Below are 46111 nucleotides of genomic sequence, written 5' to 3'. Positions count from 1 at the left end.
TGGTCGTTAGCCAGGACTTGTCGTAGCCGCGCTTGGTGTCCTCGTCGGGGGCTTCTTCTGTGTCGTCGCGTTCGGCGATGAGGTCGCGGATGCGGCGGCCGAACGCGGCGACCTTCCCGGCCGAGAATCCTTGGTCGACGAAGCCGAGGAGGATTGTCTCGGCTTCGGCGCAGTCGTGGTCGTCGAGGCGGGCGACCGAGTCGGCGACGGTGGCGGCGTAGCCGTAGGACAGGTCCCCGGCTGCGAGCCGTGCGCAGACTTCCGGTAGGCGGTGGCGCTGTCGGGCGAGGGTGAGGCGCTCCTTGGCGCGGCTGTCGCGCATGCCGAGTCGCGATCGCAGCCATGCTTGGGTGGAGGGATATCCCCACCGGGCGTGCTCTCCGGCGGCGTCGACTCGGCCGATGAATCCGGCGAGGACGCTTTCCTGCAGATCGGACGCTGCCACCAGGGTTTCGGTGAGTTCCAGGCACGCGGCCGCTGATTCGGGGGCTTCTCGCGATGCGAGTTCAGTGGCGATGGTTGAGAGCGCGTTCACCAGTTCCATGGTGGACGCGGCCTCAAGCTCGACCGTCACTGATTGCATACGTAAATAGTACCCTGTGTGACTGACATTCGAGGCCGTTCAAGGCCGTTCGGGCCACATTCTTCTCGGTATTTTTCGGGCGGGAAAGGATGCCGGGTCGCGTGGCCTATTGTCGATCTTCGTACCTCGCGGAAGGAGTAGTCTCGTCCCTCGGTACCTGATGGAGGGGGTGGTGGGGTGGCGCGACCCGGGGGCGGGGCAGGCGGAGCCTGCCCCCAACACCTGCCCAGGGGCCGCAGAGGCTCCAAAGTCAAGGGTGGACGAAGTCCATCGCGAAGCGACGCCGAAGGCGCCCTTGACTTTGGAGGGGCGGCCCCGTACGCAAGCGCCACCCCACCACCCGAACACCCTTTCAACCTCGCAGCGATGCCTCCTTCCACCCCCAACTCAAAGCGATTCAACATTCAAACAGTTCGTTCTAAAATTCCATTCACACCGGCAACGAAGACGATGATGATGATCAGAGGTTGACTATTCCTGGCAGGCGTGTCTGAAAGCCTAGGCCGCCTACCCACATAGGCCCCAACGCGACGCGGGCCGCCCACATCTCGAGGTGTGCGGCCCTGGCGACGCAGGCGGCGCCGCCTTCCTCGCCGAGGCAGCGGCGGGCACGCCTGCTCTCGGTTCCGAGCAGGCAGCGGCCGCCTTGCCGGTAGGCCATGGGTCGTCTCCTCCGGTCTTCGGAGACCGACCTGCGAGACGGCGCGAAGAGATCAGGCGCAAAGAAATCAGGCGCGAAGAGATCAGGCGCGCGGAAGCTCCCGTACCGAGGACGAGCGCTAATACCAGTCGCCTGGCTGCCCGGGTTCGGTCGGAGGGCCGCCTTCCGTGTTGCGCGCCAGGTAGAACAGCAGGCTCACCACCCCGACGGCCCCGAGCGAGAGGAAGGGGGAGATCTTGAACAGCCCGGCCACGATCAGGGCGACGGAGGCGAGCAGGCCGAGCGCGCCCGCCACCACGACGACGACCGCGAGGACACGGAACAGCCGGCCCAGCGCTTCGTCGATCTTCCGCAGCCACGTCATGACGGCTCGATGCCCTCGTACCGGCTGCATCCGCACGGGGTGCCGCTCTCGGTCTGGATGATGTCGCCTTCCCAGCCGACGGTGGTCTCCGTCGTGTAGGGCGGTCCTTCCACTGAGCAGCTTCCCTGGCCTCGCCCGTGCGACGTCCAGTTGTGTCCGCAGCGGCGGCATGAATAGGACGTGGCGGTGTGCCAGTCGATGGACGTTCCGCTGTGGCGTCTGGGCGGCGCGTCCCAGCCGGACGCCCCCAGGTAAGACGAAGCGGAGGGTCCCCGGCGCGGCGGCTCGGTCGGTGTCTTCCGCTCCGGCGAACGCCCGGAGTTCCGGATGCCGCTGACGGTCAGCGGAAGGACGACCAGGAGGCCGAACGCCGCGAGGATATAGGCCCAGTACGGAATCAGGGCGTGCACGACTCCGGCGAAGACCAAGACCACGCAGGCGAGCAATCCCAGGGCGACCGCGGCGCCCGCCACAATGGCGACGCCGATCAGCAGCGTGCCGGACGCCTCGTCGATCCGGCTCAGCCAACCGCGTGTCGGCACGAGATCCCCCGAAAACGTCGCCAGTACGGCCAGCGTACGTGCCCGGCTCGCCTTTCCGGGAGTCGTGTCACCGAACGTTCACGTACGCGCCACAGGCCGCGTCAGCCTGCGGATACCAGTCCGGAAAGGTCAAGGGGAACGACGGAATTGCGGTCGGTGACGCGGTTGCCCAGGGACAGTTGCGGCCATAGCCCGGACAGTTCCTGCCGGCTCCGCTCGCTCCATGCCCGGGCTTCCGGGCTGCGGGTCTTGTAGAAGTTCAGCGCGTAGCCGCCGCTGTGGACGCGGAGCAGCGTGAAGCCGCCGGGGTACTCCTTGACGGCGCCGACCTCCTGCTGCACGACCTTCGGCGCCAGCGGGAACACCGACCGCTGGTTCCGGTGGGTGTGGCCGGCGTGGTGGAGGAAGACTCCGGGGGTGCGGGCATAGGCGCCGAGAATGCGCAGCGATTGCCCGGCGTCGAGGGAATGGGCGCCGGTGGCGGACAGCGGGTCGTTCTCGGTGAAGAGCGGATGGTGCCCGAAGACGAGCGTCGGACGGCCCGGGTCCTTCTTGAGTTCGGCCTCGAACCAGGACTGCTGTTCCTGCGACAGCCCACCGGAGTCGCCGCCGTTCCCGGGCTTGTCATAGGTGTCGAGGCCGATGACGCGGAGCCCGTGCAGGTCATGGGCGAAATAGCTGGGACCGGACGGGAAGAAGGCGTCCTGGAAACAGTCGTTGCCCTGGTACCGGCCGACCGTGCAGGTGGAGTAGGCGGCGCCTTCGTGAGCGCGGTCGTGGTTGCCGCGGGTGACGAGATAGTCCTGCGTATAGGTGCCGAAGGTGTCGAGGATGCTCTTCGCGCCGTGCAGGTCGGCAGGGGCCGCCTCGCTGGAGACGTCCCCGGCGGCGAGCAGGTGGCTGGCGCCCCGCGCGCGGGCGTCCGCGATCAGGGCCTTCGCCATGATCTCCGGGTAGGGGGCGTGGCCCGGCACCTGCGAGATCCCCGTGATCCAGGGGAGCTGCCCGATGAGCCCGGCGACGGTCTCCCCGAGGTGCAGGTCGTTGCAGAGCGCGATGGAGAAGAGGTGCCTGCCGGGCGGCGGCTGCGGCGTGGTGAACGCGAACACGTCCCCCTGCGGGACACCCGCCGCCTGGCCGCCTGCGAGCCCGGTCGCGGTGGCGGCGACGCCGTTGGACCGCGCCTTGTAGTAATAGGTGCGGCCCGGTTCCAGATCGGTGAGTTCGACGTAGTGGTACGGCGTGCCGGACGGCCCGTGGGCCGTGCGGGTGAGGCGGGACGGGTGCGTCCCGTAGAGCACCTCGGCGTCGGACGGGGCGGGCCGCATCCGCCCCAGCCCGTCGTCGGTGCCGGGAACGCCGGTGTACCAGGTGAGGACGGCGGACGTCTCGGTCAGCGTCACCAGTTCGAGGTTCACCGGGCGGGCGGTGCCGGCGGCGCGCGCGGAGGGCGGGTCGAGGGCGGGCAGCAGGCCCGCCCCCGCCACGATCGCGCTCCAGCGCAGCAGGTCGCGGCGGCCGGGACGGCAGCAGATCATGATCGCCACGGTGGCAGCGCGGCGGGCGCGCCGCCAGACCCCTGACCGAACGTTCACCGGATCGCCGCCGGACGGCCCGGCCCCTTCCCGGCCCGGCCCGACTCGCGGGCTGCCGGCCGGTCAGCCGAGGACGGCGGCGAGGCGCTCCTCGCGGAGGCGGCCCGCCCATGAGTCGTCGATCGGCTGCAGGTCGTGGCCGACGGCCCAGCGCAGCAGCAGGTCGGCGAGGCCCGGGTTGCGGACGAGCGCCGGGCCGTGCATGTAGGTGCCGAGCACGCGGCCCGCGTAGGCGCCCTCGTAGCCGTCGCCGTTGCCGATGCCGTGCACGACCTTCGCGAACGGGCGGGCGTTCGGGCCGAGCCGCGTGACGCCCTGGTGGTTCTCGAAGCCGGTGATGCGCGGCACGTTCAGCTCGCCCGCGACGTCCCCGACGATCTCGCCGACGGCGCGCTGCTCGCCGCGCCCGGAGCTGATGTCGAGCAGGCCGAGGCCGCGGACGGGCTGGCCCTCCTCGCCGCCGAACTCGTGGCCGAGCAGCTGGTAGCCGGCGCAGACCGCGAAGACCACGGCGCCGGACTGCACGGCGCGGGCGAGGCCGCCGTCGCCGAGCAGCCGCTGCGCGGCGAGGATCTGCGGCCGGTCCTCGCCGCCGCCGAGCAGGTAGATGTCGCCGTCGGCGGGGACGGGCTCGTCCGAGCGGAGGCTGACGGTCTCGGTGGGGATGCCGCGCAGCGCCGCGCGGCGCTCCAGGACGATGGTGTTGCCCTGGTCGCCGTAGGTGCTGAGCAGGTCCGGGTAGATCCAGACGATCTTGATGCGGTCAGACGACACGGCCGTACCTCGTTCGGATGCTCTGGAAGGCGGTGTAGTTGGCGATCACGTCCAGGTGCCCGGGCGGCACCGCCATGACGGCCTGGTCGATGTCGTCCACCAGGGTGAACTGCACGTCGGCGGCCTCCAGGCGGGCGGCGAGGTCGATGCGGCGCTCGCCGGCGACCCAGACGGGGCGGCCGCGCAGGATGCGGTAGTCGACGTCCCACAGCCAGGAGGTGTCGCGGCCGTCGGGGCCCTGCGCGTTGATCGACAGGGCGACGGGGCCGGGCGCGGGCTGCAGGACGTCGAACGCCTCCAGCCAGCCGGCCGGGTTCTTCGACAGCAGCAGCCGGAGCGTGCGGCCCTGGTGCTCGACGGTGGTGTAGCGGCCGGCGACCGACCGCACCTGCGACAGCAGCGGCAGCGCCTGCTCGGGCGGGACGCCGAACTGGGCGACGACCGCGAGCGCGATGAGCGCGTTCGACCGGTTGGCGCGGCCGGGCAGGGACAGCTGGGAGAGGGAGAAGGCGCGGCCGTCGGGGCCGGTGATCTGGTCGCCCTTCAGCGCCCAGTCGGGGCGGGGCCGGCGGAAGTGGCACTGCCGGCACGCCCAGTCGCTGTCCTCGTCGGTGTCCTGCCGGTCGAGGGGGCCGCCGCACTCGGGGCAGCACCAGGAGTCCTCGCGCCAGTGCTGGCCCGCGGCGACCCACGTGACGCTCTTCGCGGACGACGCGCCCCAGGTGACCAGGGGGTCGTCGCAGTTGGCGATGACGTGGCTGTTCGGGGACGCCTCCAGGGCGCGCCGCCACTTGCCGGCGAGCAGCCAGATCTCGGCGGCGCGGTCCATCTGGTCGCGGCTGAGGTTCATCAGCGCGACGATGTTCGCGCCGGTCTCCCGCAGGACCATCGGGACGTACTTCTCGTCGCACTCCAGCACGCCGTAGCGGGCGGTGGGCGCGGACGCGAGCGCGGACACGTGCCCGGTGGGCATGTTCGCGCCGAACGCGTTGGTGGCGACCTCGCCCAGCGGGGTCATCGCCGAGGTGATCAGCCGGGTCGTCGTCGTCTTGCCGTTGGTGGCGCTGACGAGGACGAGCTTGCGGTCCTTGGCGAGCCTGGTGAGCAGCTCGGGGTCGAGGCGCAGGCCGATCCGCCCGCCGATCACCGAGCCGTCACCGCGGCCCGCCATCCGGGACATCTTGGCGGCCGTACGACCGAGCGCGACGGCCAGCTGCGAACGCAGCGGAAGATCGCTCATGGACTCCGTCTTCTCTGGATGCGCCTGTCTTGTTCAAGTGCGCCCTGAACCGCTCCGAGCCTAGCCGCTGCGCGCGGCGCTCGCCGCGCGCCGGGCGTGTTGCGGCGGCCGGTGCGGGCGGTTCTCCGGCGGCGCGCGGCCGTCCGCCCTAAGATGTGAGCAGCCTCACAGGCGTTCCGGTAAACCACCGGCGGCAATCTTGACCGGTACCGAGCTGTCGTGATTCGGTGCGAGCCCGTCAGCGGTGAGTCCAGATTCCCATCCACGCGCCCTAGAACGACATCACCCACTACTTTTGTCGGGAGCCCTGCCGGTTTGCGGGGAAGGGCAGCCCGCCCGAGCCGGCGGGCCGGAATGCGCAGGCGTGGCAAGCGGCGACAAGGCGAGGTCAGAGCGATGCAGTGTCCGACGTGCGGTTCTCACACGCCCGGGACGCTCGGCAAGTGTTCGAACTGCGACGCGCCGATCGATGTGTACTCGGTCGGTCCGCTTCCGGCGCCCGTCCAGGACGGTGCCGCCGCCGCGCTCGATGAGAGGTCGGGCCTCGGCGAGAAGACGATGATGGTGCCACCGCCGCCGACGCCCGCGTGGGCGTCCGCCGACCCGGCGCCCTCCGACCCCGAGTCCACTGCGACGTGGACGTTCGACCCGGACCAGGAGGGCTACACGCCCACCGGCGGCATGCCCGCGCTCCCCGCGGGCAACGGCCCCGCGAACGGGGTGAACGGCGTCAACGGCGTCAACGGCGCGGGCGCGCCGCCGCAGGCGGCGTGGGCCTCCGAGCAGGCGGGCGCGAACGGCCAGGCGAACGGCCTGTCGCAGGCGAACGGGCAGCAGCCGGCGCTGGGCGCCGCGCCCGGCGCGCCTGCGCTGCCGCCCGGCGGGTTCCCCGGCGGGTCGCTCGCCCCTGAGGCGGAGCCGCCGCCCGTCGAGTCGATCGTCCCGGAGTCGTGGTTCGCCCAGCCGCGCAAGCCCGACCCGCAGGACGCGGCGGAGGCCACCCAGATCTACGGTTCCCAGCAGCCGCCCGCCGACCAGGGGTGGGGCGCGCCGCTGCCGACCGCCGGCACGCCGCCGCTCGGCACGCCGCCGATGCCGGACGCGGACGCGACGCAGATCGCCCCCGGCGGCCCTATGGGCGCGGGTCCGATGGGCGCGGGCCCGATGGGCGGCGCGCCGCTCGACGGCCCGACCAGGATGGACTTCGGCTCCGGCGGCGGAGGGTTCGACCAGACCCGGATGGAGCCGGGCGGCACGTCCGTCATGGGCGCTCCCCCGATGGGCCCCGGCGGACCCGGCGGGTTCGGCCAGGCGGGCGGGTTCGGCCAGCCCGGCGGCTACGGCGACCCGATGAACCAGGGCATGCCGTTAGGGAACCAGGGCATGCCGATGGGCCAGATGGGCCCCGGCGGCCCGGGCGGCCCGGGCGGCCCGGGCGGTCCCGGTGGCTACCCGCCGGGCCGGGCGCGTTCCGGCGGCGGGACGAGCAAGCCGCTGCTGATCGGCGTCGCGGCCCTCGTCGCGGTGGCGCTCGCCGCGGTCGCGTTCGTCGCGTGGCCGTCCGGCGGCAAGGACGAGGCGTCCCCGAAGGCCGCCAAGTCGTCCAGCCAGCCGGTGGCGCAGAAGGAGAAGATCAGCGACGCGGAGAAGCAGCAGGCCGAGGCCATGAGCGCGGTGCTGGACGCGAGCGTCGACGCGCGCCGCGTCCTCGCCGGGGCGCTCGGGCGGGCGGGCCGCTGCAAGGACCTGCCGGCCGCGGTCCAGGGGTTCCAGAACGCCGTCCAGCGCCGCCAGAACCAGCTGAACCGGACCCGCAACCTCAAGGTCGGCCAGCTGACGAAGGGCGAGCAGCTGCGGACGTCGCTGGCGCAGGCGCTGCAGGCGTCGCTGCAGGTCGACCAGCTCCTGCTGCAGTGGGCGCAGCGGAGCCGGGCGCACTGCCACGGCAAGCCGAAGCCGGACGCGGCGCACGTGCCGGGACGCGCGCAGGGCGAGCGCCGCGCGACGCTCGCCAAGCAGCGGTTCGTCGCGCTGTGGAACCCGGTCGCGAGGAAGACCGGGCAGCCGGTGCGCAGCTGGCAGCGGGTCTGACCGGCGGGGCGCGGCGGGCCGTCCGGCGCCCGCCCGCGCCCGCCCCGGCGGCCCGCACGGCCCGTGCGCGGGCGTGACCGTCCGATCACAACCGGGTTGCGACCCGCGGAGGGGCCGTCCGTTAGCGCGGGCGGGGCAGTATCTTGTCACCGATGCACCTCACGGGGTAAGGGGCTGTTATGCGGTGTCCGGGCTGCGGAAGCGACACCAATCCGGCGCTCCCCCGTTGCACGCGCTGCAACGCGCCGGTGCGGCCGGCGTCGCCGGACGGTCCCGGCCACACGCTGTCCGCGAGCGAGGAGACCGCGCGCGACGCGTCCCGGGACGACGAGGCGACGCGCGACTACGGCGTCCCGCCCGCTCCGTCCGGCGGCCAGGGGAACCCGTTCGAGCCGCCGCCCGCCGGCGCGCCCCCGTCCGGGTTCGGCGCCGGGCCCGCCGAGCCGCTGCCGCCTCCGTGGGTCCCCGTACCGGACGCGCCGGACCAGGGGCAGTGGCCGCCACCGGCGGATTACACCACCCCGATGCCGCCGTCCGACGAGCGGTCGACGCCGCTCGGTCCCGAGCCCTGGGCCGAGCGGTCGACGCAGCTCGGGCCGGAGCCGTGGGCCGAGCCCGCCATCTGGCAGCCGCCGGCGCCGCCGAAGAGGAACAACGCGCTGTACTTCCTCATCGCGGCCGGCGTGGTGCTCCTCGTCGTGGTCGCGCTCGGCATCGTGTTCTGGCCGAGCGGGCCGGGCAAGCCCGCCAGGTCCGTCGCCGGACCGGCGTCCTCGCCGGCGGGCCAGCCGGTCACGACCGACGACGAGAGCCCGAACGGCTCCCCGACCCCCGACGGCTCGCCCAGCGCCGACATGACGGCGCAGGCCCGCACGGTCGACGCCCTGATCGAGGACATGGCGGGGACCCGTTCCGAGCTGGGCACCGTCGTCACCGAGGGCTGCCCGACCGACGGCCTCCAGCGCATCCACGACGAGCGGCAGACGCAGCTCGACAAGGCGAACGCGCTGGACGTGAGCGCGCTCGACAACGGCACCGCGATGAAGGACGCGCTGGTGCGGGCGCTGCGCGCGTCGGTCGAGTCGAACCAGCGCTACCTGGACGTCGCGCCCGGCTGCCCGTCCGACGACGAGGTGGCGGACGTGAACCAGGAGGCGACGAACGCGAAGAACGAGTTCATCACCTACTGGACCCCCATCGCCCAGCAGGCCGGGCTCCCCACCCGCGACGGCGACAACATCTGACGGTCCAACGGCGTAACGGCCGCGCGCACCACCGCGCGCCGGGCCGACGCCGAAGCATCGTGGTCGCCGGCATGCACCGTGCGGCATGCAGGTGTGGCTGCTCCTGATCCTGTCCCCCGCCGCACGCTCCTGAGGCGGCACGCCCTCGACGCCGCACACCCTCGACGCCGCACAATCACCGGGCCGAGGTCGAAGCCGAAGGACGGCACGACGGCGCGGTGCTCGTCGTCCAGGAACTCGGCGATGACACGGTCGCAGAGCCGCCGGTCCAGGTAGACGGCGGCCGACAGGTAGCGGGTGGCGCTCTGCAGCGGCTGCCCGGACGGGTCGGCGGCCTCGGGCGCGTGGCGGAAGAAGGGCCGCGGGACGGGCCGCGGGTGGCCGCCGGTGTCGCCGGAGCGGGTCCGGTCGTCGGTCTGCGGGTCCATGTGCCGCTCCCTCCGCGCGGGTGGGCGGGCCGGTCCGGAGAAAGAATCTAGCGACGCATGCGGGGTTCTGGTGAGATATCACCGGATCGTGATCGCATCGTCGTGGACGGCTCACCCGCCGTCGGCGCCGCCCGGCTCGGGCTCGGGCTCGCGGGACAGGAACGGCAGGCCGGCGGACGGGTCGGCGAACGGCTCGACGAAGCGTTCCGGCCAGCTCAGCACCGGTTCCAGCCACTCCTCGACGCCCATCGTCCGGGCGGCGTCCTCGATCTGCTCGTCCTCGGGGAGGCCGATCGCGACGACCGCGAGGTCCGCGTAGAAGCCCGCGTGCTCGTCGTCGCCTTCCAGCGCGGTCATGGCGAGGGGGCGGTTGCGGTCCAGTTCCATGGACAGCGGGTGGCGGCGAAGCGCGCGCAGCCGGTGGCCGAACTTCGGTTGCGGCGGCTGCTTGAGACCGGGCAGTTGGTAGTCCAGCGGCGGAGCGGGGGCGTGCTTGTCGGGGACGCCCCCGCCGTAGGGGAACAGCCGGTCGAGTTCGTGCAGCCAGCGGACCTGCGGGATCACCCAGGTGGGGCCCGGCGCGGCACCGGAGGCGCCGCCGCCGAGGAGCTTCTGCGCGGCGCCGGCGGCGGTGGCGGTCAGGTCGGACGGCGGGTACACGGTCCGCAGCGCCCATGACCGGCGGGTCACGGCGCCTTCGAGGACGGTCGCGAGCGCGCACTCGCGGAGCCGGGGCGCCAGCCGCGACCAGGCCCGGCCCAGCTCCGGCGGGACGGCGGGCACGGGCCGGTTCACCACGTGCGCGAGGACGAGGGTGTCCGCCCACAGCCGCAGCCACGCCCAGTCCGGATGGCCCGCGACGAGGTCGGCCTCGCGCAGCTCGTAGAGGGTGCAGGCGCGCCCGGACCGGCACTCGCAGCCGCACGCCGCGGACCGGCGGCCGTCCACGGGAGGCGGCGGGCCGGGCAGCTCCGCCTCGCGTCCCTCGCCGAGCGGGACGCGGACGCGCAGCGGCCGGTCCATCCCGTCGGCGAACACCGCCGCGACGCCGGGGCGCAGCGACACCACCTCGCGGGACTGGTCGGCGTCCAGGTTCATCGCCGCGCCGACCTGGTGCCGGTCGTCGTGCGCGGGCAGCCGGTGCACGACCTTCAGCGCCGTGTTCTTGATCACGTCGGGGACGAGCTTGGTCGGGATCTGCTCGGCGACGATGATGCCCTCGCCGTACGCGCGGATCTCCGCGAGCATCCCCGCGAACAGCTCGACGGCGTGCGAGCTGCCGCGCTCGGGGCCGCGGTTGCGCAGCAGCCGGTGCGCCTCCTCGATGACGATGACGTGCCGCAGCGCCGGGCCGTCCGACCGGTCGCGGCGCCGCTCCCGCATCCGCAGGTGCTCGACGATCCGGATGATGAGCGTCCCCATGAGGAACGCCTTGTCCTCGTCGTTCGCGACGTCCTCGATGGCCAGGACGATGTTGTCGCGCAGCATCCCGCCGATGTCGGCGGGATGCCCGCCCTCGAAGAACCGGCCGGCCGACCCGATCCGCAGCGAGCGGAGCCGGACGTCCACGAACCCCTGCACGTCGGCCATCAGCTCGCGGCCGTACCCGACGTCCTGGATGACCTGGAGCGCGGCGTTCTGCAGCTGCTCCAGCGTCGGGACGGCCGGCTCGATCAGCGAGCCGGGGACGCCCGCGCCGGTCACCACGTCCCAGCCGTTCGTCTCGTAGACGCGCTGCAGCGCCTGCGCCATGATCTGCGGGAACGGCTCCTCGGCGTCGAACGCGGCCTGGAACAGCGCGCGGACCATGTCGATGTGCGCCTGCACCGGGTAGCCCGGCTCGGGCGCGAGCGGGTTCACCGACAGCGGCACCGACGCCGGGTCGGACGGGTTCACCACCGTGACGGGGCCGCCGAGGTCCTCGATGCGGCCCGCCATCGCCGCGTACTCCGACTTCGCCGGCTCGATCGCCAGCCACGGCACGCCCGCGCGGGTCAGCTGCTCCAGCAGGTGCCGGACGGTCTGCGACTTGCCCGCGCCGGTCGCGCCCGTCACGAACACGTGCCGGTTGATCGTCGAGCGGGGGACGGTGAACGTGCCGACCTGCCGGTCCTGGCCGTCGAGGATCGCGCCCAGCTCGATCCGCGCCTCGGGGCGCCGGGCCGGCGCGTCGTCGGTCTCCGACGTCACGTCGAAGTACCCGGCGTCGAGGACGCGCAGGCCCGGCACCTCGCGGCGCGGCAGGCCCGCGAGGGCGGCGAGCGCGCCCGCCGTCGCGACGAACGGGAACCGCTGCTCCGGCTCGGCCCCGGGCCGCAGCGGCGCCGGCTCCGCGGCGGGCCGCAGCATCTCGTCGAACGTGCCGCTGCCGTGCCCCGACCGCAGCCGGTACGGGTGGTGGCCGAGCTCCATCGAGCCGACGAGGACCGGCGCGATCTGCCCCAGCTCCTCCTGCGTCGCCGCGCCCGCGACGACCCGGACCTGCCAGAGCCCCGCCTCGCGGAACGCGTCCAGCTCGGCGAGCCGCTGGTCGGCGCGGGCGACGGCGAGCCGGGCCTGCTCGTCCTCGCCGCGCCGCAGCATCCGCAGCTCGTGGTGCAGCTCGCGCATCTCGGTGTCGATCAGCCGCTCGTCGCACGGCTCGGCGACCACGAACCAGGCGAACGGCCGCTCCATCAGCGTGACGAGCGTCGCCTCGAACAGGCCGGGACCGCCCCTGCCGCCGTCCGGCAGGGTGGGGCCGACCTGCGGGGCGAGGCGTCCGGGGCAGCGCGTCCAGGCCATCCGGGACGCCTGCCGCAGCCAGCCGTCGCCGACCCGGACGCCGCGGGCGCCGCTCGGGAACAGCAGTCCCTGCGCCTCACCGTCCGGTCCGGGCGCGCCGATCGGGCCCGCGTTGGTGATCAGCTCCAGCGGGGCGCCGCCGCCCGCCGACAGCCATCCGACGACGAACGGGCGGCTCCGCCGCGCCGCCGACAGCGCGGCGGGCAGCACGCTGACGAAGTCCCATTCGGCGGACGCGTTCCGCTGCGGCGCGGGGATCGCCTGGATCCGGTACCAGGGCCCCGGCAGCGCGACCGCCTCACCGCCCCACTCGCCGCCGGCGCCGCCGCCCGCACCACCACCGGCACCGCGGCCCGCTCCGCCCATCCGGGGCGGCGGCGCGCCGGGCGGCATCCCCGCCCCCCGTCCGTACGGGGGCATACCGGGCGGCATGGAACCAGGGGGGAACGTCACCCGACCATCCTTCCCCCCGCCCCCGCACCGCGCCAGCGCACGTCAGCGAGAGCCCTTGTGGCGGCCGTTCGGTTTGAGGGGCGGGAAGCGGGTGCCGCCGCGTGGGAGGGCGTGCCGGGCGCGGGGCGCGGGCGGCTCCTCGTCGCGCACGGGTGCGGGGGACGGCGGCGCGTCGGCGGGCGCGGGCGCGTCGGCGGGCGCGTCCTGGGGCTCCTCGGCGGCGGCGCGTTCCAGGGCCTCCTGCTCGCGCAGGTACTCCTCGAACTCCATCGAGTGCGCGGTCGGCAGCGTGATGATGCCGGGGTTGGCGTCCACCAGCATGATGCGGCGGCCCGTCGTGCCGGAGTGGGTGAACACCATCGCGGTCGGCGGCAGCTCCTGCAGCTGCGGCGGCTCGATGAGCAGCTCCCGGAACCGCTGCTTCTCGGCGCCGCCCCCGGCGGTGACCGTCCGGCCCCACGCCGTCGCCGAGCTGATCCCCTCGACCAGCACGGAGTCGTCGGCGGCGGGCGCGGGCAGCGGCGACCAGACCGGGTCGGTGAGGCCGTCGCCGCGCGGCCGGGCGTAGGCGACGGTGCTGGCGTAGCTCTCCCCCGCCACGTCGAACAGCGTCTCGCCCGCCGAGTCGGTGATCTCCGCGACGAGCAGCGGCTGGTCGGTGCCGATGTGCTCGGCGGCGACGCGGGCGTCCTCGGGGTTGCCGAGCCGCATGAACCCGACCGCCGCGTGGCCCCGGCGGCCGAGGCGCTCGCGGACGTGCCGCGGGATCGACCGGTACATCAGGACGAGCCCCGTCCCGGTCGCCTCGCAGGCGTCGATGAGCCGGTCCAGGACGTCGCCGCGCAGCTTCTCGGCGCCGCACAGGAACAGCGTGTGGTCCCAGCGGCCGCCGGGCGGCGACTCGCGGATGCGGTGCGTCAGCGCCGTCGTCACGTAGGTGCCGAGGATCCGGTTGGTGAGGACCCCGGCGCGGCGGTCCATCGACACGACGTGCAGCCGGGACGGCGGCAGCCCCACCGGCTCCGTCGCGAGCTTCTCCAGCTTGCGCAGCTGCGCTTCGAGCGCCCACGCGCGGCGGACCACGATCCGGTCGGTGGCGTCCCGGCCGAACAGCGTCGCGACCCGCTCCAGCTGCTCGTCGGTGAGCAGGCCCTTGCGCAGGTCGTCGCGCGGGTCGCCGACCTGGGCGAGGACGCGCAGCGCCGCGGTGATCCGCGGGATCGTCGCGTCCGGCCCGAGGACCTCGATGAGCCGTTCCAGGATCGAGTTGTCGAACGACAGGTCGCGGGTGCCGCCCTCCTCCTCGCCGGCGCTCACCACCAGCGACAGCACGTCCGCGAGCGCCTCCGGGCTCAGCCCCCGCGACATGTCGAGGCGCGGCAGGTCGGCGGGCAGCACCCAGACGAGCGGGTCGTCGCCGCGGTCGGCGGCGAGCCGCAGCAGGTCGTGCGCGACGGCGCCCTCGGACAGGTCGATGACGGTGAGCCGGGCGCCGACGGCGAGCCGCGCCGCGCCCATCGTGGTGACGGCGGCGGACCACCCGGCGAGCGTCCCGCCGACCACGTCCACCCGGTCGACGCCGGGCGGGACCGCGACCGGGTACCACTCGCGCTGGCTCTCGTACGCGCGGTGCCGCCGCTCCCATTCGCGGCGGGCGTCGTCGTAGGCGCGCTGCGCGGCCTCCCGCTCCCGGGCGCGGCGGGCGTACTCGCGCCGGGCGCGCTCCCGCTCGTCGGCGAGCCGCTCCCGGACGGCCTGCTCGTCGCGCCACAGGGCGCCGCCGGTGATGGCGAGGACGACGCCGCACGCCAGCAGCGCCACGCCCGCGAACGCCCACGGCAGCAGCCCGGCGATGCCGCACGCCAGGAACAGCGCGACCCCGGCGAACGTGCCGCCGGTGGCGAGCCTCAGGGGGTGCGCGGCGAGGTGCTCGCCGGGACGCCGCGCGGGCGGCCCGGCCGGCGGCCGCTCGGCCGGCTCGGGCACGCCGGGGGGCGGGCCCGGGTCAGGGTGCACCTGCGCGTAGCGCCAGCCCACGTAGACGCGGTCGGCCTGTGTGAGCCGCGCCATCGCGGACCCGCTCGCCATGTCCGTCACGTCGTGAGACCCCTGGGAGTCGCGGAACGGGGGAAACGCCTGGGGGTTGGAGTTCAGTTGGTCGGTGGTGTCGGTGGTGTCGGTTCGCCTACACGGCAAGAGTAAAGAGCCTGCCGGGGTCGCGTGTCACGTTCACCGGAACAAGAACCCGGAAGTGCGACATGGACCGCCATTTCGGTCACGGGGTTCACCTGGGGTAAACATCGGACACCCCGCCCGCCCCCGGATTGGCCGCACCCGGCCACCCCAGGCCACTCCCGGGCGGCTGATCCCGCCCGGGCGGCGTCCGCCGCGGCTAGCCGGTCCCGGCCTTCAGCGACGCCTGCCGCGCCTGCCGGTCCTCGCGCCACAGCCGCCCCGCCTCCGCCGGGTCGCCGTCGAAGACGACCTTGCCCCGGCGCAGGGTCACGCCCCGGTCGCACAGCCGGGTGAGCATCTGGATGTCGTGCGCGACGATCACCATGGTGCGGCCCTCGCCGCGCAGCTCCCGGATCCGCCGCAGGCACTTCTCCCGGAACGGCGGGTCGCCGACGGCCAGCACCTCGTCGATGAGGAAGATGTCCGGCTCGGTGTGCGCCGCGATCGAGAACGCCAGCCGCATGAACATGCCGGACGAGTAGAACCGCACCTGGTTGTCCAGGAACCGCTCGACGCCGGAGAACTCCACGATCGCGTCGAACTTGCTCTTGATCTCCGCCTCGGACATGCCGAGGATCGCGCCGTTGAGGTAGACGTTCTCCCGGCCCGTCAGGTCCGGGTGCAGGCCCGCGCCGACGTCGATGAGCCCGGCGATCCGGCCGCGGACCCGGACCGAGCCGCGGTCCGGCCGCATCACCCCGGAGATCATCTTCAGCAGGGTGCTCTTGCCGGACCCGTTCAGCCCCATCAGCGCGACGGTCTCGCCCTGGTAGATGGTGAGGCTCACGTCGTCCAGCGCGTTGAAGCTCTCCGACAGGTCCTGGCGGCGCACGGCCCGGATCGTCATCTCCCGGATCGAGCGGGCGTGCCGCAGGGTGAAACGCTTGCTCACCGAGTCGATCACGATCGACTCGGGCGGCCGGTGCTGCTCCATCTGCTACAACTCCTGCGCGAATCGCTGCTGGGCCCGCGTGAACACCAGGACGCCGGCCACCAGCACCACCAGCGACGCCGCCAGCGCGACCCCGGCCCGCCCGTACAGGTGCGGCGGGAACTGGAAGAGCTTCGGCGTCGTCGGGTACCAGAACGCGCGCTGGAACAGGCTGACCGCCGACACCAGCGGGTTCGCCAGGTACAGGTCGAGCACCCAGCCGGGCGCCCGCTGCCGGACGTGCACCCACGGGTAGATCATCGGCACCGACCAGGTGATGACGATCATCAGGATGTCGACGACCTGCTCCAGGTCGCGGAAGAACACGTTCACGCCCGCGCACAGCAGCCCGAGGCCGAGCCCCAGGATCACGACGATCGCGAAGGCGAGGGCCGCGGCGGCGAGCCCCACCGGGTCGGGCCGCCAGCCGAAGGACAGCGCCCCCGCCAGCATGATCCCGAACCCGGGCAGGAAGTGCACCAGCGACACCAGCAGCGACGCCATCGGGAACAGCTCGCGCGGCAGGAACACCTTCTTGACCAGCGGCGCGTTGCCGGTGATGGAGCGGGTGCACGAGTGCAGCGTCTCGGTGAACAGGTTGATCAGCACCATCCCCGAGAACAGGTAGACCGGGAAGTGGTGGACCCGCTTGCTCATGCCGAGGAAGACCCCGACCACGAAGAAGTAGACCGAGAAGTGCACCGCCGGCCGGACGTAGGACCAGCCGAGCCCGAGCAGCGACCCCTTGTAGCGGGCCTTCAGCTCGCGGCGCACCAGCAGCCGGAGCAGGTACCGGTCCTTCAGGGCCCGCCGCAGCCCGCCGTCGGTGCCGGGGGCGACCAGCGGCGGGAGTTCGGCGGGCGGCGCGGCGTGGCCTGCGCTCACCCGCGCGCCGATCCGGAGGCGTCGAACGTCTCCCTCCAGGCCTCGGGGGAGGCGAGCTGGTCCGCGGCGGCGCGGTAGCGTTCGGCGAGGCCGTCCCACTCGCGGGTCAGCCGGGCGTGCAGGAGGCCGCTGCGCCGCATCACCGAGCGGAACCGCTTCGGGTCGCGCTGGTACCAGTGGACCTTCGTGCCGTCCGCCGACGACACCAGCGCGCTGTCGAACTTCGACAGCATGCCCCAGTGCTGGTCGATGTGCGGCACGGCGGCCTGCGGGTTGCGCAGCGCCTCCTCGTCCACCGGGCCGAGGTGCTTGATGGCGCTGGTCAGCGCCGTCTTGATCACCTTGGTGCGGCCCTTGGGCGGGGCGGGGTTGCGGCCGCGCTTCGGCGGCTTGCTGCGCCGCACCGTCGGGAACTCCTCGACGCTGCCCTTGGCCTGCGCGTCGGTGAACCCGGCGCGCACCGCCCGCACCTCGGAGATCTTGGTGACCATGCCGGCGTGCATGTGCGCCGGGCCGGTCAGCACGTCCTCCAGCGCCATGATCATCAGTTCGGCGGTGGAGTACTGCATCGCCAGGGCGTGCTTCACCGAGATGATGAAGCTCTCCTTGAGCAGGTTGCCGCCGTGCTCGTACGGGGAGTGCAGCAGCGCGGCGACCAGCCGGTTCCGCCAGTGGTAGTACGCCTGCCAGTCGACGCCGTCGTCCTTGTCCTGCCACGGGACGTGCCACGCCGCGACGCCGGGCAGCGACACCGTCGGGAAGCCCGCGGCCTGCGCCCGGATCCCGTACTCGGCGTCGTCCCACTTGATGAACATCGGCATCGAGAGCCCGATCTTGCCGATGACCTCGACCGGGATGAGGCACATCCACCAGCCGTTGTAGTCGGCGTCGACGCGGCGGTGCAGCCACGGCGTCTCGCGCAGCGTGTTGCCCTCCTCCGCGAAGTCGTGCTCGCGCCAGGTGTGCGCGGCGGGGCCCCACCACCAGCGGTACCGCTCGATCGTCTCGCCGAAGGCGTGCAGCTGCCCGCGGACGTAGAGGTTGAACATGTGCCCGCCGACGATCGTCGGCGTCTTGGCGTGGTCGGCGAACGCGACCGCGCGCAGCACGCCCTCGGTCTCGGTCACCACGTCGTCGTCCAGCAGCAGGACGTAGTCGCTGCGGCCGGCGCGGACCGTCTCGTCCATCGCCCGGGAGAACCCGCCGGAGCCGCCGAGGTTGCCCTGGTCGATGACGCGCAGCCGGCCGCCGAGCCCGTCGACGGCCGCGGCGAAGTCGGGGTGGTCCTCGATCCGGTCGGTGCCCTGGTCGACGACGAAGATCTCGTCGACGACGTCCAGCACCTCCGGGGCCTCGCCGAGCGCGAGGAGCTGCTCCACGCAGAACGCGGGCCGGTTGTAGGTGGTGATGCCGATGCTGACCGTGCCCTGCCGGGTCACCTCGGGCGCCGCCGCGCACCACTCGGCGCGCTCCAGCACCGCGGTGCGCTCCCCGGCGAGCACGTCGAACCAGTACCAGCCGCCGTCCACGAACGGCTGGAGCGGCAGGTCGAACGTGCGCTCCTCCGCCGTCTCGCAGTCCACCCGGACGGACGCGACGCGGTGCACGTGGCCCTTGGCGCTGGACCGGTAGACGATGACGGTGGCGTCGCCGCGCAGCCGGACCCGCAGGACGGCGTCGTCCACGTGCGTCCAGCGGCGCCAGTACCCGGCGGGGAAGGCGTTGAAGTACGTCGCGAACGACACCCGCTGCCCGACCGGCACGACGACCGCGCGGCGGCCCACGCTGTCGGCGCGCCCGGCGGCGCCCTCGGCGGCGGGGCGGTCGCCGATGCCGGCCTCGACCGCGGTCTCCTCGGCGAGGGCCTCCGCGCCCCGGACGATCTGCCCCTCCACGTACAGGGCGAGGACGTCCAGGTCGCGGCCGACCGGCAGGACGACGCGCTGCAGGGTGCGCAGCGGCGCCTCGCCGCCGTCGAATCGTGCTGTCACTCGTCCGCTCCTCCGCTGACCAGGCGGGCGCCCTCGGTGAAGTGCGGCCGCAACCGGTTGTCGACCATGCTGAGCGCGCTGGCGATCGCCATGTGCATGTCGAGGTACTTGTAGGTGCCGAGGCGGCCGCCGAACACGACGCCGTCCTCGTGCCGGGCGAGCTCGCGGTAGCGCAGCAGCCTGGCCCGGTCCTCGGGGGTGTTGATCGGGTAGTACGGCTCGTCGCCGCGGGCCGCGAACCGCGAGTACTCCCGCATGATCACCGTCTTGTCGCGCGGGTACCAGTCGCGCTCGGGGTGGAAGTGGCGGAACTCGTGGATGCGGGTGTAGGGGACGTCCTCGTCGGCGTAGTTCATGACGGGGGTGCCCTGGAAGTCGCCGGTCGGCCGGACCTCGGTCTCGAAGTCCAGCGTGCGCCAGCCGAGCTCGCCCTCGGCGAAGTCGAAGTAGCGGTCCAGCGGGCCGGTGTAGACGACGGGGACGCGTCCCGCGACGTCGCCGCGCATGTCGAAGAAGTCGGTGTTCAGCCGCACCTCGATGTTCGGGTGGTCGGCCATCCGCTCCAGCCAGGCCGTGTACCCGTCGACGGGCAGGCCCTCGTGGGCGTCGTTGAAGTACCGGTTGTCGAACGTGTACCGCACGGGCAGCCGCGTGATGATCTCGGCGGGCAGGTCGCGGGGGTCGGTCTGCCACTGCTTCGCGGTGTAGCCGCGCACGAACGCCTCGTAGAGCGGGCGCCCGATCAGCGAGATCGCCTTCTCCTCCAGGTTGCGGGGCTCGGCGCCGCCGGCGAGGCCGGCCTGCCCGGCGATCAGCTCGCGCGCCTCGTCCGGGGACATGACGCGGCCGAAGTACTCGCAGACCGTGCCGAGGTTGATCGGCATCGGGTAGACGCGGCCCTTGAAGGTCGAGTAGACGCGGTGCTGGTAGCCGGTGAACTTCGTGAACCGGTTGACGTAGTCCCACACCCGCTCGTTGGAGGTGTGAAAGAGGTGCGCGCCGTACCGGTGGATCTCGATGCCGGTCTCCGGCTCGGGCTCGCTGTAGGCGTTGCCGCCGATGTGGTCGCGGCGGTCCACGACGAGCACGCGCAGTCCGAGTTCGGTCGCGCAGCGTTCGGCCACGGTGAGCCCGAAGAACCCCGTGCCGACGACGACAAGATCAACGTTCACTGGAGGACGTCCATCTCCATGCGGGGGGACGGGCAGGGATGGGGCCGGAAGCCCTGAGGACAAACTGCGCCTATGGTGCAGATGCACGGCTAAGATACCCGCTGTTCCATCAGCGGACGTACAAGTACTCAAGGAATGCGGTGGCGGCACCTTCACCGGGCGCGCCCGCGCGCTCGCCGCGTCCCGTGGTGTACCTCCACGTGGGAGCGGCCAAGAGCGGGACCACGTATCTGCAGAACATCCTGTGGCACAACCGCGAGCGCCTGCGCGAGGCCGGGTTCCTCTACCCCGGCTACGACGACGCCGAGCACGTCCGCGCCGCGTTCGACCTCCGGCAGGCGTTCTTCGGCACCGCGTCCGACCCGCTCATCGACGGCGCCTGGACCCGGCTGGTCGAGGAGGCCCGCGGCTGGAGCGGCACCACGATCATCTCGCAGGAGCTGTTCGCCCCCGCGTTCCGCGCGCACGTCGCGCGCGCCCTCGCCGACCTCGACTTCGCCGAGGTGCACGTCGTCTTCACCGTCCGCGACCTCGCCCGGCAGATCCCCGCGCACTGGCAGGAGGACGTCAAGAACCGCTGGACCACCACGTTCGCCCAGTTCATGGCGGCGCTGCGGCGCCCGGACTGGCGGGCGTCCAAGGTCGCCCGGCTGTTCTGGGGACTCCAGGACCCGGTCGAGATCCTCGCCCGCTGGGGCGAGCACCTGCCGCCCGAGCACGTCCACGTGGTGACGCTCCCGCGCCCCGGCGCCCCCCGCGACCTGCTGTGGCAGCGGTTCTGCCGGGCGCTCGGCCTTCCGCCGGACGCCTGCGACCTGAACGCCGGGTTCGCCAACCCCTCGCTCGGGCTTCCAGAGACGCAGCTGCTGCTCCGCCTGAACCGCGCCCTCGACCGCGAGAGCGCCGACTGGCACTTCTACAACGAGGAGATGAAGCACCACCTCGCGCAGGACGTGCTGACCAGGCGGGAGACCACCACCCGCATCCCGCTGCCCGCCGAGGACCACGCGTGGGCCGTGGAACGCGCCGGGCGGATGGTCGAGGCGCTGTCCGGCACCGGCTACGACATCATCGGCGACCTGGACGAGCTGGTGCCGGCGCCCGCCCCCGCGGACGGCCGCCAGCACCCGGACGACCCCTGCTGGGCGGACATCACCGACGCGAGCGGCGACGCCGTCGCGGCGGTGCTGCGCCGGATCGACGAGTGCGAGGCGGAGATCGCGCGGCTCCCCGACGCCGGGCTCGGCACGCCCGAGCTGCTCGACCTGCTCGTCGCCGACTCCGGCGCGCTGCGCGAGCGCGTCGACGCCCTCGTGGACGGAACGGTCCCGGTGGTGAAGCGCGCCGTCCGGACCTTGAGCGAGCGCCACGCCGTGGTCGCCCGCTTCCGCGAGGCGTACTGGCAGGTGCAAGAGGAACGCAGGCAGGCCGCCGCCGGGGGGACCGGCGCCGGAGAGACGACCACGAGGTGACCGACGCATGACCCCACCGGAGGCCGCCAAGGCCGTCTACCTTCACGTCGGCGCGCCGACGGCGGGCGGGGCGTTCCTTCAGCGCGTGTTCTGGGAGAACCAGCGGCGCCTCGGCGCGGCCGGCGTCCGCTACCCCGTCACGGGGCCGCTGGAGCACTTCGGCGCCGTGATGGACCTGCGCGAGATGACCTGGGGCGGGCACCGCGACCCCGCCTGGGACGGGGCCTGGAACCGCGTCGCCAAGCGCGCCCGCGAGTGGCACGGGGACCGCGTCGTGCTGTCGCAGGAGCTGCTGGGCGGCGCCACCGAGGAGCAGGCGAAGCGGGCGGTGGAGTCGTTCGGCGACGCGGACGTGCACGTCGTGTTCGCCACCCGCGACCTCGGCACCCAGCTCGTCCTCGACTGGCAGGAGCAGATCCGGCACACCCACACCATCCCGTTCGGGCAGTTCGTCGGCGACCTCATCGAGCACGGCATCGACGCGCCCGAGCCGTTCGGCGAGATGTTCTGGGGGCTGCACGACCCCGTCCGGGTGCTGCGGACGTGGGAGGCGGCGGTGCCCCGCGAGCGGATCCACGTCGTCACCCTCCCGGCGCCGGGCGAGCGGCCCGGGCTGCTGTGGAGCCGGTTCTGCGAGGTCGCCGGCATCGAGCCGGACGCGTGCGAGACGGCCGGCGTCCCGGAGGGCGAGCCGCTGTCGGTGCTGGAGGCCGAGCTGCTGCGCCGGCTCAACGTCCGGCTCGCTCCGGCGCTCGGCGGCGACTACGAGCGGATCGTCGGCGCCCACCTCACCGGCGGCGCCTTCGCCGCGGCCGCCGAGCCGGGCGGGCGGGCGCCGATGGGCCTGCCGCCCGAGCACGCCGCCTGGGCGGCGCAGCGCACCCGCCAGATCGTCGCCGCGCTGCGCGTCGCCGGGTACCGGGTGCACGGCGACCTGGACGAGCTGACCTCCGCCGGCGGTCCCGCGACCGCGCTGCAGCCTCGCGACCTGCCCGAGTCGGAGGTCGCCGAGGCGGCGACGAACGTGATCGTGCACCTGCTGGAGCGGCTCTCGGAGGCGCGGGAGCGGGTCGGGCTCGCGCAGCTGCGCGCCGACCTCACCGGTGTGCAGGAGGGCCTCGGCAGGCTGCTGGAGGTCGCGTCCGCCCAGCCCGCGCCGGCGCTGCGCCGGGCCGTCCGCCGGGCGGGCATGGGCCGATGAGCCCGGTCGTCGCGGCGGTGGTCGTCACCTACAACCGGATCTCGCTGCTGGCCGAGGCGCTCGCCGCCCTCGGCGCGCAGACCCGCCCGCCGGACCGGGTCGTCGTGGTGGACAACGCGTCCGGCGACGGCACCGCGGACATGGTGCGGGCCCGGTTCCCGGACGCCGAGCTGCTGGAGCTGTCGCGCAACACCGGCGGCGCGGGCGGTTTCGCGGCGGGCATCGCGCAGGCCCTCAAGGGCGACGCCGACTGGCTCTGGCTGATGGACGACGACACCGTCCCCGAGCCGGGCGCGCTCGACGCGCTGCTGAAGGCGGCGAGCGACGGCGGGGACGGTGCGGAGGCGCCGGTTCTGGTCGGCAGCCGGGTCGTGTGGACGGACGGCCGCGACCACCCGATGAACACGCCGCGGCAGAAGCCCCGGGCGTCCGCCGCAGAGCGCGCGCGGGCCGAGGCGGTGAACGGCTATCCCGTCCGCTCCGCCTCGTTCGTGTCGATCCTCGTGGACGCGGCGCGGGTCCGCGAGCGCGGGCTGCCGATCGCCGACTACTTCCTGTGGAACGACGACTTCGAGTTCACCATGCGGCTGCTGCGCGGCCGCCGCGGGCTGGTCTGCCGCGACAGCGTCGTGGTGCACAAGACCAGGACGTTCGGGTCGACCGACGCCGACCCGGGCGACCGCTTCTACTTCGAGGTCCGCAACAAGATCTGGCTGTTCGCCGGCAGCCGCGGGCTCGCCCCCGCGGAGCGGGTGCTGTACGCCGGGTCGACGCTGCGGCGCTGGGCCCGCACCTTCGCCGGATCCCGGGACCGCGCCGTGCTGCGCCGCGCCCTGGCGCGCGGCGTCCGCGAAGGGCTGCTCAGCCGGCCGAGACCGACCGCCGACCTGCTGCGCGAGGCCGGCCTGGAGGTACTTCCCGATGACGCGCCTCGCCCTCGATAGTCCCGCCCGGGACGAGGCCCCCCAGCGCGCGCGGTGGCTCGCCGGGCCGGCGGCGCCGCTGGCCGCGGCGGCCGCGGCGCTGGCCGTCACCGTCGCGGGGATCGGCGGCCCGGCGTTCTGGCTGGACGAGGCGGCCACGGTCAGCGTGACCGGCCGGCCCACCGGGCAGATGCTGCGCGTCTTCCACCATCTCGACCTCGTCCACGCCCTCTACTACCTGATCATGCGGCCGTGGGTGATGGTCTTCGGCGACGGCGAGGTGGCGCTGCGGTTACCGAGCGCGCTGGCCACCGCGGCCGCCGCCGCCGGGATCGTGCTGATCGGGCGGCGCTGCGCGGGCCCGCTCGCGGGGCTCTTCGCCGGGCTGGTCTACGCGGGTTCCGTCGCCGCCTCCAAGTACGCGATCGAGGCCCGCTCGTACGCGATGGTGACGGCGGTGGCGGTGCTCGCCACCTACCTGCTCGTCCGGGGCGTCGGCCCGGGCGGGCGACACCCCTGGCGGTGGCTCGCGGGCTACGGCGTCGCGATCGCGTTCCTCGGCCTCCTCAACCTCGACGCCCTGCTGCTGCTCCCGGCGCACGGCGTCACGCTCCTGGCGACGCGCGACAGGGCGCCCCGCACGTGGCTGCGGTGGCCGGTCTGCGGCGGCCTCGCCGGCGCCGCCCTGATCCCGTTCGTGCTGGCCGCGCAGAGCCAGTCCGACCAGGTCAACTGGCTGCCGAGGCCGTCGTCGACCACCGTCTGGCGGCTCCTGAAGTTCATGACCGGCAACCACTGGCTGGTCGCGCCGGTCCTCGCGCTGGCGGTGGCCGGCGCCGTCGCGGGCGTCCGGGCCCGCGGCCGGGACTCCGGCGCGCCCCTCACCGCCGTGGCGGTGCCGTGGCTGCTGCTGCCGCCGGCGGTGCTGATCGGCGTGTCGCTGGTGGCCGACCCCATGTTCATCGACCGGTACGTGCTGTTCTGCCTGCCCGCGCTGTCCCTGCTGACCGGGGCGGGCCTCGCGCTGCTCGCGGGCGTGGGCCGTCCTCCCCTCGGCGCCCTGCTCGCGGCGGCGGTGGCGGTCGCGATGGTCGCGGTGACGGTGCCCACCCAGCTGGACGTCCGGCGGCAGGACGCGAAGCTGGACGACCTGCGCACGCCCGCCGACGTCGTCCGCCGCGAGGCGCACCGGGGGGACGCGATCCTCTACCTCGGCGCCGTCGTGCGCTGGGACGCCGCCGCCTACCCGGACGCGTTCGGCCGCCTCGACGACGTCGGCATGGCCGAGGACCCGGTGCGCGCGGGCAACATCCTGGGCAGGGACAAGTTCCCCAACGAGCTGCGCGGCCCCCTCAGCCGGGCGCAGCGCCTGTGGGTGATGGGCAGCCGGTCGCTCGGCAAGCGCCCGGGGCCCCTGGTGGGACGGCGCCGGCTGATGATCCGGGCCACCGGCCCCTGGCGGATCGCCCGCGTCTGGACGTACAAGGGCGGGAAGCTGACGCTGTACGTGCGCACCGGCCCGTACGAGTCCCCGTCGAAGCCGCACGGGCCCGCCGCGAAGCCGCACCGGACGGTGCTCAAGACCCGCACCACGTCTCCCAAGACCCGCACCGCCACGCCCAGGCCGCCCGCCGGCACGGCGAAGCCCTAGCCGCACACCGAAGCCCTAGCCGCACACCGAAGCCCTAGCCGCACGGCGAAGCCCTAGCCGCACGGCGAAGCCTTCGGAGCGCTAGCGGACTTCCAGGTAGTCGATCTGGCCCTGGCCGTCGCCGCGCGCCAGCCCGACGGTGTTCCAGCCCGCGTTCAGGTCGACCTGGACCTCGGTGGACGTCCAGTCCGACCCCTGCGTCCTGCGGAGCGTGAGCGTCGTCTCCGGGGTCCCGTTCGCCGAGAACCGCAGGTGGGACTCGTTGCCCGACCGGTTGGCGTACGCGACCTTCACCGAGTACCGCCCGGCGGCGGGCGCGAGGACCGGGACGTCGAGGCCGCAGCCGTCGCGGTCGAACGGGCCCGCGACGCGTCCGCCCGAGGCGTTCGGCCGCGGCAGCGCGGAGACGCAGCCGTTGAGCCGCCCCTGCTCGGCCTCGTAGCGCGTGGGGACGCCCTGCAGGACGGGTTGCGGGCCGTTCCACGCGAGCGCCGCGACGTACATGCCGCGCCGGATGTGCTTGCTGGAGCGGTAGTCCAGCAGCCCGTGGAACACCAGGTGGTCGCCGCTCGCGTCGGTCACGATGCTCGCCCCGCCCGGCCCCTTGACGTCGTCGTCGTACCGGCCGGTGCTCTGCAGCGGCTCCTTCGCCTTCTCGTACGGGCCGTTCAGCGACGCGGACACGGCGTACCTGGTCTGGTAGTTCGTCTCGAAGTACCAGCCCGCCGAGTAGAGCAGCACGTACTTGCCGCCCCGGAAGACGAGGGCCGGGGACTCGACCAGCACCGGGTCGTCCTTCCCGCGCGCCATGATCTTGCGCGGCGGACCGGCGAGGTACAGGCCGTCCGGGCTGAGCCGCACCAGCCAGATCGCGGCGGTCTTGCGGGCGTCGGTCTTGTAGAGCAGGTAGCGGCCGCCGTCCCGGTCGACGAACGAGGACGGGTCGATGGCGCCGCCGAGGTCGAGCGGGCACACCAGCGGATCGCCCTCCAGGGCGACGAACGGGCCCGCCGGGGACGACGCGGTCGCCACCCCGACGCACTGCTTGTCCTTCTCCTTGTGGCGCGCGGTGAAGTAGAGCACGTAGCTGCCGTTGCCGGCGCCGGGCGGGACCACCTCCGGCGCCCACGTCCGGCCGCTGGTGGCCCAGGACGGCAGCCGGACCAGGCCGTCGGAGGCGCGCCGCTTCCACGGGCCGGTGACGTCGGGGGCGGACGCGACCGGCATGTTGGCGCCGGCGTCGTTGGTGCCGTAGGCGTAGTACGCGTCCCCCGCCTTGATCACCGACGGGTCGGCGAATGAGGAGCCGATCACAGGCTCGCGGGGCGAGTAGCCCGGCGCCGTGACCGGAGCCGTCGCCGCGCCCTGCGGGGCGGGCGGCGCGGCGGCACCGGACCGGCCGGACGGGCGCGCCCCGGCGCGGGACGTCCCGGCGGCGCAGCCGGTGCAGAGCAGCAGGGCGAGGGCCAGGACGGCGGCCGACGCGCTCGCGGCCGCGCGGGGCGCGGGGCGGACCGTTCGCAGCCTCACCTGACCTCCCCTTCAGCCCACCCGCATGATGCCAACAAACCCCAAGTCACGCGAACCACCAGGCACCCACCCGAATCACACGTAAGGCTGGGTACCCTGCTGGCGGGGTTGTTGGTCGAGGAGAGGCGGACGTTGATCCGGGAACAGCGGTGCGAGCCGCCTTCGGCGACCCCCCGCACCCGCCGTCCCCCTGCCCGCCCGACCCGCGGCCGGACCGTCCTCGCACTCCTGCTCACCGCCCTCCTCGCCGCCGGCCTCGCGGCCTGCTCCGGCGGGAGCGGCAAGCGGCACCGCATCGCCGCCACCCAGCCCGCCAAGAAGCCGAACATCATCTTCGTGCTCACCGACGACCTGTCGTGGAACCTCATCGCGCACATGCCGCAGGTGCAGAAGATGCAGCGGGACGGCCTGACCTTCGACAAGTTCTTCATGGCGGACTCGCTGTGCTGCACGTCCCGGGCGACCATCTTCACCGGGCTCTACCCGCACAACACCAAGGTCCGCACCAACTTCCCGCCGCTCGGCGGCTACCAGGTCTTCCAGCAGAACGGCGGCGAGCGGAACTCGTTCGGGCCCGCCCTGCAGAAGGCCGGGTACCGGACCGCGTTCCTCGGCAAGTACATGAACGGCTACCTCCCCGGCGACAAGCAGGGCGGCCCCCGCCCGTACGTGCCGCCCGGCTGGAGCGAGTGGTACGTCGCGGGCAACGGCTACCCCGAGTACGACTACAACCTGAACGAGAACGGCCGCCTCATCAACTACGGCCACCAGCCGCAGGACTACCTGACCGACGTCCTGGCGAACAAGGGCACCGACTTCGTGCAGCGCGCCGGCGGCTCGTCCAAGCCGTTCTTCATGGAGATCTCCACGTTCGCGCCGCACGGCCCGTTCGTGTCCGCGCCCCGGTACGCCGACAAGTTCGCCGGCCTGAAGGCGCCCCGGTCGCCGGCGTTCAACGAGAGGGACGTCCGCGACAAGCCGTCCTGGCTGCGCAAGCACCCCAAGCTCGGCAAGGGCGCGATCGCCCGGATCGACGAGGGGTTCCGCGACCGGGTCCGGATGGTGCAGTCCGTCGACGACATGATCGGCCGCATCCGCGGCGAGCTGGCGACGCTCGGCATCGACCGCGACACCTACGTGGTCTTCGGCTCGGACAACGGCTTCCACATGGGCGAGCACCGGCTCGCCGGCGGCAAGATGACCGCGTTCGACGTCGACATCCACGTCCCGTACGTCGTCACCGGGCCCGGCGTCGGCGCGGGGCGGCACGTCGGCGCGTTCGCGCAGAACACCGACCTCGCCCCCACCTTCCTCGGCCTCGCCGGGCTGCCCGCGCCGCCGGGCACCGACGGCCGGTCGCTGGTGCCGTTCCTGCGCGGCGAGGCGCCCGGCGACTGGCGGCAGGCGGCGCTGATCGAGCACGTCAAGCCCGCGCCGTCGCGCGACGACCCGGACCGGCAGGACTCCGCGCCGGGCGCGCCGACGACCTACAACGCGATCCGCACGAACGACGCGCTCTACGTCGAGTACGCCGACGGCGAGCGCGAGTACTACGACCTGGCGCGCGATCCGAACGAGCTGGACAACGCCGCGAAGCGGCTGCCCGAGGAGCGGCGGCGGCAGCTGTCGGAGCAGCTGAACGCCCTCGTCCGGTGCTCGGGGCAGAGCTGCGCGTCCGCGGGCCGGGCCCAGTGAGCCGGACCGGCTCGGCCGGGCCCGGCGGCCCGACGAAGGGGGAGCACGACCCATGCAGCTGACCGGCACGGCCTTCGTGGTCCTCGTCTGCCTGCTCGCCGTGGCGGCGCTGGCCGGCACGCTGTGGGCGCTGCCGAGGATCACCGGCCGCGGGCTCGGCGCGCAGGCCGCCCGCGGCGGGCTGCTGGTCGGCTGCCAGCTGTTCATCACGCTCGCCCTCGTCACCGGGATGAACGCCTACTTCCTCTTCTACAACAGCTGGAGCGACCTGCTCGGCCGGCTGGACGGGCCCGTCGCGGTGCACGGCGCCAAGGCGGGCCAGGGCGCCTGGTCGGGCGGCCCGCTCGCGCGGACCGTCTCGCCGCTGTCGGTGAAGCAGGGCCTGCACGACCCGGAACGGGACGGGCGGCTGGAGCAGACGACGATCCGCGGCGCGCGGACCGGCCTGCAGGTGCAGGCGTTCGTCTACCTGCCGCCGCAGTACTTCCAGCCGCAGTTCAAGGACCGCCGGTTCCCGGTGGCGCTCGTCCTCGCCGGCTACCCGGGCGACCCGCGCGGCATCATCGAGCGGCAGGCGATGGTGAAGCTCGCCGCCAAGGACATGCGCAACGGAACGATCCAGCCGACCGTCTACGTCATCACCCGGACGATGGTCGCCCCGCCGCGCGACACCGAGTGCACCGACGTGCCGAGCGGGCCGCAGTCCCTCGCGTTCTTCGCGCAGGACGTCCCGAAGGCGCTGAGCGCGACCTACCGGCTGGCGGCCGACGAGCAGGGCTGGGGGGTGATGGGCCAGTCGACCGGCGGCTACTGCGCGGTGAAGCTGGCCATGATGCACTCCGACCGGTTCGCGGCGGGCGCGTCCCTCGGCGGCTACCTGCACGCGATCAAGGACGCGACGACCGGCGAGCTGTACGGCGGCAGCCCGAAGGTCCGCAACGACAACGACCTGCTCTGGCGGGTGCGGAACCTGCCGTCCCCGCCGACGTCGGTCCTGCTGGCCTCCAGCAAGGTGGAGAAGGGGTACCGGCAGGCGCAGCAGTTCATCCAGGCGGCGAAGCCGCCGCTGCGGGTGGACACGCTGTTCCCCGACGACGGCGGCCACAACTTCGGCACGTTCACCCGGCTGACGCCCGAGATCATGCAGTGGATGAACGGCCGGCTGAAGGCCGGGTGACGGCGGTACGGTCCGCAACGCGGCCCCCGGGGGCGAATGCCCCATTATCATCGCTCACGACCATCTGACACGCGGGCGACGTGTACGTGACCTCAGGGCTGGGAGTGCGGGCGTGACTTCGACCGGAAAGCAGGACGGCGACCACGGGCCCGGGCAGGGCGAGGTCGAGCGTCCCGACGCCGGGCGGCCGGGGCAGGCGCCGCCGCCTCCCCAGTGGCTGGCCGAGCAGGGCCCGTCCGGCGCCACGCCGCTGCTGCCCGAGCCGGCGGAGCAGCCGCCGCCGTTCGGGGAGCCGCTGCCCGAGCCGGAGGACGACGAGTCCGACCGGACGGTCAGCGACATCGACATCAGCGGGATGATGCGCACGCAGGTGTTCTCGACCGGGAACCCGGGAGGGGGCGAGGGCGGCGGCGGTGAGCCCGCCGATCCTCCGCCGCTCCCGCCGTTCCCCGGCGCGCCTGCCGCCGCACCCGCCGGCCCGGCCTCCGGTGGCCCGGCTTCCGGTGACCCGATCGGCGACCAGACCATCCTGGACGCCTCCGCCTGGCTCGGGAACACGGGCCGCGACGACGACGAGGACGAGGAAGCGGACGTCACCCGCGTGGAGCGTCCCGCCGCCTCCCAGCAGCCGCCGGCCGCGCCGCAGCCGCCCGTCCAGCCTCCGGCCCCGCCGCCCTTCGCGCAGCAGCCGCCGGCCCCGCAGCCGCCCGCGCCGTTCCCCTACGCCCAGGACGTCCCCGCGCCGCCCCCGGCGGCGCCCGAGCCGTTCCCGTGGGCGCAGGAGATCCCCGGCAACCCGCACGCCGCCCTGCCGCCCACGCCCCAGGCCACGCCGCAGCCCGCCCCGCCGCTCCCCGGCCCCGTGCAGCCCGGCCCCGCGCAGCCCGCGCACGAGCCGTTCCCCTGGGCGCAGGAGATCCCGGACAACAAGCCCGTGCTCGGCGGGCCCGAGCCGTTCCCCTACGCCCAGGAGATCCCGGGCGTCCCGTCGCAGCAGCTCCCCGGGCCGCAGGCGGCGCCGCTCGGCCCGCCCGTCACCCCGGCGCCCCCGACGATCGACGAGCCGTGGCGCACCGAGCCGAAGAAGAAGGGCGCGAAGCGGTCCAAGAAGCCGATCCTCATCGGCGTCGCCGGTCTGGCGGCCGTCGCCGTCCTCGCGGGCGGCGGCTACTACTTCGTCTCCCAGAGCGGCGGTGACGACGACGGCGGCTCCGCCGCGGGCGTCCGGCTCGCCGGGTCGCTGTTCGCGGCCGGGCAGGGCGGGCACGACGGGCTCGACCAGCGGCTGACCGACGTCGCGGCGGCCGGCTCGACCGTGGTGGCCGTCGGCGCGGAGTCCGGCGTGGCCGGCTCGCGCCCCGAGTTCCTCGTCTCCTCCGACGGCGGCCGGACCTACACGTCCGCCGAGGTCAAGGGCACCGGCGGCACCCCCGACGACACGCCCCGGCTGGTCGGCGGCGGCGGGCACGGCTGGGTCGCGATCGGCGCCGGCACGGCCGGCCCCGTGCTGTGGACGAGCCAGGACGGCAGGAGCTGGACGCGGCAGCCCGACCAGGCCGCGCTGCCGTTCGGCGGCCACACGCGGGTGAAGCAGGTCATCGGCACCGGCGACGGGTTCATGGCGATCGGCGCCTCGTCCAAGAAGGGCGACTTCAGCGACGCCGAGCCCGCCGTCTGGACGTCCGGCGACGGCGCGAGCTGGGCCATCAAGAGCGGCGGCCAGCTCGGCCTGCCGGTGCGGAACGGGCAGCTCGCGCTGGTCACGGCGGCGGCGTCCGGGAACGCGGTGGTCGTCGAGGCGATCCACGCGCCGGACCCGAAGAAGCCCGCCCGGTTCCGCCGCACGTTCCGCTCGGAGGACGGCGGGAGCACCTGGGACACCACCGAGGTGCCCGCGCCGAAGGGCACGCACGGCCTGATGGTCGGCGGCGGCCCCACCGGCTTCCTCGCCATCCGCGAGATCAACGGCCCCTACGGGCAGGCGTTCACGTCCAAGGACGGCAAGACCTGGACGAAGGCGGGGCAGCTCAAGGCGTCCGGCTACCGGAGCGTCTCGACCGTGCTCGGCGACGCGAACGGGTTCGCCGCGGTCGTCGTGCGGGGCCGCGACCTCCTGGTGTCGCGCAGCGCGGACGGCAACACCTGGCAGGACGCGGGCTCCGTCCCGGCCCAGCCCGGCCGCACGGTGCGGTCGTCGGCGTCGGCCGCCGGGCAGAGCGTCGTCGTCGGCTTCCAGAACGGCGGCGGCGACCAGAACGCCATGCTCACCGTGCTGGACGCCAAGGGCGCCGAGGTCCCGGTCGACCTGGCGAAGGTGCCGGGCGCGGTGCGCCGCGACCACACCGTCACCGCGCTCGGCTCCGACGGCGGCAAGACCGTCGCGGTGGGCAGCGCGGGCGGCGAGGCGGCCGCCTGGGTGTCCGGTGACGGGAAGACGTGGACGCGGGCGCAGGGCGCCGGCGCCGCGTTCTCCCGGCCCGGCGGGCAGCGGCTGCTCAGCGTCGCCGCGGGCAGGCAGGGGTGGCTCGCGGTCGGGTTCGACCGGGCCGCGCCGCACCAGCCGCTCGTCGTGACCTCCTCCGACGGCTCGGGCTGGCAGGCCGCGGACGGCGCTGACGCGTTCCGGCCCGGCCGCAACCAGCTCGCGACCTACGCCACCGCGGCGGGCCCGGCCGGCTACGTGATCGTCGGCGAGGACGGCGCGTCCGCCGCCACCTGGTTCTCCGCCGACCTGAAGACGTGGGAGCGCGGCAGGGGCGTCGGGAACAGCGGGCTGAACGCGCTGCCGAACTCCGACCGCTGGCTGCGCTCGGTCGCCGCGGGCGGCTTCGGGTTCGCGGCCGCGGGCGGCCTGCGCGACCCCGCCGCCAAGGCCGCCACCGCCGACCGGCCGGCCGTGTGGACCTCGCAGGACGGCAAGCAGTGGACGCTGAAGCAGCTTCCGCTGCCGTCCGGGACGACGGACGGCTCGCTGACGCAGGTCAGCGCGCAGGGCAACACGATCGTGGCGGCCGGTGAGGGACGGACGACGTCCGGCACGGTCGCGCTCGGCTACGTGTCCGCCGACGGCGGCCGCACCTGGAAGGCGGTGCAGCTCCCGTCGCCGGGCGGCGCGAAGGCCGTGCGGGTCACCGCGCTGGCCGCGACCGGCGCCGGGTTCTCCGCGGCGGGCACGGCGGGCGACGCGGGCTCGGCCGACGTGGTGGCGTGGAAGTCCGCGGACGGCGCGTCCTGGACGGTCTCGACCCCGTCCGGCAAGGGGCTGGCGGGCCCCGGCGACCAGGAGATCACCGGGCTGGCGGTGGCGGGCGGGACGCTGCTCGGCGTCGGCGGCACCGCGGACCGCAACGGCCAGCAGCCCGTCCTGTGGAGCCGTCCGGCCAAGTAGGAGCGGAAGCCCGGCGGGCCCGGCCGGTGGCGCCGACCACCGGCCGGGCCCGCTTCTTTGGCGCGCTCCAGGACGGTGGCCGGGCGGTCAGCCCTCGCGCGGGTCTGCGGTCGCCGGGTCCTGCGCGCCGTAGGCGGGCCAGATGTCGTACCCGGTCTGGACGTCGTCGTCGGGCCGGGCGTGCCGCGGCCGGTACGCGGGCCGGTCGGGGACCGTCATCGTCGGGTCGGGCGCCCCGCCGGCCACCGCCGCGGACGGGTCGGGGATGGTCAGGGTGGGCAGCCGCGCCGCCGCGTTCGCCGCGGCGATCTCCGCGGCCCGCGCCGCCTTCGCGGCGTTGCGGCGGGCGCCGTAGGGCGCGACGAGGCGCCGGTAGAACGGCTTGCGGATCGCGGTCGGCACCAGCCGGTACCCGCCCCGGAGCATGACGTTGCGGACGTACTGGGCGCGGCTGATGAACCCCTCGCGGAGCATCTCGCGCTGCAGCAGCAGCTCGGAGCGGAGCAGCTCGCGGCCGCCGCGGCGCTCGTAGGCGCCGTCGCCGACGCGGTAGTAGACGAGCGGTTCGGCGACGTTCACCAGCCGGGCGCCGGCGGCGATCATCCGGACGAACAGCCAGTAGTCCTCCATCAGCGGCAGGTCGCCGTAGCCGCCGGCGGCGATGACGGCGCTGCGCCGGTAGACGACCGTCGGATGGTTGAACGGGTCGTGCAGCCGCGAGTAGCGGACGATGTCGGTGGGGTCGCTCGGCGGGATGCGGCGGCCGACGACGTCGGCGGTGTCCCGGCCGAACTCCAGCAGCCCGGCGCCGACCAGTTCGGCGCCCGCCCGCACCAGCGGGACCTGCAGCTCGAAGCGGTGCGGCATCGCGATGTCGTCGGCGTCCATCCGGGCGACGATGTCGTGCCGGGCGGCCTGCAGCCCCGCGTCCAGCGCCGGCCCGAGCCCGCGGTTGACCTCCAGCGGCACGAACGTCACCTCGACCGGGCTGGCCGCCACGAGCTCCTGCAGCGCGACCGCGAGCCCCGGCGGGACCGGCCCGTCCTGGACGAGCACCACCTGGTCGGGGCGGAGCGTCTGGTCGTCGACGGCGCTGCGGAAGGCGTCCCGGACGTACTCTTCCCGGTCACCGCCGTAGACGGTCATCAGAAGGGTGAAGGGTTCGGGCTGCATCGGTCCGTTTCCGGGTGGGGCCGTGACGGCCGTTCGGAGCGCGAGCCGACGGGGCGTGGCTCGGGAGGGGCTCCTCGTGGGGTGGTCGAGCGGGCGGGGACAGGGGTCGGGACAGGTCGGGATTGGGTCGGGGGCTGGGCCGGGGCGGAGGGCGGGCGCGAACGCCGTCGTTCATGTGACGCTTTGGTGCGGTTGATGGTTGCGCGCCGCCAAGATACCGGTGTGGTGGAACTGCTGACGATGGAACGTGCCCGGTACGGCCCGGCGGGGCCCGATTCGGCGCGTCCGGTTCAGGCCTGCGCGCATACGTCGCGGTCGGCGCGGATCTCGCCGGCGACCTTCGGCACCGCCGGGCCGCCGCCGCTCAGCTTCGCGCCGTCCTTGCCGATGATCAGGTAGACGTAGCCGGGCTTGGCCTTGGCCCAGGCCTCGGGCGGGTGGCCAGGGACCGCGATCGCGGCCCGCGCCGCCTGCCTCTCGGCGCCCGCGCCGTAGAGGATCCGGGTCTTGGCCGCCGACTTGACGGTGCCGACCTTGACGACCTTGAAGCCGCGCTCGGCGAGCTGGTCGGCGGTCCGCTGGGCGAGCCCGTGCTCGGCGGTCCCGTTGAAGACGCCGATCCTGACCTGGGCGGGCGGGACGGGCTGCACCTTCTGCTGCGCGGGCACCGGGGTCGGGGCGGGCTCGGGCGGGGTGTTGTCCTCGCGGATGGCCTGGAAGAGCGGCTCGGCGAGCGCCTGGTTGAACTGGACGCGGTTCTTGTCCTTCGGGTACGCCATCGTCGGCACGGTGACGAACCGGACCTTGCCGGCGCTCATCCCCTTCAGGCCGCTCGCCAGCTTCTCCATCACCGACAGCGTCAGCCCGTCGTCGGCCTTGATCGACTTGGTGGTGGCGGAGAGGAAGGAGTAGGTGCGGCCGGGGTCGGTGAGCATTCCCTTGTCGGTGGCCTTCTTGACCACCGAGGCCATGAACGCCTGCTGCCTCTTGATCCGGTCGAGGTCGGAGCCGTCGCCGAGGACGTAGCGGGTGCGCACGTAGCCGAGCGCCTCGGCGCCGTGCACGGTCTGCTTGCCCGCCTTGAGGTGCAGCTCGGCCTTCGGGTCGTTGATCGGCTTCGGGACGCAGATCTCGACGCCGCCGAGGGCGTCCACGACCTGCTTGAAGCCGGCGAAGTCCACCTCGACGAAGTGGTCGATGTGGATCTTGGTGAGCGACTCGATGGTGCGCCAGGTGCAGGAGGGGCCGGCGTTGGAGAACGCGGCGTTGATCATGCCGAACTGGGCCGGGACGGTGGTGCCGTTCGACTTCTTGCAGCTCGGCATCTGGACCATCGAGTCGCGGGGGAAGCTGATGCCGATCGCGCCGGCGCCGCCGGGCGAGATGTGGAGCAGGATCGTGGTGTCGGACCGCTCGCCCTGCTCGGTGCCGTACTGCGCGTTGGCGCCCTGCCGGCTGTCGGACCCCATCAGCAGGATGTTGATGGAGTCGTTGAGCTTGGCGGGCCGGTTCGCGCCGAGCTTGTCCTTGACGTTCTCGCGGTGGATCTGGCCGTCCAGCCGCCGCCAGAACCCGTACGCGGTGAGGCTGCCGCCGACGAGGATCACCGACATGGCGATCGACGCCCAGCCGAGCAAGCGCCAAAGGCGCCCGCGCTGCACCGGCGGTTCCGGCGGCGATGGGGCGCTGTAGTACACCGGCGGCGGTGAGGCGGCTCGCTGCATCCGTAACATTTCAGCACAGATTGGACAGCGGTCACCCCCGTCACGGAAAACTCGGCCGGGACGGGCCGCCGGGCCCCCGAACGCGGGCGCGCCGGACCCCCGACGCAGGCGGGCCGGCCCCCCCGGACGCGACGGGCCGGACCCGCCCGGAGCGCGGCGGCGAGGTGACTAGACTCCGGTGAAGATGAGCATCGTAGACGCGCTGACCGACCAGGCCATGGTCGTGCTGCAGGACCGCCCGGTCGTCGCGCTGAGCGCCTGGCTGAACCGGGCCCTCGGCGAATGCGCCGCCACCGGCCGCGTCCTGCAGCTGGTCACGCCGCTCGGGTCCCGCCTGTCGCTGCCGCTGCGCAGCGCCGCGTCCGGCGCCGAGCTGCAGTGGGTCGTCCGCGACGGCGACGGCTACTACGAGGGCCTCACCGGCCGCCCGCTGAAGTGGGGCGGCGCGATGTTCGTGCCGGTCCCGGAGGCCCGCGACTACGCGCCCGGGTTCACCACCCGCCCCACCGCCCCGATCGGCTCGCAGCTCACCCTCGTCTACCGGATCCGGCACGGCGCCGACGGGCACCTCGCCGGCCCGGTCGAGCGGCTGCTCCAGCTCACCACGGGCAAGCTCCCCGCCGGGCTCGGCCCCGCCGAGCCGCTGGAGCACCCGTGGCGGCCCGACCGGCTCGCCGAGTACGCCCGCGGCCGGTCCACCTCCCGGCTGCTCGTCGGCGGGGACGGCCCGCGCCCCGCGCAGGCGATCTGCGACTTCACCGCGACCGAGGGCGGCGGCGTCGCCGAGGTCAGCACCGTCACCGTCGGCTACGGCCCGGACGACCCGCCGCCGCTGCGGCACCTCGGGTCGCTGGTCGGGGCGCTCGCCGCCGACCAGCCCGTGGCGTCGCTGTTCGTGCAGCTCACCCCCGGCCGCGCCGACCTCACCACCGAGCCGCGCTGGACGGGCGCGCCCGCGCCGGTCGCGCTGGCCGTCGCGGGCGCCGTCGGCGGGCCGAACGGCATCCCCGGGCAGCAGGTCGGGCCGCCGCGCCAGCCGCTGACGATGTTCCCGCTCGGCGACGGCCGCTCGCAGGACGGCTGGCAGCGCCACAGCCTCCTGATGCAGCACCTCCAGTCCGCCTGACCCTCCTGCCCCCTCCGTCCGCCGCCGGCGGTGACATTTGTCCTGCCCAGGCGTGGACGGACGGATCTGCCGGGCCCGCCCCGGTTCCCGCGAAGCTGGGGCCACCGCAGGCGAGGACCGCAGGAGGGCCCGATGACGTATCCACCGCACGGACGCGGAGCGGCCGACCGCCGCCACCGGGCCACAGGCCGCCGCCCCGCGATCGGCGTCGGTGCCGTCGCGAGCGGCGCCGCGACCGAGCCGATGAAGGAGCTGCTCGACGCCGAGACGCGCGCGGCGAGCGGGCGGGAACGGCCCGCGCCGGTGCCCGCCGCGGCCTGACGTCCGCCGCTCGTCGCGGCCCCGCGTCCGCCGAGTCACGAGTTTCCGAGAGAAGAGAGGGCCATGCGAGCCCGAGGCATCAACTACGACACCGGCTTCTTCCCCGGCGGGAGGGACAGCCGCCCCGGCTTCGACCGAGCCGACGTCCGGCGCGACATGCGCGCCATCGCCGCCGACCTGCACTGCACCGCCGTCCGGATCAGCGGCGGCGACCCGGACCGGCTCGGCGCCGCCGCCGAGGAGGCCGCGGCCGCCGGCCTGGAGGTCTGGTTCGCGCCGTTCCCCTGCGAGCTGCCGCCGGACGAGATGGCCGCGCTGTTCGCCGAGTGCGCCGGGCGGGCCGAGGCGGTCCGGCGCGGCGGCGCGGAGGTCGTCCTGGTGACGGGCTGCGAGGTCAGCCTGTTCGCGCGCGGGTTCGTCCCCGGCGACGACGTGTACGCCCGGATCCAGGCGGTCATGTCCGGCGACCCCGACGTGTACGCCGCGATGGGCGACGTCCCGGGCCGGGTCAACGCGTTCTTCGCCGAGACGGTGGCGGCGGCCCGCGAGCGGTTCGGCGGCCGGATCACCTACGCGTCCGGTCCCTGGGAGGAGCTGGACTGGGGGCCGTTCGACCTGGTGTCCGTCGACGGCTACCGGTCCGCCGAGAACGCCGCGCACTACCGCGAATGGCTGCGCGGCCACTTCCGGCACGGCAAGCCCGTCGCGGTCACCGAGTTCGGCTGCTGCACCTACGCGGGCGCCGGCGACCGGGGCGGCACCGGCTGGATGATCGTCGACCGGGACGCCGAGCCGCCCCGGCTCACCGGCGCCCCCGTCCGCGACGAGCAGGAGCAGGTCCGGTACATGCGCGAGCTGCTGGACGTCTTCGTGGCCGAGGGCGTCGACGCCGCGTTCTGGTTCACCTTCGCCGGATGGGGCCTCCCGCACGATCCCGCCGACCCGGCCCGCGACCTCGACACGGCCTCCTACGGCGTGGTCGCGACGGCCCCGGACGGCACGTGGCGTCCCAAAGCGGCCTTCCACGCCCTGGCCGCCGCATATGGCGCACAGAGCCGATGATCTACCCGTAAGGGATGGGGTAGCGTCCCCCTCATGGAACCCGACGGCCAGCTCGGCGCGCTCGAGCGGGCCGTCGAGGGGACCCTCGCCGAGGGCGCGCTGGAGTTCGACGGCGACGAGGCCGTCCTGCGGATCGAGGGCTCGCTCGTCCTGACCACCGGCTGGTTCCTGTCCTGCGCCGCCGCCGGCGTCGTGCTGCTGCTGTTCGGCGCGGTCCTGTCCCTCACCGGGCTGCGCGGCGCCGCGAACTGGGCGCTGGCGCCCGGCGCCGTGATGGTCGCGCTCGTCCTCGCCTTCCTGCTGGCGCTGCGGTTCACCCCGCTGCCCGCGCTCTGGCCCGAGCTGGAGCTGCGGTTCACCGAGCAGGCGATGGTCCACCGGCGGACCCGCGTCCCGTTCGACGACCTGCGCCCCGAGCACCTGGTGTGGAAGAACGGCCGGTTCCTCCGCCGGCTGTACGTCCGGCACCCGTCGCTGCGCAAGCAGCTCGCCGGGTTCTTCGAGAGCGAGGAGCGGCAGGCCGAGGAGTTCCAGCGCCGGCTCTGGGAGCTGATCTCGGCGCCGGACCTGCCCGGCGTCCTCACCCACGGCAGCGACCTCACCCCGGTGCAGCGCTGGATCATCGGCGCGGGCGCCCCGTACGGCGCGATCAACGGGTTCCGGCTCGACCGGCTCGGCGTCGCGCCCGGCGAGTCCGCCGCGGCCGCCGACCGGCGCACCGCGCAGGAGCTGCTGCGCGAACCGTGGGGCGCCTACGACCTGGAGCAGCTGCTCGCCGCGGTGAACTGGCTCGTCCAGGAGGGGCACCGCGCCGACTTCACCATGGACGCCGAGCTCGCCGCCCGCCCGCCCGAGGAACGGGAGCGCTACGCCGCGCTGCTCCGCGAGGTGGACGGCCTCATCGCCGCCGACCGGCTGGAGCCGCCGTTCGTCGAGCGGCTCATCGAGCTCGTCCGGGTCCGGTACGGGGACGGGGGCGCCGTGTACGCCAAGCTCGTCCCGCCGCTGCTGCGCGACGAGGCCGGCGCGGACGCCAGCGAGGAGGGCGCGGAGCTGGCCCAGTTCCTGCACCGGCTGTTCAACGACCGCGGCCACGCCGCCGAGGAGCTGCACCGGCTGGAGGTGCTCGCCGACCCGGCCCTGCACGCCAACGTCGGCCGGTTCCTCATCTGGGACTACGCGCGCGCGTTGATGCTGTACCGGTGGGGCCACATGGTGGGCTGGCTCACCGAGGAGTACTGCTGGGAGCGGATGCTGCCGCTCGCCCTGGACGTCCAGCGCCGCTACACGTCCTGGCACGACATGGCGACGTGCTACCTGCAGGGACGGCTGCTGTGGTCGGGCGGCGGCGGCCGTGCGCAGGCGGAGTACGACCGGCTCGTCGAGCACCTCGCCGCGGAGCGGCGCAGCCCGTGGAACCTCGTGCCGTGGGACCTCGACCTGACCCGCGACTGGCCCTGACCCGCGACCGGCCCCGACCCGCGACCGGCCCCGACCCGCGACCGGCCCTGACCCGCGCGCGCCGTCAGCCGCCGATGACCCCGCCCTGGTAGGCGGCGCCGTCCGCCGCGCCCTGCGCGCTCCCCGGCACCTCCGCCGCCGCGCCGCCGCCCTCGCCGGACGCCCGCCAGCTCTGCGCGGGCGCGTCGCTCTCCCCGTCCGGGTACACCGTCCCGCCGAGCCAGTGCACCAGCGAGTCGGCGAACTTGCGGGCGACGCGCGGCGCGTCCGGCAGGTCCGCGACCGCGCGGATGTCCACCCACCAGACCGGCGCGACGACCCGGGCCGCGAACTCCGCGCCCAGCAGCCGCCCGATCTCGCCCTGCACCGATACCTGCACCGCGTCCTCGATCGCGACGAGCAGCCGGCCGTCCGCGTCGTACAGCAGGGTCGGCTCCGGTTCCCCGCCGCGCAGTTCCAGCGGCTCGCCCATCGCGATCATGCCGTCGGCGACGGCGTGCACGTCCGGGCGGCGGCGCACCAGCGCGACCAGGTCACTGCTCATCGGGCCACCCCGGCGCCGAGCGAACGGGCGAACACCTCGTGCACCACCTGGATCCCCGCCATCCGCGCGGCGGCCGACACCCGGCCGAGCTCCAGCGAGCTGCCGGTGGCCAGGTGCCGGTCGTAGGGCACCGCCACCACGGGCAGCCCCCACGCGGCCAGCATCTGGTGGGCGCGCTGCAGGTCCGCGCCGACCTGCGGGGCGTGCGACACCATCGCGATCACGGTACGGCGCAGCACGTCCTGCTGGTCGTTGGACACGAACCACTCCAGCGCCCCGCGCGCGCTCAGCGCCCCGTCGACCGTCCCGGGCGTCACCAGCACCAGGCCGTGCGAACCGGCGATGACCCCGCGGTTGACCTCGGTGAGGATGCCGGCCCCGCAGTCGACGACCGTCGCCGCGACGTACCGGCTGACCGCGCTCAGCGCCGTCTCGAACGTCTCCAGCGTGAACTCGCCGGCGATGCGCCCGCCGCGCGTGGACGACAGCACCCACAGGCCGTCGGGCGTGCGGGTGAGGAACCGCGCCGCCTCCTCGAACGACTGCGGGTTCTGCGCCGCCAGCTCGAACAGCGACAGCTGCGAGCGGACGCCGAGGCGCAGCGGCAGCGACCCGAGCTCGGCGTCGGCGTCGGCGGCCAGCACCCGGTCGGCGCGGTGCCGGGCCAGCTCCGTCGCGACCAGCGCCGCCATCGTCGTCTTGCCCGCGCCGCCGCGCACGCTCGCCACCGCGATCTGCCGGGAACTCGGCACGGACCGCTGCATCAGCTCGCCGAACGCCGCCAGCAGCCGGGCCTCGCGGGCGCCGCCGCCGACCGCCTTCAGGACGCCGCGCCCGACCCGGCGGGCCAGCGCGTCGCCGTGCTGGTTCCTGCGGACGAGGTCGGCGGGCGGGATCTCCTGGCCGGGCACCTGCCCGGGACCGGCGGGCTGACCGGGCATCACCGGCTGGACGGGCGCGGCGGGCTGCGCGGCCTGCTGCGCCGCGGCCGCCGGGTCGGGCCATGCGCCCTGCTGCCCGGCCCGCTGCCCCTGCTGCGCCGCCTGGCCGGCGGCGGGCTGGACCGCGCCGAGGACCGGGTTGACCGCGGCCTCCCAGTCGAAGTCGGAGTGGACGAGCGGGTCGATCTGCTGCTGCGTCTCGGCCGGGACGTCCACGGCCTGCTGCATTGTCTGCTGCGGCGGCTGCTGCTCTGCCTGCTGCGGCGGCTGCTGCGCTGCCGGCTGCATGGGCTGGTGAGGCGCGGCCTGCTGCTGGGTCACCGCCTGCTGCTGGGCGGCGGCCTGCTGCGCGGCCTGCTCCTGGAACGCCTGTTCCTGGAACGCCTGCTCCTGGAAGGCCGGCTGTTGTACGGGCTGCTGGGCCGCCGGCTGTTGTACGGGCTGCTGGGCCGCCGCCTGCTGCTGGATCTGCGGGGACGGCACCGGCTCGGGCACCACGGGCTCGGGGGCAACGGGCTCGGGGGCAACGGGCTCGGGGGCCGGCGGCTCGGGCAGCAGCGGGGCCGGCTCGTCCTGGGCGCCCTGCGACGCGTCCGCGACCTGCGGGAACGGCGGAGCCTCAGGGACGGGGGGCGGCGCCTCCGGCGCGGCCTGCACGGGCGGCGCGGCCTGCACGGGCGCGGGCTGCGGCTCCGGCCGGGCGGCCTGGGTCACCTGCGCCGGGACGGACGCCGCGGGCGCCCGCTCCTCGGCAGGGCGCGGCGGCGCATCGGCGCCCCAGGTCCCCTGTGCGGGGGCGGAGGGCGTCGCGTCGAGGACCTGTAGCCCGCGCCGGGACACGCCGATCTCGCGCAGTACCGCCTGCTGCCAACTGGAGTCGGACACCGGCCTCCCCTCTCCCCGCCAAGACTACGAGACACGCGTCGCCCCACGCACCGCCGCGGGCTCGGCGCCTCCTCCCGGACGGGATCCGGGGCACCGCGCACACCGGCCTCACCGGCACAGACGACCCCAGACAGGCGATCTATCCTGAAATCACCCTTACCCTCCCGCTAGTCTGGCCGGACCTCGATCGGCACCCCGCCATGTGAGCACACCGCCCGGAGCGACCATGAACCCCCCTGAATGGCCCGGTCAGCCCGGCGGGCCGGGCTACCCGCCGGCTCCGCCCGGCCCGCCGATGCCCGGCCCCCCGATGCCCGGTCCGCCGGGACCGCCGATGGGCTTCCCGCCTCCCCCGCCGAAGCGCGGCGGCGGAAGCGCGCTCGTGCCCGTCCTGATCATCGGCGTGGTCGCCGTGCTCGGCATCGTCGGGATCGGCGCGTTCTTCATCCTGCGCAGCGGCGACGACAAGCCGGACCGGTCCGTCGCGCTGCCGACGGTGACCCATCTGAACCCGTCCTCGGGAACGACCTACTCGCCTCCGCCGTCGCCGCGGACGTCCATCGGCGGGACCGGCGACCCGTCCAGCGTCCTCACCCGGACGATCCGGACGGCGAAGGGCCACACCTTCACCCAGGCGGGCGTCCGGACCGAGTCGTGCGTGACGCGCGCCAACGCCAAGCTGCTGCCCGCGCTGCGCAGGTACCCGTGCGTCGGGATGATGCACTCGGCCGTCTACGCCAACCCGACCAAGACCATCATCACGTCCGTGTCGATCATGACGATGGGCACCTCGTCGGCGGCGATCTACGTCAAGGGCATGACCGACCAGAGCGGCTGGCCGAAGCTGCTCACCCCGTCGGACGCCAGCGGGCTCCCGCAGCCGCGGGCGAACCCCGCGTACTGGACGCGGACCTGGTCGCAGGGCCGGAACGTGATCTACGCGCAGTCGTACTGGAGGAGCGGCGGCGCGACCGGCGACCGCACCGGCAGCGTCTTCGCGACGGCCGGGGAGCTGGGCGTCGAGGTCACCAACACGCTGCTCTGGTCGAACTGATGGAACGTGCCGAGCGGGCGCGGAACGGGCGGGCCTCCGCCCGTTCCGGTCTCGCTCGGCCCGGCGCGTCCTCGCCGGCGGCGGCGTCAGCCGTCCTGCCGCTGCGCCTCGCGCTTGCGGGCCTGCGCCCGCTCGTAGGACGCCAGCGCGCGCTCGCCGCCCGGCCGCATCTCGAACCGGATCCCGCGGTCGCCCTCGAACGGCTCCCGGTGGTCGAAGCCGCCGGTGTAGATCTCGGCGGGCACCCGGTCGGGGAACGCGTCGCAGTACGGGATCCAGGTGTCCATCGACGTCTCGGCGCCGGGGTCGGCCCGCTGCTGGAGACGCACGCACGCGTCACAGATGCTGGGTCTCCTGCGCATGGTCCGGCCGTCCTCTCCGCTGTTCGCCCTGCCGTCCGCTCGCGCCGCCGGGACGCACCGCCGGCGGCCTCGCCGCAGTGTTCCACACCCGCGGTAACACCCTTACCCCCATGCGCGATCACCAGCCGAGGGGTTGCGACATGAGCGGCGAAATCATCATAATGACCGCTCCCCGTGTGTCTGTGATCGTGCGCGGTCGCGGGCTCGTTCAGCTCCCGACGAACAGAGGGGTCCCCCGTGCGCGCTGAATGGCAGGCGCATATCGACGAACTCCTGCAGACCTACCAGGAGAAGCGCCGGCAGATCCAGGAGATGCAGTCCCGGCTGGAGACCATCGAGGCGTCGGCCGAGGCCGCCGACGGCATGGTCCGCGTCAAGGTCGACCGGCAGGGCCGGCTGGCGTCGCTGGAGTTCGACCCCCGGGTCTCCCGCAGGCTCGGCAGCGAGGAGCTCGCCGAGGCCGTCATGGAGGCGTCCAGGAAGGCGCAGGCGGACGTCGCCGACCAGGTGCGCGCCGCGATGCAGGGCCTCGCCCCCGAGGGCGCGTCCGGCGAGGGCGGCGAGGGCGGCGGGTTCGACCTCGCCAAGCTGCTTCCCGAACGGCCGGACGACATCGAGGCCGTCCGGCAGCGCCTCGGGATCCAGCCGCTATGACGTTCGACGGATACGAGGTCGACACCGAGGCCCTCGAACGCGCGGGCGGCGGCTTCGAGACCAACGCCAACGTGCTGCAGCAGATCTTCGACACCCTCAACTCGGCGTTGCAGGCCGAGGGCAAGTGCTGGGGCTCCGACGAGACCGGCCAGAAGTTCGAAGAGGGCTACGCCGAGCCGAGCAAGAGCGTCCTGGAGGCCTTTCCCAAGCTCAAGACGGGGCTGGACGGCATCAAGAAGGGCGTCGACGAGATGGCCAAGGAATACAAGAAGGCCGAAGGCGCCTCGAGGCTGAAGTGAGCTGATCCGTGGGTCTGGAAATCCCCGCCGAGGTCCAGTGGCTGTCGTGGATCGTCGGCTCCGACTGGCCCGAGGGCGACGAGACCGCGATGCGGCGCTGCGCCGACGCCTGGCGCCAGGCCGCCACCTCCCTCAACGAGCTCGTCGGCGACGTCACCGGGACCATCAACGACGTCCGCGGCACCCTCGACGCCGAGGCCGCCGAGAAGTTCCAGAAGAACGTCGAGCAGTGGACGACGACCGACCCGCGGCTGCTGCCCAGCATGGCGGATTCCTGCAACAAGCTCGCCGAGGTCCTCGACAACGGCGCGCTGGACATCGAATACGCCAAGTACATGTTCATCGCGCTGCTGATCGTCACCGCGATCGAGATCGCGATGCTGATCGCGGCGGCGTTCGAGACGTTCGGCGCGTCCACCGCGGGCATCCCGGCGGTGGAGGGCGCGGCCCAGGTCACGGCCCGCACCATCTTCAAAGAGCTGATGGAGAAGCTCGGGGAGAAGTTCCTCGGCGCGGTCCTGAAGGGCGCCGCGTTCGGCGCGCTGCAGGGCGGCGGGCTCGACCTGATCGTCCAGGGCGTCCAGATCGCCCAGGGCAACCGGAAGGACGTCGACTGGGCCAAGACGGGCCAGGCCACCCTGGACGGCGCGATCGGCGGTGCGATCTCCGGCGGCGTCGGCTTCGGCGCGGGCAAGATCCCCGGAGTCGGCGACGCGGCCGGCACCCCGCTCGGCAACATGTTCAAGGGCATGGCGCGCGACGGCGTGTCCGAGGCCGTCAGCGGCGTGGCCGGCACCGTCGCCACGTCCGCGATCCACGGTGACCCGCTGAGCTGGGACGCCATCGCCAAGGGCGCCACGTCGGGCGCGTTCGGCGGCGCGGTCGGCGGCGGCAAGGGCGGGCTGACGGAGTTCGACGGCGGCGTCCCCGGCGGCGGCCCCGCGGGTCCGAACGTCGACCCCACCCCGGTGACCACGCACACCCCGTCGACGGGCGGCGGCTCAGGCGAGGGCGGCTCGGGCGGAGGCGGCTCGGGCGGAGGCGGCTCCGACGGCGGCGGCTCAGGCGGAGGCGGAGGCGCGCACGTCACCGGCGGAGGCGGCGGGGGCGGCGGCTCCTATGACGGCGGCGGCTCGGGCGGTGGAGGCGGCGGCTCCCACGGCGGTGGCGGCGGCGGTTCCTACGACGGCGGCGGCTCGGGCGGAGGCGGCGGCAACCGTATATCCACCCTGCTCGGCGACAACGGCGGCGGTGGAGCGAACCACGGCGTCAGCCTCGCGTCGGCGGCCCCTGAGGGCGGCTCGGGCGGAGGCGGCGGCGCGCCCTCCTCGGGCGGCGGGTCCGGCGGCGGCCTCGGCGGCAACCCCGGCGCCTTCAGCGGCGGTGGCGGCGCGGGCGGGTCGGACGGCGGCGCGCCGAGCTCCCACCGCTCCCGCCACTGCTCCTGCGTGAGCCCGGCCTCATTCAGATGGTGCCGGGCGTTGAGGAGCCGGTG

The 46111-nt window shown here is 74.1% G+C and carries 35 protein-coding genes and 1 pseudogene; 17 read left to right on the top strand and 19 right to left on the bottom strand.

The genetic code is table 11. The features are described from left to right. From amrb99_RS40750 to amrb99_RS40725, 6 genes are all read right to left on the bottom strand, one after another. Nucleotides 1–583: DUF222 domain-containing protein (locus tag amrb99_RS40750; protein WP_190866651.1), on the bottom strand; the 583-nt coding region annotated here is incomplete at its 3' end. A 779-nt stretch (nt 584–1362) separates the two neighbouring features. Continuing rightward, nucleotides 1363–1608 carry a hypothetical protein gene (locus amrb99_RS40745; RefSeq protein ID WP_190866649.1) on the bottom strand — a complete coding sequence of 82 codons (246 nt, stop codon included), beginning with the start codon at nt 1606–1608 and terminating at the stop codon, nt 1363–1365. Continuing rightward, on the bottom strand, nt 1605–2150 hold the full coding sequence (locus tag amrb99_RS40740) for a hypothetical protein (protein ID WP_190866647.1): 546 nt from the start codon (nt 2148–2150) through the stop codon (nt 1605–1607). The genes amrb99_RS40745 and amrb99_RS40740 overlap by 4 nt, the downstream gene beginning before the upstream one ends. Nucleotides 2151–2251: 101 nt before the next feature. After that, entirely contained in the window at nt 2252–3688 is a 1437-nt protein-coding gene (locus amrb99_RS40735; protein ID WP_190866658.1) for a metallophosphoesterase family protein, read from the bottom strand. A 120-nt stretch (nt 3689–3808) separates the two neighbouring features. Then, entirely contained in the window at nt 3809–4519 is a 711-nt protein-coding gene (locus amrb99_RS40730) for a glutamine amidotransferase (protein WP_190866645.1), read from the bottom strand. Further along, nucleotides 4509–5759: a MurT ligase domain-containing protein gene (locus tag amrb99_RS40725; RefSeq protein ID WP_190866643.1), complete on the bottom strand. Its 1251-nt coding sequence runs from the start codon at nt 5757–5759 to the stop codon at nt 4509–4511. Before amrb99_RS40725 ends, amrb99_RS40730 begins: the two co-directional genes overlap by 11 nt. 396 nt (nt 5760–6155) lie before the next feature. Between amrb99_RS40725 and amrb99_RS40720 the strand changes: the two genes are divergently transcribed. Both amrb99_RS40720 and amrb99_RS40715 read left to right on the top strand, forming a co-directional pair. Then, complete coding sequence (locus amrb99_RS40720) at nt 6156–7850, top strand: hypothetical protein (RefSeq protein ID WP_190866641.1); 1695 nt, start codon at nt 6156–6158, stop codon at nt 7848–7850. Nucleotides 7851–8098: 248 nt separating this feature from the next. Continuing rightward, on the top strand, nt 8099–9094 hold the full coding sequence (locus tag amrb99_RS40715) for a hypothetical protein (protein ID WP_190866639.1): 996 nt from the start codon (nt 8099–8101) through the stop codon (nt 9092–9094). On the opposite strand, the gene amrb99_RS40710 is transcribed toward amrb99_RS40715, so the two are convergent. From amrb99_RS40710 to glf, 7 genes are all read right to left on the bottom strand, one after another. After that, a complete protein-coding gene (locus tag amrb99_RS40710; RefSeq protein WP_190866637.1) occupies nt 9034–9522 on the bottom strand; it encodes a hypothetical protein in 489 nt (162 codons plus the stop codon). The two genes, amrb99_RS40715 and amrb99_RS40710, sit on opposite strands and share 61 nt — an antisense overlap. A gap of 111 nt (nt 9523–9633) precedes the next feature. Then, nucleotides 9634–12759: an ATP-binding protein gene (locus amrb99_RS40705; RefSeq protein ID WP_347257064.1), complete on the bottom strand. Its 3126-nt coding sequence runs from the start codon at nt 12757–12759 to the stop codon at nt 9634–9636. A gap of 42 nt (nt 12760–12801) precedes the next feature. Then, complete coding sequence (locus amrb99_RS40700; RefSeq protein ID WP_241756407.1) at nt 12802–14847, bottom strand: hypothetical protein; 2046 nt, start codon at nt 14845–14847, stop codon at nt 12802–12804. A gap of 304 nt (nt 14848–15151) precedes the next feature. Further along, nucleotides 15152–15928, bottom strand: a complete 777-nt coding sequence (locus tag amrb99_RS40695) for an ABC transporter ATP-binding protein (RefSeq protein ID WP_190866635.1) — start codon at nt 15926–15928, stop codon at nt 15152–15154. Between the two features lie 3 nt (nt 15929–15931). Then, complete coding sequence (locus amrb99_RS40690; protein ID WP_190866633.1) at nt 15932–16810, bottom strand: ABC transporter permease; 879 nt, start codon at nt 16808–16810, stop codon at nt 15932–15934. Then, nucleotides 16807–18801, bottom strand: coding sequence for a glycosyltransferase (locus tag amrb99_RS40685; RefSeq protein WP_190866631.1), 1995 nt, complete (start codon nt 18799–18801; stop codon nt 16807–16809). Before amrb99_RS40685 ends, amrb99_RS40690 begins: the two co-directional genes overlap by 4 nt. After that, nucleotides 18798–19973, bottom strand: coding sequence for a UDP-galactopyranose mutase (gene glf / locus amrb99_RS40680; protein WP_190866629.1), 1176 nt, complete (start codon nt 19971–19973; stop codon nt 18798–18800). The genes amrb99_RS40685 and glf overlap by 4 nt, the downstream gene beginning before the upstream one ends. 140 nt (nt 19974–20113) lie before the next feature. Between glf and amrb99_RS40675 the strand changes: the two genes are divergently transcribed. From amrb99_RS40675 to amrb99_RS40660, 4 genes are read left to right on the top strand one after another with little or no spacing between them, the layout of a single operon-like run. Then, nucleotides 20114–21445, top strand: a complete 1332-nt coding sequence (locus amrb99_RS40675) for a hypothetical protein (RefSeq protein WP_190866627.1) — start codon at nt 20114–20116, stop codon at nt 21443–21445. A gap of 7 nt (nt 21446–21452) precedes the next feature. Further along, nucleotides 21453–22646, top strand: a complete 1194-nt coding sequence (locus amrb99_RS40670) for a hypothetical protein (protein ID WP_190866625.1) — start codon at nt 21453–21455, stop codon at nt 22644–22646. Next, a complete protein-coding gene (locus amrb99_RS40665; RefSeq protein ID WP_190866622.1) occupies nt 22643–23590 on the top strand; it encodes a glycosyltransferase in 948 nt (315 codons plus the stop codon). Before amrb99_RS40670 ends, amrb99_RS40665 begins: the two co-directional genes overlap by 4 nt. Beyond that, nucleotides 23568–25220 carry a glycosyltransferase family 39 protein gene (locus amrb99_RS40660; RefSeq protein ID WP_190866620.1) on the top strand — a complete coding sequence of 551 codons (1653 nt, stop codon included), beginning with the start codon at nt 23568–23570 and terminating at the stop codon, nt 25218–25220. The genes amrb99_RS40665 and amrb99_RS40660 overlap by 23 nt, the downstream gene beginning before the upstream one ends. 81 nt (nt 25221–25301) lie before the next feature. On the opposite strand, the gene amrb99_RS40655 is transcribed toward amrb99_RS40660, so the two are convergent. After that, complete coding sequence (locus amrb99_RS40655; protein ID WP_190866618.1) at nt 25302–26750, bottom strand: family 43 glycosylhydrolase; 1449 nt, start codon at nt 26748–26750, stop codon at nt 25302–25304. 132 nt (nt 26751–26882) lie between these two features. On the opposite strand from amrb99_RS40655, the gene amrb99_RS40650 reads away from it, so the two are divergent. The 3 genes from amrb99_RS40650 (at nt 26883) to amrb99_RS40640 (ending at nt 33010) form a co-directional block, all read left to right on the top strand. Further along, a complete protein-coding gene (locus amrb99_RS40650) occupies nt 26883–28445 on the top strand; it encodes a sulfatase (protein ID WP_194737611.1) in 1563 nt (520 codons plus the stop codon). A 52-nt stretch (nt 28446–28497) separates the two neighbouring features. After that, entirely contained in the window at nt 28498–29622 is a 1125-nt protein-coding gene (locus amrb99_RS40645; RefSeq protein ID WP_190866616.1) for an alpha/beta hydrolase-fold protein, read from the top strand. 112 nt (nt 29623–29734) lie between these two features. Further along, nucleotides 29735–33010, top strand: a complete 3276-nt coding sequence (locus tag amrb99_RS40640) for a sialidase family protein (RefSeq protein ID WP_190866614.1) — start codon at nt 29735–29737, stop codon at nt 33008–33010. A gap of 87 nt (nt 33011–33097) precedes the next feature. Here the strand turns inward: amrb99_RS40640 and amrb99_RS40635 are convergent, their stop codons facing one another. Continuing rightward, on the bottom strand, nt 33098–34183 hold the full coding sequence (locus tag amrb99_RS40635; protein ID WP_241756406.1) for a glycosyltransferase: 1086 nt from the start codon (nt 34181–34183) through the stop codon (nt 33098–33100). Nucleotides 34184–34473: 290 nt separating this feature from the next. Beyond that, a complete protein-coding gene (locus amrb99_RS40630) occupies nt 34474–35907 on the bottom strand; it encodes an LCP family protein (protein WP_190866612.1) in 1434 nt (477 codons plus the stop codon). Between the two features lie 184 nt (nt 35908–36091). Here amrb99_RS40630 and amrb99_RS40625 point away from each other — a divergent pair, with 184 nt between their 5' ends. The 4 genes from amrb99_RS40625 (at nt 36092) to amrb99_RS40610 (ending at nt 39877) form a co-directional block, all read left to right on the top strand. Further along, entirely contained in the window at nt 36092–37033 is a 942-nt protein-coding gene (locus amrb99_RS40625; protein ID WP_241756405.1) for a DUF6177 family protein, read from the top strand. Nucleotides 37034–37165: 132 nt separating this feature from the next. Continuing rightward, a complete protein-coding gene (locus amrb99_RS40620) occupies nt 37166–37354 on the top strand; it encodes a hypothetical protein (RefSeq protein ID WP_190866611.1) in 189 nt (62 codons plus the stop codon). A 63-nt stretch (nt 37355–37417) separates the two neighbouring features. After that, complete coding sequence (locus amrb99_RS40615) at nt 37418–38416, top strand: hypothetical protein (protein WP_190866609.1); 999 nt, start codon at nt 37418–37420, stop codon at nt 38414–38416. 33 nt (nt 38417–38449) lie between these two features. Beyond that, entirely contained in the window at nt 38450–39877 is a 1428-nt protein-coding gene (locus amrb99_RS40610) for a DUF1266 domain-containing protein (RefSeq protein WP_190866606.1), read from the top strand. Between the two features lie 64 nt (nt 39878–39941). Here the strand turns inward: amrb99_RS40610 and amrb99_RS40605 are convergent, their stop codons facing one another. Both amrb99_RS40605 and amrb99_RS40600 read right to left on the bottom strand, forming a co-directional pair. Beyond that, complete coding sequence (locus amrb99_RS40605) at nt 39942–40421, bottom strand: hypothetical protein (RefSeq protein WP_190866604.1); 480 nt, start codon at nt 40419–40421, stop codon at nt 39942–39944. Further along, a complete protein-coding gene (locus amrb99_RS40600; protein ID WP_190866602.1) occupies nt 40418–42247 on the bottom strand; it encodes a hypothetical protein in 1830 nt (609 codons plus the stop codon). The genes amrb99_RS40605 and amrb99_RS40600 overlap by 4 nt, the downstream gene beginning before the upstream one ends. 226 nt (nt 42248–42473) lie before the next feature. On the opposite strand from amrb99_RS40600, the gene amrb99_RS40595 reads away from it, so the two are divergent. Then, nucleotides 42474–43301 (top strand): hypothetical protein, encoded by an 828-nt coding sequence (locus amrb99_RS40595; protein ID WP_190866600.1) that lies wholly within the window; start codon nt 42474–42476, stop codon nt 43299–43301. 86 nt (nt 43302–43387) lie between these two features. On the opposite strand, the gene amrb99_RS40590 is transcribed toward amrb99_RS40595, so the two are convergent. Continuing rightward, the gene (locus amrb99_RS40590; RefSeq protein WP_190866598.1) at nt 43388–43663 is read right to left on the bottom strand and encodes a hypothetical protein; all 276 of its coding nucleotides are present in this window, start codon (nt 43661–43663) and stop codon (nt 43388–43390) included. A gap of 237 nt (nt 43664–43900) precedes the next feature. Here amrb99_RS40590 and amrb99_RS40585 point away from each other — a divergent pair, with 237 nt between their 5' ends. From amrb99_RS40585 to amrb99_RS51930, 3 genes and pseudogenes are all read left to right on the top strand, one after another. Then, a complete protein-coding gene (locus amrb99_RS40585; protein WP_190866596.1) occupies nt 43901–44317 on the top strand; it encodes a YbaB/EbfC family nucleoid-associated protein in 417 nt (138 codons plus the stop codon). After that, nucleotides 44314–44616 carry a WXG100 family type VII secretion target gene (locus amrb99_RS40580; protein ID WP_190866594.1) on the top strand — a complete coding sequence of 101 codons (303 nt, stop codon included), beginning with the start codon at nt 44314–44316 and terminating at the stop codon, nt 44614–44616. Before amrb99_RS40585 ends, amrb99_RS40580 begins: the two co-directional genes overlap by 4 nt. An 8-nt stretch (nt 44617–44624) precedes the next feature. After that, a pseudogene (locus amrb99_RS51930) lies at nt 44625–46111 on the top strand (hypothetical protein); the annotation flags it as partial.

Source organism: Actinomadura sp. RB99, assembly GCF_014706005.1.
Classification (GTDB): domain Bacteria; phylum Actinomycetota; class Actinomycetes; order Streptosporangiales; family Streptosporangiaceae; genus Spirillospora.
This window is presented reverse-complemented; position numbering and strand designations above follow the sequence as displayed.

What these genes read in the sequence shown, in the direction of transcription:
- amrb99_RS40735 (WP_190866658.1), bottom strand. Translation starts at nt 3,688, where the DNA reads ATGATCTGCTGCCGTCCCGGCCGCCGCGACCTGCTGCGCTGGAGCGCG.
- amrb99_RS40645 (WP_190866616.1), top strand. Translation starts at nt 28,498, where the DNA reads ATGCAGCTGACCGGCACGGCCTTCGTGGTCCTCGTCTGCCTGCTCGCC.
- amrb99_RS40610 (WP_190866606.1), top strand. Translation starts at nt 38,450, where the DNA reads ATGGAACCCGACGGCCAGCTCGGCGCGCTCGAGCGGGCCGTCGAGGGG.
- amrb99_RS40725 (WP_190866643.1), bottom strand. Translation starts at nt 5,759, where the DNA reads ATGAGCGATCTTCCGCTGCGTTCGCAGCTGGCCGTCGCGCTCGGTCGT.
- amrb99_RS40695 (WP_190866635.1), bottom strand. Translation starts at nt 15,928, where the DNA reads ATGGAGCAGCACCGGCCGCCCGAGTCGATCGTGATCGACTCGGTGAGC.
- amrb99_RS40670 (WP_190866625.1), top strand. Translation starts at nt 21,453, where the DNA reads ATGACCCCACCGGAGGCCGCCAAGGCCGTCTACCTTCACGTCGGCGCG.
- amrb99_RS40630 (WP_190866612.1), bottom strand. Translation starts at nt 35,907, where the DNA reads ATGCAGCGAGCCGCCTCACCGCCGCCGGTGTACTACAGCGCCCCATCG.
- amrb99_RS40590 (WP_190866598.1), bottom strand. Translation starts at nt 43,663, where the DNA reads ATGCGCAGGAGACCCAGCATCTGTGACGCGTGCGTGCGTCTCCAGCAG.
- amrb99_RS40595 (WP_190866600.1), top strand. Translation starts at nt 42,474, where the DNA reads ATGAACCCCCCTGAATGGCCCGGTCAGCCCGGCGGGCCGGGCTACCCG.
- amrb99_RS40635 (WP_241756406.1), bottom strand. Translation starts at nt 34,183, where the DNA reads ATGCAGCCCGAACCCTTCACCCTTCTGATGACCGTCTACGGCGGTGAC.
- amrb99_RS40615 (WP_190866609.1), top strand. Translation starts at nt 37,418, where the DNA reads ATGCGAGCCCGAGGCATCAACTACGACACCGGCTTCTTCCCCGGCGGG.
- amrb99_RS40665 (WP_190866622.1), top strand. Translation starts at nt 22,643, where the DNA reads ATGAGCCCGGTCGTCGCGGCGGTGGTCGTCACCTACAACCGGATCTCG.
- amrb99_RS40620 (WP_190866611.1), top strand. Translation starts at nt 37,166, where the DNA reads ATGACGTATCCACCGCACGGACGCGGAGCGGCCGACCGCCGCCACCGG.
- amrb99_RS40710 (WP_190866637.1), bottom strand. Translation starts at nt 9,522, where the DNA reads ATGGACCCGCAGACCGACGACCGGACCCGCTCCGGCGACACCGGCGGC.
- amrb99_RS40720 (WP_190866641.1), top strand. Translation starts at nt 6,156, where the DNA reads ATGCAGTGTCCGACGTGCGGTTCTCACACGCCCGGGACGCTCGGCAAG.
- amrb99_RS40660 (WP_190866620.1), top strand. Translation starts at nt 23,568, where the DNA reads ATGACGCGCCTCGCCCTCGATAGTCCCGCCCGGGACGAGGCCCCCCAG.
- amrb99_RS40605 (WP_190866604.1), bottom strand. Translation starts at nt 40,421, where the DNA reads ATGAGCAGTGACCTGGTCGCGCTGGTGCGCCGCCGCCCGGACGTGCAC.
- amrb99_RS40700 (WP_241756407.1), bottom strand. Translation starts at nt 14,847, where the DNA reads ATGGCGAGCGGGTCCGCGATGGCGCGGCTCACACAGGCCGACCGCGTC.
- amrb99_RS40625 (WP_241756405.1), top strand. Translation starts at nt 36,092, where the DNA reads ATGAGCATCGTAGACGCGCTGACCGACCAGGCCATGGTCGTGCTGCAG.
- amrb99_RS40580 (WP_190866594.1), top strand. Translation starts at nt 44,314, where the DNA reads ATGACGTTCGACGGATACGAGGTCGACACCGAGGCCCTCGAACGCGCG.
- amrb99_RS40745 (WP_190866649.1), bottom strand. Translation starts at nt 1,608, where the DNA reads ATGACGTGGCTGCGGAAGATCGACGAAGCGCTGGGCCGGCTGTTCCGT.